The sequence below is a fragment of the Porphyrobacter sp. SLTP genome, assembly GCF_009905735.1.
GTDB lineage: Bacteria > Pseudomonadota > Alphaproteobacteria > Sphingomonadales > Sphingomonadaceae > Erythrobacter.
In genome coordinates, this window is the sequence record NZ_JAAALE010000012.1 from 1 (window position 1) to 56403 (window position 56403).

Consider the following 56403-nt stretch of genomic DNA (forward strand, 5'->3'; position numbering starts at 1 on the left):
GCATCGACCGGATCGTGTTCACCGCCACCCATGATAGCCGCGCGGTGGGCGAATCCCGCCCGCAAACCCGGCCGCAATCGTGCCGATCTTCCAGCCTGAGGAATGGCGGTAAATCTCAGCCAGCATCACCGCCTTTTCGTTGGTGAGCGCGGCGGCGGCATCGAAAGTCGCCTTGCCGCCATCAATGCTCACCATCAGCGGGCGGGATTCGCCCACCGCGCGGCTATCATGGGTGGCGGTGAACACGATCCGGTCGATGCTCGCGGGCAGCCGGTCGAGATCGAGCACAAAGCTGGCTGCGTTACCGCTGCTGGTCATCCGCACTTCGCCGCCGGGGGTGGCGGGGTTGGAGAACAGCACGACATAGCGGTCGTCACCGATCTTCTGGCCCGGTTCGAGCCCGAAGGCGGCGATGTCGATCCCGTCCATCCCGAACTCGACCTTGACCTCGCATTGCGAGCCAATTCCGAGATCGGCGAGGGACCGCTTTTCCCCACGTTGCAGCTGCATGCGACTGGCTCCGGCTAAAGATGGAAGGAAGGGTGCGGCGCCGTCGAGCGCTGCGGCCAATCAGAGGATCGCGCGGGCCGGTGCCGTCAGGTCATGGACGGTGCGCCCGCCGGTGCGTTCGCCAATCGCCTTGAAGTCCCACTGCCCGCCGTTGCGCGACAGGCTCGCGAGGATCAGCCCGGTGTGCGAGCCGGAATCCGAAATGTCGAACCGCGCCAATTCCTTGCCGCTGCGCTTGTCGACCACGCGGGCAAACGCATTGGCGACCTTGTCGAAGGTCTGCCCGCGGAAGCTGTTCACGGTGAGGACGAGATATTCGACCTTGCTGTCGAGCCGGTCGAGCTGGATGGCGATGCTTTCGTCATCCCCGTCGCCCTCACCCGTCAGATTGTCGCCGCTGTGGCGGATCGTGCCCGAGGCATTGGTGAGCTTGCCGAACCACACGGATTCCAGCACGGTCTTGTCGCCATCGAAGGTGATGCACGAGGCATCAAGGTCGATATCGCCCCCGCCGCCGAGCAGGCCGCCGAAGAAGCCCTTCTTGGCCACATCCCAGCCCACGCCGAGGCTGATCTGCGTCAACCCATTGGGGGCCTCTTTCGCGAGGCTGACCGACTGGCTCTTCTGAAGCGAAATTCCCACTGATCCCCCGCGTAACTGCGCTGTTTGTCCCAGATCGGGATATCCCCGAAGGCCATAGGGGTGTCAACCCTACGCCCGAGGGGGTTGCAGGGGACTTACGGCTGTTATCATTACGCTTTCATTAAAGGATCGCGCGCGGGCGACAGGGCCGGAAATTGCTCTTGATCCTGTGCCGTGAATGGCGCTGGATGAAGGCGAGTGCCGCCCCCTTCGCTCTCGCGTTAGAGCCCGAAGCTGCCCTTCAGCCCGTCGATCACATATTGCGCCGCGAGCGCGGCCAGCAGTACGCCGAGCAGGCGGGTGATGACCGCTTCGACCTTGTCGCCCAGCAGGCGGATCAGTGGCCCTGCCGCGACCAGCGCGGCGGCCGTGATCGCCAGCACGGCGGCCAGCGCGGCGAGCACTTCGAACATTTCGGGCCAGCCCTCGGCCTCGTTCATCAGCAGCATGATTGCCGCAATCGCGCCCGGCCCCGCCAGCATCGGCATCGCCATCGGGAAGACCGATACGTCCTCGATCTCCGGCGTGGCGGCGATCTTCTCTGCGCGCTCCTCGCGGCGCTGGGTGCGCTTTTCGAACACCATGTCAAAGGCGATGAAGAACAGCATCAGCCCACCCGCGATGCGGAACGAGTTCAATTCAATATGCAGCGCGCCCAGCAATTCCTGCCCGAACAGCGCGAAAATGAGCAGGATGATAGAGGCGATCCACGTCGCCCGCAGCGCCATGCTGCGCGCCTGTTGCGGCGTCGCGCCCTTGGTCAGCCCGGCATAGATCGGCGCGCACCCCGGCGGGTCGATCACCACGAACAGGGTGACGAAGGCGGAAAGGAAGAGTTCGGTCAGCACCATGGCAGGGGTTTCGCAGGTCGATGGGGGGAGAGTTCCGCGCCCCTCACATCAATCGCCGGTCGGCACAAGGCTTTGTTCGATCGCGGTGACCCAGCGGCCCTGATAGAAATAATCCGCCGCGACATAGCGCGTGCCGTCCGCCCGGTGCTCCCAGCGCCAGCGCAGCGTGCCGTCGCGCGACAGCTTGGCACCGGCCTTGCCGTCCTCGCCGATCGGGATGGCGGGCGGCGGGGGTGTGCCATTGGCGCCGCGCGGACAGGTGGCGACGAGGCCGGTCACGGCGTCGATCTCGGTCACGACGATATCGCCCTCCTGCACCGGCTTCCGCGGCGGAGGCTGGGGCACATCATCGCCGCCGGCATCGTAGGTGTAGCGATAGGAATTATCCGCCTGCCGCTCCCACACAGTGACGAAGCTGCCGACCTTGCCCTCGGGATCGCGGTAGCGGCCCTTGCTCACCGCCAGCGCGCCGTCACAGCTCATCGCGACAACGCGCGCGTCCCACTGCACGGCGGCAGGCGGATCGGTCTGCGTGGCGAGCCAGGGTTCGATCGGGAAGGGGCCGTTCGCGCCGTGGAGCAAGGCGCCGGGCGCGGCGAACATCTTGAACGCGGTCCACTGCCCCCGCTCACGTGCGGCGCGCGAGAAGGCGGCTTCGGTGGCAACGATGGTGCTCGGCTGCGCGGCCCCGGGCGCGACGGTCAGAACCCGGTTGATCTGTTCGACCGCGCGGCGACTGGGCTTGGGCGGCCCCCCGCCGCCAGCGCAAGCCGACAAGGCGAGGGAAAGGGCGGCGAATCCAAGGAGTGCGGGCGCGGATCTGATCATGGTGGCAGTCTATCCGCTTGGCCTGCGCTTGTCGAAGGGTGTGCGCGTTACAGGCCCTCGGGCGGCGCGAGCCCGGCGTGGCCATGTGCGGCGACCAGCGTGTTGCGCAGCAGCACCGCAATCGTCATCGGCCCGACCCCGCCCGGCACCGGCGTAATCGCGCCTGCGACCGCGCTGACCTCGGCAAAGGCGACATCGCCCACCAGACGGCCCTTCGGCTTGTCGTCGGTGGGCGGCAGGCGGTTGATGCCGACGTCGATCACAGTCGCCCCCGGCTTGATCCAGTCCCCGCGCACCATCTCGGGGCGGCCCACGGCGGCGACCACGATGTCGGCGCGGCGGACGACCTCGGCGAGGTTTGTGGTGCGGCTATGCGCCACGGTGACGGTCGCGTTCGCATCCACCAAGAGCTGCGCCATCGGCTTGCCGACAATGTTCGACCGGCCAATCACCACCGCCTCCAGCCCCGACAGATCGCCCAGCCGGTCTTTCAGCAGCATGATGCAGCCCAGCGGGGTACAGGGGACGAAGCCCGGCTGGCCGACGCTCAGCCGCCCGGCGTTGATCACGTGGAAGCCGTCGACATCCTTGTCCGGGCTGATCGCGGCGATCACCGCCTGCTCGTCCAGCCCATTCGGCAGCGGCATCTGCACCAGAATGCCGTCAACCGCATCATCGCGGTTCAGCCGCTCGACCAGCGCCAGCAGCTCCGCTTCGCTGGTTTCAGCGGGCAGGCGATGCTCAAAGCTGGCGATCCCCGCTTCCTCGCAGGCGCGCGCCTTGGCGCCGACATAGACCTGGCTCGCCGGATCTTCGCCGACCAGCACCACCGCCAGCCCGGGACGCCGCCCGGTCGCCCGGGCAAAGTCCGCTGCCAGCGCACCGATCCGGGCGCGCAGATTGGCCGCAAAAGCCTTGCCGTCGATCAGCGCCGCTTCCCCCATCAGCGCACGGCGCCTTGCAGGATGTAGCCGATGGCATTGAGGATCATCAGGAACACCATCGGCGAAAAGTCGATCGCGCCGGTATCGGGCATGACCTTGCGGATCGGGCGCAGGACGGGCTCGAACAACCGGCTCAGCGCATCATGCACCGCATAGGCGAACTGGTTGCTGGGGCTCACCACGTTGAACGCGAACAGCAGCCCGATGATGAACCAGATGATCAGCAGCATGTTGGCGGTGCTGATGATCATGGAGAGTATCTGGAAAAGTGCGTCAGTCATTGCGATCCATTTCCGTTGCGAAGGCGCAGGCCGGTGTGGCCCTCGCGCCCGGTGATGTCCCTTGGCAGGCGTATTAGCTTGTTAATACGCCTCGCGCTACAACTCAGTTCCCGGCTCAGGCGCGCACCAGCGTCCCGGCCCCGCGCGCAGTGAAGAATTCGAGCAGCATCGCGTGGCCCACCCGCCCGTCGAGCACCACCGCCGCCTCGCACCCCGATTGCACCGCGGTGACGCAGGTTTCGAGCTTGGGCACCATGCCGCCGCGGATCACGCCGTCTTCGCGCAGCTTGGCGATGTCGGTGGGGGTGAGGTCGGTCAGCAGCGTGCCATCAGCCCCCAGCACGCCCGGCACGTCGGTCAGCAGGAACAAGCGCGCCGCGCCCAGCGCTGCCGCAATCGCGCCGGCCATCGTGTCGGCGTTGATGTTGTAGGTCGCGCCGTCCGCGCCCGGCGCAATCGGGGCGATTACCGGGATCATCCCGGCGGCCACCATCGTGTCGATCACGCTGGTATCGACCGCCGCAGGCTCGCCCACGAAGCCCAGGTCGACCACCTGTTCGATATTGCTGTCGGGATCGCGCGTGGTGCGGCTGACCTTGCGCGCGGTCACCATCCCGCCGTCCTTGCCCGAGATCCCGATCGCCTTGCCGCCAGCGGCCGCGATCCAGCCGACCAGCTCCTTGTTGATCGCGCCCGACAGGACCATTTCGGCGACCTTGGCCGTCGCTTCATCGGTGACGCGCAGCCCATCGACGAAGGTGCTCTCCACCCCCAGCCGCTTCAGCATCTGGCCGATCTGCGGGCCGCCGCCATGCACCACCACCGGGTTGATGCCGACCGCCTTCAGCAGCACGATATCCTCGGCAAAATCGCGCGCCGCCTCGGGATCGCCCATCGCGTGGCCGCCGTACTTCACCACGAAGGTGCGCCCGGCATAGCGCTGGAAATAGGGCAACGCCTCGATCAGCACTTCGGCCTTCGAGAGATCAGGCGTCTCCGCCCCGGAACGAGGCGGCGTATGGTTCAGCTTGTCGGTCACCGGTGTTCAAACCCCTGCGCGCGCGCTTTGCGTTGTCGCGCGGCCCCCTAGCGGCTCGCGGTCCCCGGGCCAAGCCGATTGGTGGAACTGTCAGTAAGAGTTAGGAAATTGTGCGCCACAGTGCTATTCCGGTCTCAGGGGGAGAGAGGTGGCGATGAGCGAGAGTGACAGCGACAAGCCGGCGGCTGACCCGTCCGGCGGAGGGCGGCGGCAGACGGACCGGCGCAAGGCGCAGGTGCCGTTCGACGGGCCCGACCGCCGCAAGGGCGATCGCCGCACCGGCACGGACCGGCGCACCACCCCGCGCGCGGATGGCGAGATCGCGGAGTAGCTTCGGCCTGCGCGGGGTTGCGGGCGGAGCATCGCCTGTTGCCCCGCCCGCACAAGCCCGTGGGCGCTAGACCGCGTCCGGCGCGGCCTCCAGCATGGCGGCGATTTCGTCGAGCAGATGCAGCCGCTCTTTCTTAAGCGCTTCGAGCCGGTCGTCGCTCGCGGCGTCGATCTCGGTTTCGATCCGGTGGATTTCGCGGTTCACGGTGTGATGCTGCTCGGCCAGCCGGGCGAAATGGGCATCGGTCAGCTTGAGCTGGTGGAGCGTGTCGGCCTGGTCCGGAAAGACATCGGCGAGTTCGTTGGGGGTGTGCGCGGACATGGTGTTATCCCTGAGTGATGCCCCCTGTCCTAGGCGCTCGCACCGCCGGCGTACTTGATCGAGGTCAAGTTCCGACGCGCGGACCGGCGGGCCTCACCACAGGAACACCACCAGAAACACCGCCACGCATAATTGCAGCCCGGCAATGAAGTGCAGCCGCCCGCAGAACGGCTGCTTGCGCGTCTTGTGCCGAAACACCGCCCGCCCCGCATAGGCGCCGAGCGTCCCGCCGAAGAACGCCAGCTGGAGCAAGGTCTCCTCCCGGATCCGCCAGGCCCCCTGCTGGGCCCGCGCCTTGTCGAGGCCGAAAGCGGCAAAGGCGAGGAAATTCATCACGGCGAGCGCGGTGATGATGTTGGCGGGGGAGAGCAGGGTTTGCAGCGGAGCCATGCGCGCGGCGTAGCGCGGGATGGGTTGCCGAAGGGTTGATGTGGCGCTCGGCCATCATCCGCCCCGCGTCCGTCATCCCAGCGCAAGCTGGGACCTAGAGCGGCTGGGTGCCACCTCTCTCCTCCACCCTCCCCCGCCCCGGGTCCGACCCGGGGCCCCGCTTTCGCTTTCAGCGGTGCAGAAGAGAGCGGGGTCCCGGGTCAAGCCCGGGACGGGGGTGGAAGCTGGTGATGCGCGACGACGCGCTGGCTCACCCTCTGGTATTGGGCGATGAAATCGGCGTGGCTCATGTCGTTCTTGGTATCACCTTTACGCCACCGTCATCCCAGCGAAAGCTGGGACCCAGGGCGGCAAGCGCAGTCCAATGACGCTCTAGGCCCCAGCTTTCGCTGGGGTGACGATATCAGGAGCGGCAGCGCCCCAGCCCGTCTCCCCGGACTTGCCTGCCCCGGCGCAGGCCGGGGATCCGGGGTCCCGCTGCCTTCGGCTCTGTAGGATGAAGAAGCGGGGTCCCGGGTCAAGCCGGGGAAGATGGAGCCGGCACAGATGTGTGCCCATTCTCGCGCAGCGGTGGCACTTCCACTCGATTAAAAGCAGAGGGCGCGAAAAAGCTTAGAAAATTGTGCTTAGCTCGAGCGTCATCTGAAAGATTGTGCATCAGAGAATATCGCTCGACAAGATCTTTGAACTTCTCCCTTCCCTCTCCATAGGCGCAATTAAGACCTAAAAGTATCAGCTCAGACTCAGAAAGCGTGGCCCGAACGATTTGCATATAGAAATATTTATCTTCGAAGGGGCTTCTATCAACATAATTAACCAGATGATACAAGAACCGAAAATAATGCCCTAAGTCGTTACGATAGTTGTGGAATGTAGCCCCCCACCTATCAGCATCGCTTTTTCCGGAATTGTTTCTAAAGTAGTAGAGCATTGATCGAAATGCATCTTGACCTGTTTTCTTTCCGCCAGCGCCGTCAATGTCTATCTCAACTACATTTCTCTGATGATGCTGAAGGAGCTGGAAAAAAGCATGTTCAAAACTAACTTTTTCCGCTCTCCTGTCAGATTCTAATTCTCGTTCTTTTATCCTATCGAGCTCTAGTGCCTGAGCATTGAATGTTGCAATTGCGCTTAGGGCAGCCAAAGACGCCATTATCGCACTTATCGGCCCAAAAGAGTCGCCAAACTGAGCATTATTAGAGAAATCCCACGGGATTCCAAGAGGATTAAATCCGGTGCCGCTGACGAGAACGAAAGCGGTATAGATCAACAGCACCGTAATAAGGATGCAAGATCGGCCTTTAGGTGTGTTTATCAACCACAAGTTCCAGTTGCTGATATCTAAAGATTGAGCTTTTCAGCTCGTTCCTTTCGTCAAACCATTCGCAAGAGATCTTCTCGTCGCGCATCCAACCAACGGTCATGATCGGTCCACCCGATTTCAGTCGAACTAGGTCGCCAGCTTGAATCATGGCCCCCTACTCCGCCGCCTGCACCCCAAACAGCCCAGCCTCAGCCACAACGCTGTCGTCCTCGTTCACAGCCTTGGCCTTCTGCCGCTTGTCAAAGCTCGACCACACGGTGTTCCAATCACCGCGCGTCGCGCCCTTCGAATACTCCGTCGCGCGGGTTTCGAAGAAGTTGGCGTGCTCCACCCCGTTCAGCAGCGGCGCGAGCCACGGGAGGGGGTGTTCTTCGATCATGTAGATCTCTTGCAGGCCGAGCTGCTTCAGGCGCCAGTCGGCGATGTAGCGGATGTAGCGCTTGATCTCCTTGGCGCTCATGCCGTTGATCGGGCCCATTTCGAAGGCGAGGTCGATGAAGTTGTCTTCCAGACGCACGGTCTTCTGGCAGATGTCGATCAGGTCTTCCTTCACCGCCTTGGTGAGGCACTGACGCTCCTCGCAGAAGGTGTGAAACAGCTTGATGATGCCCTCGCAGTGCAGCGATTCGTCGCGCACCGACCAGCTGACGATCTGGCCCATGCCCTTCATCTTGTTGAAGCGCGGGAAGTTCATCAGCATGGCGAAGCTGGCGAACAGCTGGAGCCCTTCGGTGAACCCGCCGAACGCGGCGAGCGTGCGGGCGATATCCTCGTCGGTGTCGACGCCGAACTGGCCGAGGAAGTCGTGCTTGTCCTTCATTTCCTCATATTCGAGGAAGGCGGAGTACTCGCTCTCGGGCATCCCGATGGTGTCGAGCAGGTGCGAATAGGCCGCAATGTGCACCGTCTCCATGTTGGAGAAGGCGGCGAGCATCATCTTCACTTCCGTGGGCTTGAACACCCGGCCGTAGTTTTCGTGATAGCAGTTCTGCACCTCGACATCGGCCTGGGTGAAGAAGCGGAAGATCTGGGTGAGCAGGTTACGCTCGTTCTCGGTGATCTTCTGCGCCCAGTCGCGGCAATCTTCGCCCAAGGGCACTTCTTCGGGCATCCAGTGGATCTGCTGCTGGCGCTTCCAGAAGTCATAGGCCCAGGGGTACTGGAAGGGCTTGTAGGTCGAGCGGGCTTCGAGAAGCGACATGGGCGGTCTCCTAGGACGAATGAGAATAGCAGATACGAAGCGCGCGCGCTTCCGGATTCACGGCGGCGTCAGGGCGCGTAGGCGATGACGACGTAGATGCAGAAGGGCACGAACATCGACACCATCGCGACGTGGATCATGGCGGCGTTGCGCGAATGGCCCTCGACGTTGCGCTTGAGCTCGCGCCACGCGTTGAAGGCGAAGACGGCGCTGACGATCAGCCCGATAACGCCCATGACAAACGGCAGATTCATGTGTGTGGTCCCCTGTAAACGATGATGCGGCGGCCGCGGGCGCGGGGCGGGCCTGATGCCCTCCCGCGCCCCGGCCGTGAGCGCCTACTGGCAGCTCAGGCATTCCTCGTAATCGGTCTCGGCGCTGAGCTCGATCTTGGCGAGTTCGGAGGTGTTGTCCGCCTCCACCCCGCCGACGAACCCGGCGCGCTGCACGCTCTTGGAGCGCAGGTAGTAGAGCGACTTGATGCCGCGCTCCCACGCCTGATAGTGCAGCATCATCAGATCCCACTTGTCGACATCGGCCGGGATGAACAGGTTCAGCGACTGGGCCTGATCGATATAGGGCGTGCGGTCGGCCGCGAATTCGAGCAGCCAGCGCTGGTCGATCTCGAAGCTGGTCTTGAAGGTCGCCTTTTCCTCGGTGGTGAGGAAATCGAGATGCTGGACCGAGCCGCCGCGCTCGAGGATCGAGTTCCAGACATTGGTCGAGTTCTTCGACTTCTTGTCGAGCACCTTTTCGAGGTACGGGTTCTTGACGATGAAGCTGCCCGACAGGGTCTTGTGGGTGTAGATATTGGCCGGGATCGGCTCGATGCAGGCCGAGGTGCCGCCGCAGATGATGCTGATCGACGCGGTCGGCGCGATCGCCATCTTGCAGCTGAACCGCTCCATCGCACCCATGTCGGCCGCATCGGGGCACGGGCCGCGCTCCTGCGCCAGCAGCATCGAAGCCTCGCACGCCTTGGCGTGAATGTGCTTGAACATCTGGAGGTTCAGCGCCTTGGCCATCGCGCTTTCAAAGGCGACGCCCTTCTGCTGGAGATAGGAGTGGAAGCCCATCACCCCGAGGCCGACCGAACGCTCGCGCGCAGCGGAATACTTGGCACGGGCCATCTCGTCCGGCGCACGGTCGATATAGTCCTGCAGGACGTTGTCGAGGAAGCGCATGACGTCCTCGATGAACTGCTTGTCGCCCTTCCACTCTTCCCAGGTTTCCAGGTTCAATGAGGACAGGCAGCACACCGCGGTGCGGTCATTGCCCAGGTGATCGATCCCGGTCGGCAGGGTGATTTCCGAGCACAGGTTCGAAGTCGAGACCTTGAGGCCGAGATCGCGGTGATGCTTGGGCATCATGCGGTTCACGGTGTCGTTGAAGACGATGTAGGGCTCACCCGTGGCAAGGCGGGTTTCGACCAGCTTCTGGAACAGCGAGCGCGCATCGACCGTCTGCCGTACCGAGCCATCGCGGGGCGAGCGGAGCTGGAACTCGGTGCCTTCACGGACCGCATTCATGAAATCGTCGGTGACCAGCACGCCGTGGTGCAGGTTCAGCGCCTTGCGGTTGAAGTCGCCCGAAGGCTTGCGGATTTCGAGGAACTCCTCGATCTCCGGGTGGCTGATGTCGAGATAGCAGGCGGCCGAACCGCGCCGCAGCGAGCCCTGCGAAATCGCCAGCGTCAGCGAGTCCATCACGCGCACGAAGGGAATGATGCCCGAGGTCTTGCCGTTGAGACCGACCGGCTCGCCGATGCCGCGGACATTGCCCCAATAGGTGCCGATCCCGCCGCCCTTGGACGCCAGCCACACGTTTTCATTCCAGGTGTTGACGATCCCTTCGAGGCTGTCCTCAACCGAGTTGAGGTAGCACGAAATCGGCAAGCCGCGATGGGTGCCGCCGTTCGACAGCACCGGGGTGGCGGGCATGAACCACAGCTTCGAAATGTAGTCATAGAGCCGCTGGGCGTGCGCCTCGTCATCGGCGTAGGCATCGGCCACGCGGGCGAAGAGGTCCTGATAATTCTCGCCGGGGAGCAGATAGCGGTCGGTCAGCGTTTCCTTGCCGAAATCGGTGAGGCGCGCGTCGCGGGTGTTGTCGGTGACAACGGTGAAGCGCCGGGCGTTGACGGTCTTGCTGTCGGGCGCCTCGGTCTTGGCGGCTTCGGCCATGGCACCGGCCAGCGCCTCACCGGCTTTGGCCGCGATCAGGGCATCCGAGCCCATATCGATCTTGTTCATGCTTACCGCCTTTTCATCCTTAACGGACGTCTCGGCAATCACGCCCGCATCCAGTTCATTCGTCACATCGCTCATCACCGCATCACTGGGCACGTTGTCGCTCGCCTTGAAATCCATCTGAAGCCCCTGTTGTCCCCCGAATCAGACCATGGACGCAAGGGGCCATGTTCCGATTCTGTTCTATACCGCTTGGTCCACAGACTTGCCAACAGGCTGCCCGGTTGCCGGGCCTGTTGACGCATCGGTTGGTCCCATTTGCGGCGTGAAGCGAACCTGTGGGCCGGGGCGAATCGATCTCCGTCTCCCCTCTCACGGGGCGGGGACGTTTCACCAAGGCTTGGGGGTCCGATCAGCGCCGAACCACTAGATGATGAATCACTGCGGGACTCCCGTCAACGGGCGTTTAAGCACTTGGTTACCATGACGGGTCGGTTTCAAGCCCGTGTCAGACCTGCGTCACACCCGCGACGCGTGGACCAAGCTTGAGTCGCGCGGGCCGCAAGCCCCAAATTGAATCTGTGAAGAAAAATATGGTGATTGAATCATTCGAATCCACCCGTGAATCTTTTGCATGGCTCACGATAGGATTGTTGCGCGGCGAGCGGGTGCGGCGCCGCGCGGGGCGGAAGAATCAGACCTGCCCGATCGCCTCAAGCACGGTTCCGGCGGCCAGCCAGCTGCGTTCCGCTTCATCCAGAGAATCGGCCGCCCGCGCCCGCTTGGTCAGCAGGGCCTGCATCGCGCTGCCGGATTGCCCGCCCGCCTTCGCGCTGAGGGCAAGGATCTCGCTATCGAGCTGCTCCACTTCGGCTGACAGGCGCGCGATGGCGGCTTCGGCTTTGCTGAGGTCCGATTGGGCCGCGCGCAAATCCGTGCCCGCCAAGGCCCCGCCCTTCGCGCCCTTGGCCTTGCCGTCGCGCGTCCCCTTGGGCTGGTTCCGGCCGAGGATGAAGTCGATGTAATCCTCCATGCTGCCGGCATATTCGCGCGCTGTGCCGTTATCGACGAGGATCAGGCGGTCCGCCGTCAATTCGACCATGTGGCGATCGTGGCTGATGAGAATCACCGCGCCCGAATAATTGTTGAGCGCCTGGATCAGCGCCTCACGCGCATCGACATCCAGGTGGTTGGTCGGCTCGTCGAGGATCAGCAGATGCGGTGCATCGCGGGTGATCAGCGCCAGTGCCAGCCGTGCGCGCTCTCCGCCCGACAGCTTGTCGACCCGCTGGTTCGCGCGCGGGCCGGAGAAGCCGAACCGCCCCAGTTGCGCCCGGATCGCGCCTTGGGCCGCGCCTTCCATCGCGCGGTTCATCAGATCGAGCGGGGTGTCCTCGCCCGCCAGCTCCTCGACCTGATACTGGGTGAAGTATCCGACCTTGAGCTTGCCGGGCGCGTTGACCTCGCCCTCGGCCGGGACAAGCTGCGAGGCGAGCAGCCGCGCCAGCGTGGTCTTGCCATTGCCGTTGCGGCCCAGCAGCGCGATGCGGTCATCAGCATCGATGCGGAAATTGAGCCGCTTCAGGATCGGCGGCGCCTCGCCATAACCGACCGCCGCGTGATCGAGCGTGATCATCGGCGATTTGAGCTCGGACGGATCGGGGAAGTCGAAGGTGAGCGACGGGTCTTCCATCAGCGCCGCAATCGGCTGCATCTTGGCGAGCATCTTGGCGCGCGATTGCGCCTGCTTGGCGGTCGAGGCGCGGGCGGAGTTGCGGGCGACGTAGTCCTGCAACCGCGCCCGCTGAGCATCCTGCGAGGCCTTGGCGGCGGCGAGCTGCGCGGCGCGTTCAGCCCGCTGCTTCTCGAAGGCGTCGTAGCCGCCCGGATAGAGCGTCAGCTGCCCGCCTTGCAGGTGCAGGATGTGATCGACCACCTTGTTGAGCAGGTCGCGTTCATGGCTGATCACCACCAGCGTGGCGGGATAGGACTTGAGGAAGTTCTCCAGCCATAGCGTCGCTTCGAGGTCCAGGTGGTTCGAAGGCTCGTCGAGCAGCAGGATGTCAGGCTCGGAAAACAGCAGCGCGCCCAGGGCAATGCGCATCTTCCAGCCGCCCGAGAAGCTGTCGACCGGGCGTTGCTGCATCTCCTCGTCAAAGCCCAACCCGTTGAGGATCTTGGCGGCGCGGGCGGGGGCGGAATAGGCGTCGATGGCGAGCAGGCGTTCGTGAACGTCGCCCATCCGGTCCATGTCGGTGCAGGTTTCCAGCTCTGCCAGCAATTCCGCGCGTTCGGTGGCGGAGGCGAGCACGACCTCTTCTGGCGTCATGGAGCCGCTGGGGGCTTCCTGCGCGATATAGCCGATCTTGGCGCGGGCGGGTTTGCTGATTTCGCCGTCATCCGGCTCGATTTCGCCGATCAGCGCCTTCATCAGCGTGGATTTGCCCGCGCCATTGCGGCCGATCAGGCCGACGCGCGCGCCCACCGGCACGGTTGCGCTGGCGCGTTCAAGAATGGCCCGGCCGCCAAGCCGCACTGTGACACCGTCGATGGTAAGCATGGGGGCGCCCTTAACAGCCTATCGGGCGCGCCCCAAAGGAAATCCCTTCGCAGGTGCGAAAGCCGCCCTATTGCCCGCGCGCGTGACCGGCGATTTCGCTGGCGATGCGCGGGATGAGGGCGAGGGGAAGATCATGGCCCCAACCGGGAATCGTCACCAGTCGCGCGCCCGAGATATGCCTGGCGGTATCCTCGCCCGCCTCCAGCTTGACCAGCGGATCGGCCTCGCCATGCATCACCAGTGTCGGCACCGTGACATTCGCAAGGCGCGAACGGCGGCAGCCATCGTCGATGATCGCGGCGAGCTGGCGGGGCAGGCCTGCTGGATAAACCGAGCGGCGCATATTGAGCAGCACCCGCTCGCGCTGCTGTTCGGGATCGAAGGGATAGCCGGGGCTGCCGATGTTCTTCGCGATATTAAGCCCGTGAGCGACCAGCGATTCCTCCTCCATGCTCTGGATCGGAGCCACCAGCGCATCGATGGCGTGCTTTTCCGCCTGAGGCAGCTTGCCATTGCCGGTGGTCGACATGATCGAGGTGAGGCTCGCCAGCCGCTCGCCATGGTGCACGGCCATCAGCTGCGCGATCATCCCGCCCATCGATGCGCCGACCACGTGGGCGCGCTCCACCCCGAGCGCGTCGAGCAGCCCGATCCCGTCATCGGCCATGTCCTTGAGCGTGTAGGGCACCTTGGCCGGGAAGCCGATCTTCTTGCGCAGCACCTGGATCGGCAGACTGGGCGCGCGGGCGCCCTCGAACTTCTGGCTGAGGCCAATGTCGCGGTTGTCGTAGCGGATCACCCGGAACCCATCGCCGACCAGCGCCGCGACCAGTTCATCCGGCCACAGCGTCATCTGCGCGCCAAGGCCCATCACCAGCAGGATCACCTCGGCTGACGGATCACCCCGATCCTCGTAGAAAATCTCGATGCCGGTGTTGGGCGTGGTGACGGTGGGCATGGTGCGGGCTGATCCTCTCAGGTGGCCCGTATGGTCACTTCCATTCGGGTCCGGCGATATCGAAGCCGCGCGCGTCCAATTGGTCAAGCACCCCGCCGCTTTCCGCCAACACCCTTAGCGGCACGACGGCAAGGGTGGTGCCCTTGGCCGTGCTGACTTCGGCGATTGTGTCGACCCAGATGGTCCTCAATTCGCTGCCCAAAGTCTCGTCCGCCCAGGGCCAGCACTGGCCGAGCGCGCTTTCCAGCGGGTTCGCCATGACCGAGGGAATATCGTAGCGCCGCCAGTCGGCCGCGCGCTTTTCGACGATGTCAGGGCCAGCCTCGACCGCGTCCATCGCGGCATTGAGGCAGGGGATATGCGCGGCAGGCGGTGCATCGGCGAGGTTGTCGATGATATCCTCGCCCCGCAGCGTGGCCGCGCGCGTGGTGGGGACATTGGCCTTGTCCGCGGCCTTGTTGACCACGTCGGAGGGTTCATCGGCAGTGTCGCGGTTGAAGCGCAGTTCCTTGCGCAACATCTGGAACGCGGTGAGCAGGAAGGATTGGCGGGCGTAATCCTCCTCATGCACGGTGCCGAGCGCTTCGAGCCGCGCCCATTGCTCCGGAGTCAGATATTCGCTCGCCACGGTCTTGTCGGGCAGCTTGGTGAACTTCGATCCGCTGAAGATCAGCCGCAGCACATCTCCGGGAGAAATCTTGGGCCGCGCGCCGAGGATCACGCGATCGGCCTGTTTGGTGGCTTCCTCTAGCCGCGCAGGCTCCCACGGGGTGGTCTTGGGGATCGCCCGAATCTCGCCGACGAGGATGATGGTGCCGGTGGGTGTATCAATCGTCCACATCGGAGCGCCGGAGCGCTGCGCGGTGACGACAATGGCGTTTTCCGGAGCGTTTTCGGAGGCAGCGGGTTCTTGAGCGGCTGACTGTGACGCAGAAAGAAGGAGGGCCAAACCCTTAAAAGCCGTAAGATTTTTTTGTCGAGGACTCATGATTGATGTCGATGACGCAGCACGGCTATACCCAAGCTTAACGCGGTGCATCAACGAGGTCAGGCACGTGTTTGCAACCCAGACTCAACGGCTTTCGCGAACGGTCGTCCTTGCATGTTCAGCCATGTTCGCCGTTTCACTCCCATCTGCCCTGTTTGCGGAAGACACCGGCCCGCCGCCTCATCCCGTGACGATCGAAGACACGCAGCTTCAGGGGCGTTGGCACTTGGTCGAAGTCGTCTTCGAGTTGGACGAAACCAATGGGGTGGGTTCGAAAGCCTACGAAACATTGGCGCGCTCACGCGAAAGGCAGGCAAAGGTCAGGGACGACATCCGGCAGGGAAAGATCGCGATAATCTCTCAGTTCAATCCTGACGGTTCTTACAGTCACGAGGTCGTATCCGGAGACACAGGAAACCGAATTCCCTATTATCGCGAACACGGCCGTTGGCACTTTGACCCGGCAAGCGCGATGCTTACCCGCAAATCGACTGATCAGGAGGTTACCACACTCGAAGAATGCATTGTCACGCGCCTGACCGACAGTGAGATGGAATTGAGGCTGTCTTTTACCGAGGGCGAGAACAAAGGTATTGTCGAGATCAATCGTCTGCGAAAGCACAGCGTAACCCGCGCGATTGTGGACGATAACTAGGTCCTCGCTGCCTCACGGCACCAGCACGGTATCCTTCGCCTCATCCGCCAGCGCCGGGTAATCCAGCGTGTAGTGCAGCCCCCGGCTCTCCTTGCGTTTAAGCGCTGATGCCACGATCAACTCCGCTGATTGCAGCAGGTTGCGCAACTCAATCAGATCGGTCGTCACCCGGAACGCACCATAGTAATCCTCGACCTCGCGCTTCAGCAGGTCGATGCGGCTCGCGGCGCGTTCCAGCCGCTTGGTGGTGCGCACGATGCCGACGTAGTTCCACATGAAGCGGCGGATTTCGGTCCAGTTCTGCTTGATGACGACTTCCTCGTCGGAATCGGTCACGCGGCTTTCATCCCACGGGAGGATCGCGGGCGGGGCTTCCAGCGTGTCCCACCGCGCCAGAATATCCTGCGCCGCGGCCTCGCCGAAGACGAAGCATTCGAGCAGGGAGTTGGACGCCAGCCGGTTCGCGCCGTGGAGGCCGCTTTCGGTGCACTCGCCCGCCGCCCACAGCCCCGGCACATCGGTGCGCGCATCGAGCCCGACCACCACGCCGCCGCAAGTGTAATGCTGCGCGGGAACGACCGGGATCGGCTGGGTGGTCATGTCGATGCCGAGGCCCATCAACTTCTCGTAGATCGTCGGGAAGTGGCCCTTCACGAAGTCCGCGGGCTGGTGGCTGATATCGAGGTGCACGTAATCGAGACCGAATCGCTTGATCTGGTCGTCGATCGCGCGGGCGACCACATCGCGCGGGGCGAGTTCCATCCGTTCAGGATCATAATCGACCATGAAGCGCCGCCCGGTTTCAGGGTGGAGCAGATGCCCACCCTCGCCCCGGACGGCCTCGGTGATGAGGAAGTTCTTGACCTCGAGATTGTAGAGGCAGGTCGGGTGGAACTGCATCATCTCCATGTTGGAGACGCGCGCACCCGCCCGCCACGCCATCGCGATCCCGTCGCCGGTCGCGCCGCGCGGGGCGGTGGAGAATTGATAGACGCGGCCTGCCCCGCCGGTGGCGAGGATTGTGGCACGGGCGACATGGCGTTCGACGCGCCCGGTCGCCTCGTCCAGCGCATAGACGCCCCACACGCGTCCGGCGGCGGAGAAGTGCTCGGCGTGGCGGTCGGTGATAAAGTCGATGCAGGTGCGGCCCGGCAGCAGCGTGATGTTGGGATGGGCCTCCGCCGCCTTGACCAGTGCCGATTGCACGGCCCAGCCGGTCGCATCGTCGACATGGACGATCCGCCGGTGCGAATGGCCGCCCTCGCGGGTGAGGTGGAGGCTGTCGGCGTCGCGGTTGAACGGCACGCCCAGCTCGCACAGCCGGTCAATCGACTGCGGGGCGCGTTCGATCACGAATTCGACCGTGGCAAGGTCATTGAGACCCACGCCCGCCACCATCGTATCGCGCACATGGTTTTCGAAAGTGTCGCCGGTATCCAGCACAGCGGCGATCCCGCCCTGCGCCCATGCGGTCGACCCGCCGGTGAGCGAGCCCTTGGCCAGCACCAGCACACGGCGTGTTTCGGCCAGAGCGAGCGCCGCGGTCAGCCCTGCCGCGCCCGAGCCGATCACGACAACGTCATGCGTCTGCTTCAACCCATCTTCCATCGCCATCCGCTTGCCATGACGTGCAATTGCGCGGTCGGCAAGCGGGATGCGCGGCGCGTTCAGCCAGCGCTGGCGGTGAGCTGAACGAAGACGTCCTCAAGATCGGCTTCGCGGGTGGTGACGTCTTCGACGGTCAGGCCCTGCGCCTGAAGAATCCCCAACACCTGACCTGCACTGAGGCGGTCCTTGTCATAGGTCACCTCGACCCCGCGCGCGCCGTCCCATTGCACCTTGACGAAAGCCTCATGCGCAGGCGCCGCGGCGAGGTCTTGCGCGGTGGTGACGGTGACGATCTTCTCGCGCGCCATGTCCACCAGTTCGCGGGTCGGCTTGTTGGCGATCAGCTGGCCGTTGTTGATGATCGCGATCCGGTCACACAGCTCCTCGGCCTCTTCGAGGTAATGGGTGGTGAGCACCACGGTCACGCCGTCGCGGTTCAATTCGCTGACCAGCTCCCACAGCTGGCGCCGCAGATCGACATCGACCCCGGCGGTGGGTTCATCCAGCACCAGAATCGGCGGGGAATGGACCATCGCCTTGGCCACCAGCAGCCGCCGCTTCATCCCGCCTGACAGCGTCCGGGCATAGGCGTTGCGCTTGTCGGCGAGCCGTACGGCCTCCAGCAGCGCTTCGGAACGGCGCAGAGCGGCGGCGATGCCGTAGAAGCCCGCCTGATTCTCCAGCACCTCGAACGGCGTGAAGAACGGATCGAACACGATTTCCTGCGGCACGATCCCGATCGAGCGGCTGGCATTGCGGCGGTTGCGATCAATGTCGAAGCCCCAGATGTCGACGCTGCCGGAGGTCTTGTTGACCAGCCCGGCGAGGATGTTGATCAGCGTCGATTTGCCCGCGCCGTTGGGGCCAAGCAGGCCGAAGATCGAGCCTTCGGGCACATCGAAGCTCACCCCGCCCAGCGCCAGCTTGCCAGCGGTGACGGTGCCGTTCGCGCCCTTGGCCGGGGCGTAGCGTTTCACGAGATTGTCGATGCGGATGGCGGGTTCGGCTGACATGGCTTCCGCCTAGGCAAAGGCGCCTGCAAAGGCAATTGAACTCAGGCGCGGCGCCCTGTATCGGCAGGCGCCATGAGCATTCCTCCTCCCGAAGTCCTGCTGGTCGATACGCGGCGCGTTTCCTGCGACGGGGCCAGCGGCATCCGCGCCCGCGCCGGCTATCGCCCGTCCGCGCTCGGCCATCCGCGCGTGTTCCTTGAAATCGACGAGCATGGCTATGTCGATTGCGGCTATTGTGACCGCCGCTTCGTGCTGCGTGGCGGCCCGGCCGATGGTGCGGATCAGGCGGACCTGCCCGATATCGCCGCAGGCGCCAGCGCCGCGCATAGCTGATCCGGCGCGCTCAGCGACGGTTAAGGCAGGCTGTGCTGTACGAGCGCTGTATCCCTGATTGCGAGGATCGCCCCATGAACCGTATTCGTCCTGCTGTTATCGCCGCTGCGCCGCTTGCTCTGGCAAGCCTTTGCCTGAGCCCGCTTGCGGCTCAGGATGCGCAAAGCCAGAGCGCGCCCGATGTCGAGACCGAAGGTACCACCGAAGCCGCGCCGCCGACCAAGGGCGAAGCGCGCCTTGCCAAGCTGATCGAGGGCCGCGTGGCGGGTGAGCCGGTGCGTTGCATCCGCACGCTGCCCAGCCAGCGCATGACGACCATCGATCGCACCGCCTATGTCTATGGCTCGGGCGACACGATCTACGTCCAGCGCACCCGCAATCCCCGCCAGATCGACGATGATGACGCGCTGGTCACACAGCGCTTCAACGCCAGCGAATTGTGCCGACTCGACCAGATGACCACGGTCGACCGAGTGCTCGGCTTCTTTACCGGCGCGGTGTTCTTCGAGGATTTCGTGCCTTACACCCGTGTCAAACCGAATGAGGCGGGCGAAGGCTGAGCCGCCCGCCCCTGACGCCCGCGCCGTTGGGCTCAGGCGCGGGCCATCGCGTTCATCCGGGCGATGATTTCCTCGGCCTGGAGCATGATCCGGTCGATCAATTCCTGACAGGTCGGGATGTCGTGGATCAGCCCGGCGACCATGCCGCAGCTCCATGCGCCTGCATCCATCGTGCCTTCCATCATGATCTTCGGGTACACACCGGCGACTTCGGGCAGGATGTCCTGAATGGTGATGGCATCGCCGAGCTCCTTCTCCTTGATGATCAGACGCTCGACCGCGGCATTGTTGAGCACGCGTTCGGTGTTGCGCAGCGGGCGCATGACGAGGCGGGTGTCGAGTTCGCTTGCGGCAAGGATCGCCTGCTTCACGTTCTCGTGCACGGGCGCCTCCTTGGTGGCGATGAAGCGCGTGCCCATGTTCATCCCCTGCGCGCCCATGGCGAGGCTGGCGACCAGGCTGCGCCCGTCAGCCATGCCGCCGCTGGAGACGAAGGGAATTTCCAGCTCATCCGCGGCGCGCGGCAGCAGGATGAAGTTGGGCACGTCGTCCTCGCCCGGGTGGCCGCCGCATTCGAACCCGTCGACGCTCACCGCATCGCAGCCGATGTCCTGCGCCTTGAGAGAGTGGCGCACAGAGGTGCATTTGTGGATGACCTTGATCCCGGCATCCTTCAGCGCAGGCAGGAGATCAACCGGGTTGCGTCCCGCCGTTTCGACCACCTTCACCCCGCCGTCGATCACCGCCTTGACCAGCCCGGGATAGTCGGGCGGGGTCAGGGTCGGCAGGATGGTGAGGTTCACGCCGAACGGCTTGTCGGTCATGTCCTTGCAGCGGGCGATTTCATTCGCGAGTTTCTCGGGCGTGCCCTGCGTCAACCCGGTGATGATCCCGAGGCCCCCGGCGTTCGAGACCGCCGCTGCCATCTCGGCGAACCCGACATAGTGCATCCCGCCCTGAATGATGGGGTGCTGGATGCCGAACATTTCGGTGATGGCGGTCTTCATGGCGTGGTCTCTCCCGTTGCAATGCGTGTTTGCGCGGGAGACAAGCCGAGTTGCGCCGTCCTTTCAAGCCCGCTTTTGGGGAGAGCGCAGCACATGGCCGCGCGCCGTAGCGTCAGGTCGCGCGCATTTTCTGGAGGGTCGCCGGGCGGCGGGGATGCGGTGGGATCGGCCCGCTCGCCAGCTGCCCGGCCCGTCAGCATATGTGCGGGCGCGCGCCGGATCACATTGATCCAGCGCAAGCCGCCTGAATTGAAGCGTAATTTCCGCCTCAGCCGCGCTTGAACGACAGGGTGAAGGTCACCGGCACCGCGGGCGTGATCGAGGGCAGTTGCGCCAGCGCGCGCAATTCGCCCAGTTCGTCGGTCAGGCCGAACATATCGGTCGAGATAATCACCGGCGCGGTCGGCACCACGGTTACCCGGTCAGCCGAAGCGCGGGTGACCAGCACCTCGGTCTCGACATCGCTGGTCGCACCCTTGATCGCCACGCTCGCCTTCAATGGCCGGGTGAGCGACTGGCCGACCGCCAGCCCCGCGAACGCCGCCGGGTCGAGCTTGGCCGTCACGGTTGCCTTGGGGTTTTCAGCCACGCCGAAGAAGATCTCACGCATCCGCTCGTTACGGATATCGACCCCGGTGTTGACCGAGGCAAGGTCGATATCCAGCGTCGCCGTGCCGTCCGCCGCAACGCTGCCCGACAGCTTGTCGAAGCGGTTGGCCTCGGCCACCTCGCCCGCCTTAATGCTGACATAGGACAGGCGCGAACCCGCCGGATCGAGCGCCCAGTCGCCCTCGGTCAGCGGCGCTGCGTCGGTCGCGGCGTCCGTCGGCGCGCTTGTGCCTTGTTCGGCGCAGGCAGCCAGCCCCACAGCGAGTGCGGCGGCCAGGGCAAGGGGACGAAGGTTCGACATCACGATCACGGGACCTCTCATGCAGGAAGTGCGGCGCTGAGCGATATGCGATTCTACGCGCAGGCGGAAGGGGCGGATCAACGTAGCGGCACTCCGTTCACCCGGCTTGTCACTCCCACTCGATCGTTCCCGGCGGCTTCGACGTATAGTCATAGACCACCCGGTTGATGCCCTGCACCTCGTTGACGATGCGGGTCGCGACGCGGGTCAGGAACCCGGCGTCATAGGGGAACACGTCCGCGGTCATCCCGTCGGTCGAGGTGACGGCCCGCAGCGCGCAGACCGAATCATAGGTGCGCGCGTCGCCCATCACGCCGACGGTCTTGACCGGCAGCAGCACCGCAAAGGCCTGCCAGATCGCGTCATAGAGACCCGCGTTGCGGATTTCCTCAAGGTAGATCGCGTCCGCCTTGCGCAGGATATCGCAGCGCTCCTTCGTGACTTCGCCGGGGATGCGGATCGCGAGGCCGGGGCCGGGAAAGGGGTGGCGGCCGACGAAAGCAGGCGGCAGGCCCAGCTCACGCCCGAGATCGCGCACCTCGTCCTTGAACAATTCGCGCAAGGGCTCGACCAGCTGCATGTTCATGCGTTCGGGCAGGCCACCGACATTGTGGTGGCTCTTGATCGTGACGCTCGGCCCACCGGTGAAGGAGACCGATTCGATCACGTCCGGGTAAAGCGTGCCCTGGGCGAGGAAGTCTGCGCCGCCGATCTTCTTGGCCTCGGTCTCGAACACGTCGATGAAGGTCTTGCCGATGAACTTGCGCTTGGCCTCAGGGTCGGTGAGGCCCGCAAGACCGCCGAGGAACAGCTCTTCGGCCTCCACGTGCACCAGCGGGATATTGTAATGGTCGCGGAACAGGGTGACGACCTGCTCGGCCTCGTTCATGCGCATCAAGCCGTGGTCGACGAAGACGCAGGTCAGCTGATCGCCGATCGCTTCGTGGATCAGCACCGCCGCGACCGCCGAATCGACTCCGCCCGAAAGCCCGCAGATCACCCGCTTGTCGCCCACCTGCGCGCGGATCTCGGCGATCTTGGTCTTGCGGAACTCGGCCATGGTCCAGTCGCCCCTGAGGCCGCAGACGTGGCGGACGAAATTGGCGATCAGACGGCCGCCATCGGGGGTGTGGACCACCTCGGGATGGAACTGGGTGCCGTAGAACTTGCGCGCCTCATCCGCGATCACCGCGAAGGGTGCGCCGTCGGACGTGGCGACGATTTCAAAGCCGGGGGCGAACTGGGTGACCTTGTCGCCGTGGCTCATCCAGACCTGATGGCGCTCCCCCACCTCCCACAAACCGTTGAACAGCGAACATTCACCGGTGACAGTCAGGAAGGCGCGGCCGAATTCGCCACCTTCGCCGGTTTCATGCCCGGGACGCACTTCGCCGCCGAGCTGCTGGCTCATCACCTGCTGACCATAGCAGATGCCAAGAATCGGCAGGCCCGCATCGAACAGCGATTGCGGCGCGCGGGGGCTGCCGTCTTCGGGGACGCTGGCGGGCGAGCCTGACAGGATAATGCCCTTGGGCTGCATCCGCTGGAACGCGGCTTCGGCCTGCGTGAAGGGGGCGATTTCGGAATAGACCCCCGCTTCGCGCACGCGGCGCGCGATCAATTGCGTCACCTGGGAGCCGAAATCGACGATCAGGATCGATTCGGGGACGGCAGAATCGCCCGCTGCGGGGCTTGAAGGGTGCGCGCTCATGGCGGCGGATTACGAAGCACGCCCCCCGCTGTCCAGCATCGCCGCATCACAGGCCATCACTTTTGCAGTGCAGCATAAAAGTGGCGACGCATTTTCAACGGGTTCCCGGAAAAATTGCCCGGATTCGTTGCAATCTTTGGAACCAATTCTGCACCTTTCGCATTTGCACATTATTCTTGTGCACTGCACCAGAGTTTCAAACAGCAACCGAATGCCGATCAACGGCATCGTCCTACCGACACCCTCTCTCACAATCGGAGTTCCCCATGCGTTTCATTCTCCCCCTGATTGCCCTCGCCGCCGTTGCAGCGCCCGTTGCCGCAGAGCCGGCCGCTGAGCAGGCCGTGACCGTCCGCATTGCCTATGGCGATGTCGACGTGACCACGCCGGAAGGTCGCGCCGCGCTTGAAGCGCGCATCGATGCCAAGCTGCGTCAGGCCTGCACCGTCGAAGCCGCCGGTCGCTACAGCAGCGGCCGCACCTCGGTCGACAGCAAGTGCGTCGCCGAAGCCCGCACCGTCGCGCTCGCCGAAGTCGAGCGGGTTGCCATGATGCAGCAGGCCCGCAGCGGCCGCACCGTCGCCGCCAACTAAGGCAGGCCAAGCCTCTGAAACGGAACGGCCGCCGGAGCGATCTGGCGGCCGTTTTGATTCTCATTGCGACGCCAATTGTTGCAAGCCTTGCAACTAACCTTGGTGTTTTCGCATTTGAATTCGGACCTGCGCAACACCACTTCGCCGATCGAGCGATGCGTAGCCGGGCCCCTCTCTCCAAACCGGCATTCTTCCATGTGGAGCCATCGCCCGGGTGCGGCATCCGAACACGGACCCGTTGCCTGCCTGCCTGACCGGCAGGAGCGGCCAGCGCTCCCCCCTGCTTGGCCCTCCCGCCCTGTCTCCGTCCGGCCCAGCGCCGGACATGCAGCGAACGAGACGCGGCCACCGCCCTCCCCCCCCTTAAAAGGTGGCCGCGTCTCAAGCTGCTCATTCCCCAGATCGCACCAAACCCAGCCGCATCGCCTTGCGCCGACGCTCCGGTGATTGCCTTTTTCGATTGCGGTGATGAATTATTTTCAGTCTTATGGGTGATTGAAAATTGCGCGGGACTTTGTATATGATGTTCCGGTCCGGGCAGTCCTCTCCCCAACTCCCCCCGATTGCCCGGACTCCCAAACAACAACAAAACAGGGAAACCCGAACCATGAACATGATCAGCGAAAAGGTTATCGCCTTGCTGCTCGCCGTTGCCATCAGCGGCACCGCGTTCAACACGTTTATTGTCTAGGGCCTCAAGCCTCTGATATCGTGTAACGCGCGCAACATAGCGAAAGCCTACCGCGGCCCGGTTCCTCACCCGAGGAGCCGGGCCGAGCTATTTCAGGGCCCCGCTATTCCACCCCGCCCAACCGTGCCGCCTCTTCGCGCAGATCGGTCTTGAGCAGCTTGCCGATGTGGCTGCGCGGCATTTCCGCAATCGGGTGGAGCGCCGCGAGGCGCTGGGTCTTGCCGAGCCGCGCGTTCACCGCCGCCATGATCGCCTCAGGGTCAGGCGCGCCGTCCTTCAGCACCACGAAGCCGACGGGGCTCTCTCCCCACTTGCGCGACGGCATCCCGACCACCGCCGCCTCGGCGACGCCGGGTTCCTTGCACAATTCGGCTTCGAGATCGGAAGGATAGATGTTGAACCCGCCCGAGATGATCATGTCCTTGGCGCGGCCGACCAGTTCGACGAAGCCTTCCGCGTCCACCCGGCCAATGTCGCCCATCCGCATCCACGCCTCGCCGGTGGCAGGGTCGATCCACTGCGCTTCAGCGGTCTTGTCGGGGCGGTTCTTGTAGCCACTCATCATGGTGAGGCTGCGGCCGACCATGTTGCCGGGGGTGCCGGGCGGCACTTCACGGTCCTCGTCGTCGAGCACCTTCAACTCGCTGCCCGGCGCGGGCCGGCCCACGGTGTGAAGCTTATCAGGGAATTCGTGCGCGGCGAGCAGGCACACGACCCCGCCCTCGGTCATCGAATAGATCTCGATCAACCCTCCGGGCATCCGCTTCAGCACCTCACGCTTGAGTTCCGCCGAGAACGGCGCGGAGGTGCAGTATTTGAGCTTGAGGCTCGTCAGGTCGAAGTCATCGAAGCCTGCAAAGTCCATCAGCCGCTGATATTGCACCGGCACCAGCATGGTGATCGTCGTGCGGTCGGCTTGAGCAAAGGCCAGCCACTTCGCGCAATCGAACTTGCCCATCACCCGCACGCAGCCCCCCGCCAGCAGCACCGGCAGGAAGGCGACCATCGTGGTGTTCGAATAGAGCGGTGTCGAGGCGAGCGAGCGCACCTCGATCCCGGCGCCGAGGTAACTCAGCGCGGTCGGCGCGAATTGCCGCCAGCGCATCTGGTGCGAATGGACAATGCCCTTGGGGATGCCGGTCGTGCCGCTGGAATAGATGATGTTGAACGGGTCTTTGGGCTCCGGCACGAAGGCCGGCGCGCGGGTGCCGGGAGGAGCCATCCACTGATCGATGCTCTCCAGCGGCACACGGATCAGGTCAGCCATGAAGTCGGCGCCGAGTTCCGCCGCCTTGGCCGCATCGATGAAGAGATGGATCGCGCCCGAATCCTTCGCCATCCCCGCAAGCTGTTCGGGCGAGGCACTGGTTGTCAGCGGCGCCGCCACGCCGCCAGCGCGCATCGCGGCGAGGAACACAAGCGCATATTCGACCGTGGAGGTGCCGAGGATCGCGACCGATTGCCCGCGTTGCAACCCGGTCTCCACCAGCCGCGCCGCCAGCCGTTCGACCAGCCCGACGAGCTCGGCCCAGTAAACCTCGCGCTTTTCGTCGACGAGGGCGAGGTCATCGCCCTTGATGCGGCTCCATTCCATCAGGATGTTGGGGAAGCTGCCGAAGGGTTCGGCAAGGCGGCTCATCATCAGGTCGTGGCTCATGGGGGCCATGCATAATCAGCCCAGCTCCTCGCGCAAAGGATTTGCGAAGTGGCTCGCACAAGTGGCAGGAAGCGCGGCTAGGAGAGGGACATAATGCGCACCGCAATCACCATCACGCTTGGAGCGTTGGCGCTCTGCCCGGCGCAAGGGCAGAGTGCGCCGCCGGAGCCGCAACGCGTGCTGGTGGTGCTGGCCCACCCTGATGACGAATTGCCGATGGCCCCAGCGATAGCCTCGCTGGCGCGGCAGGGGGCGGATGTTGCCATCTACTACGCGACTGCTGGCGATGCCGGGCCGGGCGTTTCGCGCCTTTCGCCGGGTGCCGCTCTGGCAGAGCGGCGCATTGCCGAAGCGTGGTGTGCTGTCGAGGCGCTGGGGGTGGAGACCTTGCTGGGTGCCGAGCATCCCGATGGCAAGTTGGGCCTTGCCGCGCATCAGGAAGGCAGCCCGGCGCGGGCGCTGGCAGCGGCGTTCAAGGAGCAGTTCGCGCTGTCCGACCTGATCCTCACCTGGGGGCCGGATGGCGGCTATGGCCACGCTGATCACCGCATGGTGAGCGCGCTCGCGACGCAGGCGGTGCAGGCCATGCCCGCCGCCGAGCGCCCCAAATTGCTCTATGTCGGCATCCCCGCAGGCAAACTGCCGCCGGTGGCGGAAATGGCGCAATGGGCCACAACCGATCCGGCGCTGCTGACCGAAAGCATCCCCTACACCCCCGCCGATCTCGAAGCCGCCAAGGCCGCTGCCGCGTGCCATGTCACCCAGTTCGATGACGCCACCCGCGCCGGGATGATGCCGCTGTTCGATGCGACAATGTGGCGCGGCGCAGTGCATTTCCGCCCGGCGTTCTGACGCCATCGACCAAGCGCCCTGAACATTCGTGGAAAAGCGGCCCTTGAGGGCCTCCCACGGTTGGGTTTCCGCCGCGCAAGCCCTATATGATCAGCATGAACGACACCACCTCACAAGCCTCTGACCCGGCCCCCGAAGGTCTTCCCGAACGCGTCCGCCAGATGGGCGAATATGGCGCGGATTCGATCAAGGTTCTCAAGGGCCTCGATGCCGTGCGCAAGCGTCCGGGCATGTATATCGGCGATACGGATGACGGCAGCGGCCTGCATCACATGGTCTTTGAAGTTTCGGACAATGCCATCGACGAGGCGTTGGCCGGTCATTGCGACCTCGTTCTGATCGAATTGAACCCCGATGGTTCCGTGTCGGTCGAAGATAACGGGCGCGGCATTCCCACCGGGATGCACACCGAGGAAGGCGTGTCCGCCGCCGAAGTGATCATGACTCAGCTGCACGCGGGCGGGAAGTTCGAGAACACCTCCGACGACAACGCCTACAAGGTCTCGGGCGGTCTGCACGGCGTCGGCGTGTCGGTGGTCAACGCGCTGTCCGAATGGCTGGAGCTGGTGATCTGGCGCGAAGGCAAGTCGCACTGGATGCGGTTTGAACATGGCGATGCGGTTGCCCCGCTGGTGGTGACGGGCGATGCCCCGCCGGTCGCCAGCAATGGCGATGAGAACGGCCTCAAGAAGGGCACGCGGGTCACCTTCAAGGCCAGCCACGACACGTTCAAGAACGTCACCGAGTTCGATTTCGAAAAGCTGGAGCACCGTTACCGCGAGCTCGCCTTCCTCAACTCCGGCGTGCGCATCAAGCTGCGCGACAAGCGGCACGAGGAGGTGCTGGAGCACGATCTCTACTACGAGGGCGGCATCGCGGCCTTCGTGAAGTATCTCGACCGCAACAAGCAGCCGCTGATCCCCGAGCCGATTTCGGTCTCGGCCGAGAAGGACGGCATCGGGATCGACGTCGCGCTGGAATGGAACGATTCCTATTACGAGAACGTCCTCGCCTTCACCAACAACATCCCGCAGCGCGACGGCGGCACGCACCTTGCTGCCTTCCGCGCCGCGTTGACCCGCACGCTCAACAACTATGCCGAGCGTTCGGGAATGCTGAAGAAGGAAAAGGTCAGCCTCTCGGGTGAGGACATGCGCGAGGGCCTGACCGCCATCGTCAGCGTGAAGCTGCCCGATCCCAAGTTCGGCAGCCAGACCAAGGACAAGCTGGTGTCGTCCGAAGTGCGCCAGCCGCTCGAATCGCTGATGAGCGACAAGATGAGCGAATGGCTCGAAGAGAATCCAGGCGATGCCAAGTCGATCATCCAGAAGGTGATCGACGCCGCTGCCGCCCGCGAAGCCGCCCGCCGCGCTCGCGAAATGAGCCGCAAGGGCGCGATGAGCGTCGCCTCGCTCCCCGGCAAGCTGGCGGACTGTCAGGAACGCGATCCGGCGAAGTCCGAACTGTTCCTGGTCGAAGGGGATTCCGCAGGCGGCTCCGCCAAGCAGGGCCGTGACCGCAAGACGCAGGCGATCCTGCCGCTCAAGGGCAAGATCCTCAACGTGGAGCGCGCCCGGTTTGACCGGATCATCTCGTCGAAGGAAGTCGGCACGCTGATTCAGGCGATGGGCACCGGCATCCGCGATGAATTCAATCTGGAAAAGCTGCGCTACCATAAGATCGTCATCATGACCGACGCTGACGTGGACGGTGCGCATATCCGCACGCTGCTGCTGACCTTCTTCCACCGCCAGATGCCCGACATCATCCGCGCCGGGCACCTGTTCATCGCCCAGCCGCCGCTGTTCAAGGTCTCCAAGGGACGGAGCGAGGTCTATCTCAAGGATCAGGCCGCGCTTGATCGCTATCTGGTCGATGCCGGCCTGCAAGGCCGGGTGATCGAAACCGCCGAAGGGGCACGCGGCGGCGATGATCTGCGCGCGCTGGTGGATGGCGCGCTGCGGCTGAAGAACCTGCTCGCCTTCGTCCCGCGCCGCTATGACAGCGGGATCGTGGAACAGATGGCGCTGGTCGGCGCGCTGGAACCGGGGCTGGCGGGCGACGCGCTCGCTGCTGCGCTGGGCCGCGCCGCCGGACGGCTGGGCGCGGGCGACCGCGAAGCCCGCTGGAGCGCCTATCAGCGCGATGACGGCACGGTCGTGTTCGAACGCCTGTGGCGCGGCGTGAAGGACGTGCACGAAATCGACGCGCGCTTCCTCGTCAGCACCGAAGCCCACAAACTCCACGGCCTCGCCGCCGCACAGGCCGATGCCTATGCCTCGCCTGTCCGCCTTGTGCGCGCGGGCGACGTGCCGGACGAGCCGGAGGCTGACGCTCCCCTTGGGGCCGAGGCGATCGAAGGCGATCCCTTTGCCGGAGAGGCCGAGCAGGTCGCAGCCCCGCCGCCGCTGCCGCAGGACGACGGGATCAGCCGCCCGAGCCAGCTGCTCGACGCGATCTTCGCTGCCGGGCGCAAGGGCCTCGCGATTGCCCGCTACAAGGGTCTGGGCGAAATGAATGCCGAGCAATTGTGGGAAACCACGCTCGACCCCGAAGCCCGCGTGCTGCTGCAAGTAAAGGTTGAAGATGCCGACGTCACCGACGAAATCTTCACCCGCCTGATGGGCGATATCGTCGAACCGCGGCGCGAGTTCATTCAGGATAATGCCCTTAACGTTGCCAATCTCGACGTCTAGATCCGGAGCAGCAATGGCGACCCAACCCCACCGTACCGAGGAACTGCAACAGACCAGCTTTCTGATCATCCTCGCGGTGGTCACTCTGCTGATGGCCGTGGTGATCTATCCCTTCGCCCAGCCCCTGTTGTGGGCGGGGCTGGCGGCGATCATGTTCCAGCCGCTCTATCGCAATGTGCTGCGGCGCCTGCGCGGCCGTCGCAATCCGGCCGCAGGGCTTTCGCTGCTGATCATCTTCATCCTGGTGCTGGTGCCCGCGGCATGGGTGGCCTCGATGGTGATCCAGCAAGCCTTTGTGCTGGTCACCACCTTGCAACAGCAGCCCATCGACCTCGCGGCGCTGTTCGACACGGTTTACACGCGGCTGCCGCAGTTCGCCCGCGAAGCGGTGGATCGCAGTGGCTGGGCCGATATCGCGATGGTGCAGACGCGCTTGCAGGAATTGCTGACCGAAAGCGCCGGGATGATCGCATCGCAGGCTGTCTCGATCGGCAGCGGGGCGCTGAGCTTCTTCCTCTCCTTCGGCGTGGCGCTGTATGTGATGTTCTTCCTGCTGCGCGATGGCGAGCGGATCGGGCGCACCGTGCTGTGCGCTGTCCCGGTCGAACGCAGCATCGCCGACCGGCTGGCCGAGCGGTTCCTCGGCATCGTGCGCGCCACGATCAAGGGCACCGGCGTAGTTGCCCTAGTGCAGGGCGCGCTCGGCACGGTGACACTGATGATCGCGGGTGTGCCCTCGGCCTTGCTGTTCGGGGTGATCATGGCGATTTTCGCGCTGGTGCCGGTGATCGGATCGGGCGCAGTGTGGGTGCCGGCCGGACTGTATCTGCTGATTACGGGCGAGACTTGGCAGGGGCTATTCGTGCTGCTGACCGGGTTCTTCGTCATCTCGTCAGCCGACAATGTGCTGCGCCCGATTCTGGTCGGCCGCGATACCGGAATCCCTGACTGGATCATCCTCATCACCACGCTGGGCGGGATCAGCTTCGTCGGCTTTTCGGGCATCGTGCTCGGGCCACTGGTGGCGGGGCTGTTCCTTGCGAGCTGGTCGATCCTGCGCGAACAGCGCGAGCAGGACGAGGAAACGGTGCGTCAACACGGCATCTCGGTCGACGCTTCAGGCCACGCGCCTGATAGTCCCGCTGCGGCTGGCTGACCCATGCAGCCGCTTGTCACTCCCGGCTCGCAGGGTGAAGCGATCGGACGGCTGGTCGTCGCCGGTCTGGTGGTGACGATGCTGCCCGCGCTGCCGTTTGGCACCTACCTCATCTACCCCTTCGCGATCCTGACGACGTGGTTTCACGAAATGGGCCACGGCCTTACCGCGATGCTGCTCGGCCAGCATTTCGAACAGCTGATGATCTTCCCCAATGGCTCAGGCGTGGCCGAGAGCCAGGTCTCGGGCGAGGCGTCGCGCTTCACCCATGCGGCGATCGCGGCAGGTGGCCCGATCGCGCCGAGCGCGGTGGGGGCGCTGCTGATCGTCGCCAGCGCCCATCCCAAGGCGTGGCGACCGGTGCTGTGGCTGTCCGCGGCAGTCATTCTTGCCAGCGTGCTGATCTGGGTGCGCTCGCTGACGGGGCTATGGGTGCTGCCACTGGTCGCGGGAATCCTTGGCCTGATCGCATGGCGGGCCTCCCCTGCCTTTGCGAGGTTCAGCCTGCAATTCCTGGGCGTGCTCGGCGCCATGTCGATGCTGCGCGATTTCAATTACCTGTTCACCGAGCAGGGCATGGTGGACGGGCAGGCGATGATTTCGGACACCGGACAGATCGAAGCTGCGCTGGGCCTGCCGCACTGGTTCTGGGCCGGGGTGATCCTGCTGATCTCCGGCGTGATGGTGGGCGCCGCGCTCAAATATGCGCTGGCCGAACACCGGTTGCGCCCGCCGCCCCGCAAGCTTCCCGCCAACGTGCTGCAATTCAAGCGGGACCCCAAACGCTGACGCTTTCGGCAGTCCCGCTGGCCGCGCCGGAGCGGTAAAGTGGCACCATGGACATGATCGAACTCGCCGACCGGCTCGCCATTGCCGAAACCCTTGCGCTCTATTGCCGCGGGATCGACCGCTGCGATCCCGAACAGCTCGCGGCAGTGTTCACGCCTGACGCTGTGATCGACTATGGCGACGGCGCGAAGCCCATCGCCGATGTGATCCCCGGACTGATGGCGGGCCTCGGCTCCATGCGCCTCACCCAGCACAATATCAGCAACACCGTGATCCGGATCGCGGGCCTGACTGCGCGGGCTGAAACCAACTGCGTCGCGCTCCACATCATCCCCACGCCCGATGGCGAGATCGAACTCGTGGTCGGCGGGCGCTATCTCGACACGCTGGCGAAGCGCGAAGGCCGCTGGCAGATCGCCGAGCGGCTCTACGTCATGGACTGGAACCGCACTGCGCCTGCGACGATGCAGCTGGAAGGCGGGCTGTTCGATGGCTTGCAGCGCCGCGGCGCGCGTGGGGCAGGCGATCCGTCAGCAGCGTGGTGGGACGCGGCTTAGGACGCAACCTTCAACGTGTTCACGCCCGAGGCATCGGCCCCGGCTTCACCCGACAAGCCGATGAACATCGTGTCGACGATCCGCGCCAGCTTCTTCTCGGACAGCTTGTCGCCGAGATAGATCAGCGCATCGGGCAAGGTGTAGTTCGAGATCATCTGGTTAATCAGCGACAGCGCCTCGTCAATCTCCAGCCCCGCGAAATAGCCATCGGCCTGCGCTTCGGCGATCAACTCGCACAGGTAATGATCGGCGAGATCGACGTAGGAGCGCACCCGTTCGAAATTGGCCGCGCCCATTTCGCACAGGATGCTGAAAAAGTGCGGATCGGCGCGGAAGCGTTCCTGCGAGATCACGAAGCGGCGGCGGAAGAATTCGTACATCTTGCGCGGCGGCGGCAGGTTGGTGGCGAGCACCTCTTCCATCACCTGCAACTGCGGGGCGAACCACGTCTGCGCCACCACATCGAACAGATCGTCGTAATCGGCAAACAGCGCTTCGAAGCGCGCGCGGGTCAGCCCGCTTTCGGCCATCGCGACCGTCCAGGGGATTTCCGAGCCGCGCTCCTTGACCAGATCGAGCACATGCCGCGCGATCCGCTCGCGTTCGGCTTCCCGGGCCGTTTCGTTCAATCCCATGTCGGTCGCGCCTCCTCGCGCAACCGCCAACATAGGCGAAGCGGGCGCAGGCCGGAAGAGGCGCTCGTCGATTTTTGTGCGACGCAGCAAGGGAAAGCTCATGGCGGAGAGACGGTTGAGCGGCCTATCCGTTCCGCGGCGGCATCGGGAAAAACGCCGAGGTGCGGCGCTTGTATTCGGCGTATTTGTCGCCCTTGGTCTTGTCGAGGCCCTTCTCCAGCAGGGTGACGCCCGACCATTTGGTCAGCGTGAAGCTGAGGAACAGCGGGCCGATGATCGTCGCCAGCGCGTACCACCAACCGGCCGCAGCACAGGCCAGCCAAATGCCCCACCACGCGGCAAAATCGCCGAAATAGTTGGGGTGGCGGGTGTAGCGCCACAGCCCGGTGTCGAGCACCTTGCCGTGATTGGCCGGATCAGCCTTGAAGCGGGTCAGCTGCCAATCGCCCACCCATTCAAAGAACACGCCAACGCTCCACAGGGCGAAACCCGCCCATGCCAGCGGCGGGATCGGAGAGGGTTCGGGGCTGGCGAGGATGCCGACCTGCGCCGGGCTCGACACCGCAAACAGCAGCACCGCCTGCATCAGCCACACGCGAGTCAGCGCGGCGCGGGCGAAGTTTCCGGCCTCACGATCCTTCTTGAGGATCATCTTGTAGCGCTTGTCCTCGCCTTCCTTGCGCCAGCGCAGGAACAGATACCCGCCGAGCCGGAAGCCCCATGCCGCCGTCATCAGCATGATCAGCGTCGCCAAAGCGCCCGGCCCGCCGGGCACGTGCAGCCAGCTCGCCACCGCAAGGATGCCCATCCCCGCGCCCCAGAAGGCGTCGATGAAGCTGACATCGTCGATTTTCACGCTGATCGCCCACTGGATCAGCACCAGCACCAGCAGGATCGCGGCATTCAGGGCGAGGAGTTCAAACATCGTTCTTTCCGGCAATAATGTCGCGCGCCTGTTGTTCGAGCACCTTGAAGCGCTCGTAATCGGGCAGCTTGGCGCGGAACCATTCGGCGATTTTCAGCAGGTCTTCGCCGTAATTACCGGTCGGCAGCATCGGCGGGCCGAAGCTGACAATCTTGGCGGCGTTATCGGCAAAGGCAGGGACGATCGGCACATTGGCTGCGCGGGCGATATGATAGAAGCCGGAGCGCCACTTGCCGTCCGACTTGCGGGTGCCCTCGCACGCGATCACCAGCGCCAGTTCATCGCGCGCCGCGAATTCGGCGGCGACCTGTTCAGTGGCGTTGGCGCTCTTGCGGCGGTCAACCGGGATGCCGCCCATATCGAGCATGAAGTTCTTCATGATCCCCTGGAACAGCGTGTGCTTGCCCATGAAATTGGGCTTCACGCCTTCCTCATGCGTCGCCCCGGTAAAGAACACGAAATCCCAGTTCGATGTATGCGGCGCGCCGGCCAGCACATACTTCTTCAGATGCTTGGGCAGAGGAGAATCGATCCGCCACCCCCGCGCATACCAGATGGCCAGAATGATCCGCCGCACGATGCGCGACAGCAGCGTGGGCTTGCGCAACGGCGCAGGGTTCAATGGTTTGTGCAAGCGGTGCGCCCCTCCCAAAGGCCTGACCCTTGTGGCTTAACTTGGGTTAGATACGCAAGGGGTTGGGGGAGGGTTTCAACCTACATCCGGAACACGCCAAATGCAGGCCGCTCAGGGATTGGCGCTTCGAGGCAGGCGGCAAACGCCAGCCCCAGCACATCGCGGGTCTGCACCGGGTCGACCACGCCGTCGTCCCACAGGCGGGCAGTGGCGTAGTAGGGGTTGCCTTCGTCCTCGTATTTCTGGCGGATCGGGGACTTGAAGGCCTCGGCCTGCTCCAGGGTCCAGCTGTCAGCGTCGCGGTGGACTGTCGCCAGTACTGAAGCGGCTTGCTCGCCGCCCATCACCGAGATGCGCGCATTGGGCCAGGTGAACATGAAACGCGGCGAGTACGCCCGCCCGCACATCCCGTAATTGCCCGCGCCGAAGCTGCCGCCGATCACCACGGTGACCTTCGGCACGGTCGCGGTGGCAACCGCGGTGACCAGCTTCGCGCCATGCTTGGCGATGCCCTCCGCCTCGTATTTCCCGCCGACCATGAAGCCCGAGATGTTCTGGAGGAAGAGCAGCGGAATGCGGCGCTGGCAGGCAAGCTCGATAAAGTGCGCGCCCTTCTGCGCGCTCTCGGAAAACAGCACGCCGTTGTTGGCGAGGATCGCGACCGGCATCCCCCAGATATGGGCAAAGCCGCACACCAGCGTGGCGCCGTAGTGCTGTTTGAACTCGTGGAACTCGCTTCCGTCCACGAGGCGCGCGATCACTTCCTTCACGTCATAGGGCGCGCGAACATCCTCGGGGATGAGGGCGTAGAGGTCCTCGGCGTCATACTTGGGTGGCCGCGGGTCCTTCAGCGCCACATCCTTCGCCGCGCCGGTGTTCGCGCCCAAGTGACTGACGATATCGCGCACGATGGTGAGCGCGTGTTCGTCGTTTTCGGCCAAGTGGTCGACCACGCCGGACTTCTTTGCGTGCAGGTCACCGCCGCCGAGGTCCTCGGCAGTGATTTCCTCGCCCGTCGCGGCCTTCACCAAGGGCGGGCCGGCGAGGAAGATCGTGCCCTGATTGCGTACGATCACGCTCTCGTCCGACATGGCGGGCACATAAGCGCCGCCTGCGGTGCAGCTTCCCATGACGCAGGCGATCTGCGGGATGCCGAGGGCGCTCATGTTCGCCTGATTGAAGAAGATCCGGCCAAAGTGGTCGCGGTCCGGGAAGACCTCCGCCTGATGCGGCAGGTTCGCCCCGCCCGAGTCCACCAGATAGATGCACGGCAGGCGGTTCTCTTGCGCGATCTCCTGCGCGCGCAGGTGCTTCTTGACCGTCATCGGGTAGTACGTGCCGCCCTTCACGGTCGCATCATTGCACACGATCATGCACTGGCGGCCCGAGACGCGCCCCACCCCGGTGATGATCGAGGCGCCGTTGACGTCGCCCTCATACATCCCGTTGGCGGCAAGCTGGCCGATCTCAAGGAAGGGCGAGCCCGGATCGAGCAGCCGTTCAACCCGCTCACGCGGCAGCAACTTGCCGCGCGAGACATGGCGTTCACGGTGCTTCTCCGGCCCGCCCAGCGCCGCTTCAGCGACGGCGGCGCGCAATTGCTGGGCGAGCGCGTGGTTGTGCGCAAACCGGGCCTTGGCCTCGGGGCTTTCGCGGTCGAGTTTCGTGGTAAGGGTGGGGGCGGTCATAAGTCTCAGCCAATCTTCCTGAGCGTGAGGGCATAGCTTTGCGCCACGCCCTTATCGTCGGTCCAGTTCTGGGTCACTTCGACAGTCTCGCTATCCAGCCGCCGCCAGGTGAAGGCGCTGGGCGCGTTGACGGGGGCGAAGCTGGCGAGGCCGTCCTCGATCCGGTCGGCGACCCAGGTGAACTCGCCCCAGGTCGAGGTGATGCGACCATCCTCCAGCGCGACGGTGCTGCCGTCGACGATCTTGGAGAACGTCTCGTCAGCATGGCGCTCACTCACCAGCGTGGTGGGGCCGGTGCGCCGATAGGCCTCGTAGAAGGGCTTGCCGTCCGGACCGGTGCCAATCCAGCGGCCGAGCAGGAAGTCGAGCTTGTCGAGGTCTGAAGCGGTGAACATCGCAATCTCCTGTTTCGCAGCGGCAGGCGGCACGGGCGCGCATGCGGCGATCGCCAGTGCAGCGGCAACCAAAAGCTCCCCGCCCCGCATCACCGCTTGCGCACAAACTCAGCCCGCAGCACCAGTCCTTTGATGCCGGGGTATTTGCAGTCGATCTCCTGCGCATCACCGGTGAGGCGGATCGACTTGATGAGCGTGCCCTGCTTCAATGTCTGGCCCGCGCCCTTGACCTCGAGATCCTTGATCAGCGTCACCGCATCGCCGTCAGCGAGCAGGTTGCCAACCGCATCGCGAACTTCCACCCGGTCCGCATCGGCCTGTTTGGCCGCCTGTTCGGACGCCAGCATCCACTCGCCGCTCGCCTCGTCATAGACGTAGTCTTCGTCGGTGCTCATGCGTGGCTCTTCCGTTTCGGAGTGAGGTTGAAGGATGGCGTCATTTGCGAGCCACTTCGAACAGCGACCAGATAAGGCCGACCAATGCGGTTGCGAAGGCCATACCGATCAGAATGGTGAGAAAGCCGAGGTCGATATTGCCGGGGTTGGAACTGCCCGGCTCGTAAACCTTGCCGAAGAAGCTGCCGAACAGCATTCCGAGACACGCCGCCCAACCGGCGATGAACACATGGCTGCGCAGCGGCGTGGGTCGGCTCATCAGAATCGCGCCCGCCAGCAGCAACCCACCGGTCCAGTAATCGTCGAACCAGAACGGCCAAGGCCGCCCTGTCCCCCAGGTGCGGATTGCTTCGCCGATCATCAACGACAGGGCAAGCCCGCCGCCGAGCACACGAAGGACAGCAAGCGAACGGCTCGGGCGGATCACCCCGCCGCCCCGATCAGCTCCCGCCCGATCAGCATCCGGCGGATCTCGTTCGTGCCCGCGCCGATGTCGAGCAGCTTGGCGTCGCGCATGTAGCGCTCCACCGGCCAGTCGGTGGTGTAGCCCGCGCCGCCCAGCGCCTGCACGCTTTCGGCGGCGACCTTGAAGGCGTTCTCGCTCGCGAGCAAAATCACGCCCGCCGCATCGAACCGCGTCGTCTGGCCCGCGTCACACGCCTTGGCGACCGCATAGGTGTAGGCGCGGGCCGATTGCAGGGCGACGTACATGTCGGCGACCTTGGCCTGCATCAGTTGGAAGGAGCCAATCGGCTTCCCGAACTGCTTCCTTTCGCGCAGGTAGGGGATCACGGTGTCGAGGCACGCCTGCATGATGCCGAGTTGCAATCCGGCGAGCACCACGCGCTCGTAATCCAGCCCGCTCATCAACACACCGACGCCGCCATTGAGCGGGCCCATGATGCGGTCTTCGGGGACGAAGCAGTCGTTGAACACCAGCTCGGCGGTGGGGGAGCCCTTCATGCCGACCTTGGAAATCTTCTGGCCGATGGCAAAGCCCTCGTCGCCCTTCTCGATCAGGAAGGCGGTGATGCCGCGCGATCCGGCGTGGCCATCGGTCTTGGCATAGACCACCAGCGTATCGGCCTCGGGTGCGTTGGTGATCCAGAATTTGGTGCCGTTGAGGACGTAGCCACCCTGCACCGCATCTGCCTTGAGCTTCATCGAGACCACGTCGCTGCCCGCGCCCGCTTCGGACATGGCGAGGCTGCCGACATGTTCACCGCTGATCAGCTTGGGGAGATACTTGGCCTTTTGCTCATCATCCCCCCAGCGGCGAATCTGGTTGAGGCAGAGGTTGGAATGCGCGCCGTAGGAAAGCCCGACGCTGGCACTCGCCCGCGAGACTTCCTCGACCGCGATCACATGCTCCAGATAGCCGAGCCCCAGCCCGCCCCATTCTTCCTCGACCGTAATGCCATGCAGGCCCAGCGCGCCCATCGGCTCCCACAATTCGCGCGGGAAGCGGTCTTCGCGGTCGGTGCGCTCGGCCAAGGGCGAGATCTGCTCGTCGGCGAAGCGCGCGGTGGTGTCGCGGATCATCTCGGCCGCTTCGCCAAGGTGGAAGTCGAAATCGGGGGTCGCGCGCATTTTATGTCCTGCGGGTGTAATGATTGTTCTGTGATGCCGCATAGCAAGCCATCGGCGAAAGGCCAATCGCTGGCGCTGGCGCGGGGCGTCTAACCTCGCTAATCATGGCGGCGCATGACGACGCCTTCACCCCTGCTCCGCTTCGACGGGGTGATCTGCCGCTTCGGCGAGGTCACGGCGGTGGGCGCAGTGGGGGCCGGCGTCACCTGCGATCTGGTGCCCGGCAGTTTCGTCGCCCTGGTCGGGGCGTCAGGCTCGGGCAAATCGACGCTGCTGAAAACGGTGAACACGCTGGTCGCGCCGTCCGAGGGCCGGGTGCTGTTCGCAGGCGAGGACGTGGCGGGGCTCAAGCCTGCGCATCTGCGCCGCCGGGTCGGCTATGTGTTTCAGGGCATTGGCCTGTTCCCGCATTTCTCGGTGGCCGAGAACATCGCCATCGGCCCGCGCCTCGCCGGGGAGAAACTCGCCCCGCAGCGGATCGCCGAACTGCTCGCGCTGGTCGAGCTTGACCCGGCCTACGCCACCCGGATGCCCGACGAACTCAGCGGCGGCCAGCGCCAGCGGGTCGGCGTGGCCCGTGCGCTGGCGGGCGGGCCGGAGCTGCTGCTGATGGACGAACCCTTCGGCGCGCTCGATCCTGTCACCCGGGACGCGCTGGGCCGCAAGGTGCGCGAACTCCACGATGCGCTGCGGCTTACGACCGTCATGGTGACGCATGACATGGCCGAAGCGCTGCTGCTGGCGGACCGGGTGCTGGTGATGGACAAGGGCCAGCTGGTCGCCGACGAAAGCCCACGCGCGCTGCTGGCAGGGGCGGGCGGCCCGGTGGCGCAGCGCTTGGTCGCCGTCCCGCGCCATCAGGCCGAACGGCTCGCCGCGATGGAAGCACAGGGCTGATGCAGGACATCTGGGACATCCTCCCCGGCCTGGGTGACAAGCTCGCCGCGCATGTGGTGTTGTCGGCCAGCGCGATTGGCCTTGCGATGCTGATCGCCCTGCCGATGGCGGTGTGGGCGAGCCGCTCTGCGATCGTCTCGCGTCTTGCCCTGAGCCTTGCGAGCCTCGTCCAGACCATCCCGGCGCTCGCCCTGCTGGCGCTGTTCTTCCCGCTGCTGCTCTCCCTGCGGACGGTGTTCGGTGAGGGGCTGCCGACACTCGGGTTCCTGCCGGCGCTGATGGCGCTGACGCTCTATGCGCTGCTGCCGATCCTGCGCAACGCGGTGACGGCGCAGGCCAATCTCGACGAGGGCGTGCTGGAGGCCGCCGACGGCGTCGGCATGACCAAGTGGCAGAAGCTCTATCTTGTCGAAGCGCCGCTGTCCGCCCCCTTCATCATGGCCGGCATCCGCACTGCAAGCGTGTGGACCATCGGCGCGGCAACACTGGCCACCACCATCGGCCAACCGAGCCTGGGCGATCCGATCTTCGCGGGGTTGCAAACCCAGAACTGGGCGCTGGTGCTGGCGGGATGCGTGGCGAGCGCAGGGCTGGCGCTGGCGGCGGATAACCTGCTGTGGGTGATCGAAGTCGGGTTGGCCAAACGCTCGCGCTGGATGACGTTTGGCGGGATGGCGGTGGTTGGCCTCGGCATCCTCGCTGCGCTCTGGGCGCAAAGCGCGGGGAGCGACGAGCGCCGCATCGTCATCGCCTCCAAGCAGTTCTCCGAGCAATATATCCTCGCCCAGCTGATCGGCGCGCGGCTGGAAGCGGCGGGTTACGCGGTCGAATATCGCGACGGGCTGGGAAGCGCGGTGGTGCACTCCGCCGTCGCCTCCTCCAGCATCGACATCTCGGTGGATTACACCGGGACGATCTGGACGAACTATCTCAAGCGCGCCGACAACCCCGGCCGCGAGGCAATGTACGAGACGATCCGCGATTGGGAGTGGCGGCAGAACGGGGTGAAGGTGCTGGGCCGCCTCGGGTTCGAGAACGCCTATGCCTTCGCCATGCGCAGCGACCGGGCGAAGGAACTGGGCGTCACCTCGCTCACCGATCTGGTCGGCAAGGCGCCGAACCTGACCGTCGGCGGGGACCCCGAATTCTTCGAGCGGCCCGAATGGCTGGCGGTGCGTGACGCCTATGGCCTGCGCTTCGGCCAATCGCGCAATTTCGCCCCAACCTTCATGTACAATGCGCTGGCGTCAGGCGAGGCGGATGTGATCAGCGCCTATACCTCGGACGGGAGGATCGCGGCGGACAGGCTGGTGGTGCTGGCCGACCCCAAGGGCGCGCTGCCGAGCTATGACGCGCTGCTGATGCTCTCCCCCCGCATCGCCGACAACAAAGGCGTGATCGCCGCGCTCGAACCATTGCTCGGCGCGATCAGTGTCGAAGCAATGCGAGAAGCGAACCTGGCGGTCGATCGCGAGGATGCCAAGAAGCTGACGCCGAAAGCCGCGGCAGCGGAATTGGCGGCAAAGATTGGACTTTAGAAGGTTACGCTGGAACGGTCGCAAAGCGACCGCAAGGCCGACCGGCCGCCCGCAGCGATGCCGCCGTCAGGCGGCGTGAGCGAGGATACGGCACGCCGAATGGCGTGCAAAAAATCAAGACGCCTTGCGCCACACCTGCGTCTGACAGAACGGCCCGATGCAGCCCTTCACCTCCAGCACACCAGCACCCTTGCGGCGGATCACCGAGCGGTAGCTCTTGCCGCTTTTGGGATCGTAGATCTGCCCACGCCACACATCGCCATCCGCGGCGAAGGCCGAGAGGATCGCGATGCCCAGCAGGCGGCGTTTGCGCTTGCCGGGGTCGGGGTTGTTGACGTCGCGCTGATCATTGCCCTGCGGCGGGGGGACAAGGAATTTCTCGATCGTGCCGCACATCGTCTTGCCACAGGGGGCGATCAGGATCACCGCGTCCTTCTCGGCCGTCAGCCAGCGTCCCGAAACCGGCTCGGCCGCGCTGGCAGGCACCGCCAGCGCCAGTCCGGCCACGAGTAGCATCCGCCGCAGTCGCATCATCAATCGAACCCCACCCCGAACGGCCAGCGCCGCCCACATAGCCCGAGCACCTTGAACAAGGTGCCCATCTGCGAATCCTCGACCAGCCGGTCACGCTGCCGCTTGATCTTATCTTTCTCGTAGGGGTTGCGGCGCTGGAGCGCCTCCATCCGCGTGTCGATCCCCATCTGGCGCAGCCATTCGCCCTGATATTGCAGCCCCATCACATCCGCGCCGTTATCGGCGGCGACCTGCTGGAGCAGCTCGAAATCGACATGCGCGGTCAGATCGGCGTCGCCGGGATGCGCGAAGATATCGACCTTCTTGTGCGATTTCAGCGCCTGCATTGTCGAGCCTGAGCGCAGTTCCATATGGCCGTAATCGATCACCAGCGCCGCGCCACCCTGATCCTTCAGACGCCGCGCGATCTCGGCCATCAGTGCGACCGCGGCAGGGCTGGTCTCGATCATCGCGCCTTGCGCCGCTGTCACCCAGCTGGCGGGCACCAGATGATCCATCCGCTCCTTGCCCGCCATGAAGATAAAGTCCTCGCCATCGAGCCCGACCAACCGGTCAAACCAGCCATCGGCGGAGCGCATCAGTTGGTGCACGGGCAGCGCGTCGAAGAATTCGTTGGCGACGATCAGCAGCGGGGCATCGTCAGGCAGGGTCGAAATGTCGTGGTGATGGTGGCACTCGGGGAAGGCCTCGCGCTGAATCTTGCGCAAGCTCGCCGAGGTTTCGACGAAGTGGATCTCCGGCGCGAAATCATAGCGCCTTGCGGCTGCCAGCGCGTCCTTCGCAAGCGTCCCCCGACCGGGGCCAAGCTCGACATAATGGATGCGCTTGCGGCTGCCCATACGGACCCACAGGTCCACCAGCCACAGCCCGATCAGCTCGCCGAACATCTGGCTGACTTCGGGCGCGGTGATGAAATCGCCCTGCTCGCCCAGGGGATCGCGGCTGGCGTAATAGCGCGCGTTGCTTTCGCCCATGTACTGCGCGAGGCTGATCGGGCCGGTCTCGCGGATGAGGCGCTTGAGCGTGGCGGGAACATCGACATTTGCGCGGGCGAGGACTTCCGCTTCGAGCCGCGCCTGTTCGGCAGCCTTGGCCTCGGCCTCGGCGCGGGCAGCGGCTTCCGCAGCGGCGGCTTCGGCAGCGAGGCGCGCGGCTTCTGCCGCAGCGGCTTCCTCGGCTTCGCGGCGGGCCTGTTCCTCGGCAGCAAGGCGCGCGGCCTCTTCGGCGGCGATGCGAGCGGCTTCCTCGGCGTCGGCCTTGGCCTTGGCTTCCGCTTTGGCGCGGGCCTTGGCTTCGGCGGCGAGCCGGGCCTTTTCTTCCGCTTCGGCCTTGGCCTTGGCTTCCGCTTCCGCCTTGGCACGGGCCTTGGCCTCTGCCTTGGCGCGGGCTTCGGCTTCCTTCTTCAGACGGGCTTCTTCTTCGGCCTTGGCGCGCGCTTCGGCTTCGGCGCGGGCGCGCTCTTCGGCTTCGCGGCGAGCAACTTCCTCGGCGGCGGCCTTGGCGGCAGCGGCAGCGGCCTCAGCCTCACGGCGGGCCTGTTCTACAGCTTCGGCGCGGGCTTTGGCTTCAGCGATTTCGCGGGCTTTGGCTTCCTTGCGCAGCCGCGCTTCCTCGGCGGCTTTGGCCCGCGCCTCGGCCTCGGCGCGCGCGCGGGCTTCGGCTTCCGCCTGCTTGCGGGCACGCGCTTCGGCGGCGGCTTTCTCGCGGGCTTCGCGTTCGGCAGCGGCGCGGGCCTCAGCCTCTTCCTTCTCTCGCGCGCGCGCTTCCTTCAGCGCACGGGCGCGTTCTTCGGCTTCGGCCTTGGCGCGGGCGAGTTCTTCAGCCTTCGCACGGGCAGCGGCTTCGGTCCGGGCGCGGGCTTCGGCCTTGGCCTGTTCGCGCGCCTGTGCCTCGGCCGCCGCGCGCGCGGCCGGATCCGGCGCGCGGCGCGCAACACTTTCGGGTTCGGGCTTCGGATCGATCAGCCTGAGCGCGCTGCGCCAGACTGCCGCGCCGCCGTTCAAGCCGGCGCGCTGATCCCCGCCGCCAGCGGCTTCTTCCGCAGCGCGTAGAACACGACAATCAACCCAGTCAGGATAAGCGGTATCGTCAGCCATTGCCCCATCGATAGCCCGGTTCGGGCCGCAAAGTCAGCCAGTTGTTGATCCGGCTCGCGGAAAAACTCATTCACGAAGCGCGACACCCCCATGCCGGTGGTGAAGACCCCCGCCAGCAGGCCGGGCCGATAGCGCGCACGGGTGAACCAGAACAGCGCCAACATGATGACGAGCATCGCCAGCCCTTCCAGCCCCGCCTGATAGAGCTGGCTGGGATGGCGCGACAAATCACCGGCGCGGGGGAAGACCATCGCCCAGGGCACATCGCTGACCCGGCCCCAGAGCTCGCCATTGACGAAGTTTGCGAGGCGGCCGAGCAACATCCCCATCGGCACCCCGACGCTGACGTAATCGACCACGCGGATGAAATTGAGCTTATCGCGCCATGCCACGTAAGCCATTGCCAGCGTCACCCCGGCGAGGCCGCCGTGGAAGCTCATACCGCCGTCCCACAGCCGCAGCAGCTTCCACGTCACGAAGCCATCGCCGGAAAAGCCGGTCCACAGGCTCTGGTCGTAGAACATCGCATAGCCCAGCCGCCCGCCGAGAATCACCCCGAGCGTGCAGTAGAAAAACAGATCGTCAGCATGGCGCTGCGCCATCGGCGCGCCGGGCTGCTTCAGCATCTTGGAGGTATGCCAATAGGCGAAGATCACCCCGATCAGGTAAGCAAGCGAATAGAACCGCAGGGTAAAAAACCCGAGTTCGATCCCCGGTTTGAGGCCGAAATCGGTCCAGTAGATCGGATCGGCAGGGATGCTTGCGGCAAGTAGTGACAGCACGGAGCGAACCTCTTATTGACAATGAGATGCCGTATCGGCGGGCCCGAAGCGAACAAGTTTGGGCCCCGGTCGCGCTGGCGCTTCTGGCACAGCATCCGGGGCAGGGGAAGGGGCGCGGGATCGCCGGGCAGAATGGGACAGGCAATTCGGACGTGGGTCGCACCCCGGCTGGACGGCCGCAACAACAATGAGAGAGGAACATCACCGCATGCCCACCCAGCTGGACAATGCGCTCGAAGCGATCATCACCGGCCTCACCGCTGATGGCCAGCCCTTCGCCACCGTGCCCTTCACCCGTGACGGCGTGACGATGCCAGCCTTCGCCGGCGCTCCGCCGAGCCTTGCGCATTATTTCGCCCACTTTGCCAACCAGAACAAGGATCTGCCCTTCCTGGTCGATGGCGATATCCGCCTGACCTTTGGCGAGGCCTATGCCGCCGCGACCTGCGTGGCCGAAGGGCTGGCCAAGACCCACGGCATCGCCAAGGGCGACCGTATCGGGCTAGCCGCGCGCAATTCGGCCAACTGGATGATCGCCTATATGGGCATCCTGATGGCGGGCGGCTGCGCGACGCTGCTCAACGGCTTCTCCTCGGGCGAGGAACTGGCCTACGGGCTCGATCTGGCGGAATGCAAGGTGCTGCTGGCCGACGCAGGCCGCGCCGCGCGGCTTGAGGGCCATGCCCACCCCGCCAAGATCGTGCTGTTCGACCACGGCAACGCCCCGTCAGAGGGCCTCGCCAACACCTGGGCGCTGCCGCAGGGCACCAGCGCGGCGATGGCCATGTTGGGCCAACTCGGCCCGGATGACATCGCCACGATCCTCTACACCTCTGGTTCGACCGGCAAGTCCAAGGGCGCGTGGTCCGATCACCGCGGCGTGGTCAACGGCGTGATGAACTATGTCGCCCAGTCGGCGATGGCCAAGGTGCATCTCGAAAGCGGGGGCGAGGTCATCACCGATCAGCCCTGCGCGCTGGTCGCCGTGCCGCTGTTCCACGTCACGGGCGAAGTGCCGCTGTTCCTGCAAAGCTTCGCTATCGCGCGCAAACTGGTGCTGATGCCCAAGTGGGACGCGGGCCTCGCGATCCGGCTGATGGCGGAAGAAAAGGTCTCCTATTTCGTCGGCGTACCGCTGATGAGCTACGAAATCGCCAACCACCCCGACCGCGCCAATTACGACCTGTCGGCCTGCAAGAGCTTCGCCGCTGGCGGCGCGCCGCGTCCGGTGGAACACGTCACCCGGATCAAGGAAGCCTTCCCCGGCGGCTTCCCGCTGCTGGGCTATGGCCTCACCGAAACCAACGCGGTGGGCTGCGGCAATTTCAACGAGAACTACCTCGCCAAGCCCGGCTCGACCGGTCGCGCCAGCAAGCCGCTGGTCGATCTCGCGATCCTTGATGACCTTGGCAATGAACTGCCGCAGGGTCAGGTGGGCGAGGTCTGCATTCGCTCTGTCGCCAATTTCCGCGGCTACTGGAAGAACGAGGAGGCGACCAAGGCCGCATTCACCGACAATGGCTACTTCCGCACCGGCGATCTCGGCTATCTCGACGAAGACGCCTACCTGTTCATCGTCGACCGCAAGAAGGACATCATCATCCGCGGCGGCGAGAATATTTCGTGCATCGAAGTGGAAGACGCGATCTACGCCCATGACGATGTCGGCGAATGCTCGGTGTTCGGCCTGCCGGACGAGCGCTTTGGCGAGGTGCCAGCGGCGGTCTATGCCATGAAGGACGGCCACCCGGCGATCACGCCTGCGGAGCTGCGCGCTTTCCTGCTGGAGCGGATCGCCCCCTTCAAGGTGCCGCTCGAACAGCACATCTGGTTCACCAGCGAGGCCCTGCCGCGCCTCGGCACCCAGAAGATCGACAAGCGCACGGTCAAGGCCCGCTTCGCCGCCGAAGCTGTCGCCGCGTGAGCCACCCGTGAGCCCCCGCCGGGTCCCCGGCCAGCGCGCGATCATTGATCGCCGCGCGCTGGCCGAGGAAATCGCTGCCTTGCATGAGGCAGATGGCGAGCGTGCGCGCCCTGCGATCGTCAAGGCGCTGCGCGATGCGTTGGATGCCGGGCGGGCGGAGCTTGCCCGGCGGCTGGCTGAGACGCCCTCGGCCGGGCACGATGTCACCGGCGGCTTCAGCTTCCTGATGGATCAGCTGCTGCGGGTGATCCACGATCACGTCACCACGCATATCTACCCCGCCCCCAACGCCACTCAGGCCGAACGGCTCGCGATCCTCGCGGTCGGCGGTTACGGACGGGCCGAGATGGCGCCGCATTCGGACGTCGACGTCGCCTTCATCACCCCGGGCAAGCGCGCGCCGTGGTGCGAGCAGGTGATCGAGACGATGCTCTATCTGCTGTGGGATCTCGGCCTCAAGGTTGGCCATTCGAGCCGCACCGTCGCCGATACGGTGCGCATGGCGAAAGAGGACCTCACCATCCGCACCGCCCTGCTCGAAAGCCGTTTGGTGTGGGGCGAACAGGCGCTGTACGAAGAATTGCGCGCCCGGTTCTGGAACGATGTTGTCAAGGGCAGTGAGCGCCAGTTCCTGACCCAGAAGCTGGCCGAACGCGATGCGCGGCACAAGCGCATGGGCGACAGCCGCTATGTGGTCGAACCCAACATCAAGGAAGGCAAGGGCGCCTTGCGCGATCTCCAGACGCTGTACTGGATCGGCAAGTATATCCACCGCGTCGATAATGGCGCGCAGCTGGTCGATGTCGGTCTGCTGACGGCCAACGAATATCGCAGCTTCCGCCGCGCCGAGGGCTTTCTGCTGGCGGTGCGCTGCCATATGCACCTTATCACCGATCGCGCCGAAGACCGTCTGACCTTTGACTTGCAGCGCGCCGTGGCCGAGCGGATGCAATTCGCCGACCGTCCCGGCAAGAGCGCGGTCGAGCGGTTCATGCAATACTATTTCCTTCAGGTGAAACGCGTTGGCAGCCTGACGGGCGTGTTCCTCTCCCACTTGGACGAGGAATTCGCCAAGAAGCGCCCGCGCACCGGGTTTTTCGCTGGCTGGACCCAGCGGCCGCGGATCTTCAAGGGTTACACCGTCGAAGGGGGACGGCTGCGGGCACCCGGCGATGACTGGTTCCGCGCCGATCCCGTCCGCCTGATCGAGGTGTTCCAGCTGGCCGAGGCCGAGGGGCTGGAAGTCCACCCTGAAACCATGCGTCAGGTCGGACGCGATGCCAAGCTGATCGACGGCAAGCTGCGCCGCGACAAGCGCGCCAATGCGCTGTTCCTTGATCTGCTGTCAGGCCGCAAAGACCCCGAAACCGCGCTGCGCTGGATGAACGAGGCCGGGGTGTTCGGCCGCTTCGTGCCCGACTTTGGCCGGGTCAATGCGCAGATGCAGTTCGACATGTATCACCACTACACGGTCGACGAGCACACCATCCGCGCCATCGGGCTGCTGAGCCAGATTGAGCGCGGGATGCTCGAAGCCGATCACCCCCGCGCCACCCGCGAGTTCCCCAAGCTCGCCTCGCGCCGCGCGCTCTATGTCGCGGTGCTGCTGCACGATATCGCCAAGGGGCGCGGGGGCGATCACTCCGTTCTCGGCGCGGATGTGGCACACCACCTGTGCCCGCGCTTCGGGCTCGACGAGAAGGAGACCGATCTGGTCGCCTGGCTGGTGCTGCAACACCTGCTGATGAGCCGCACCGCGCAGAAGCGCGACCTCACCGATCCCAAGACGATCGAGGATTTCGTGGGCGAGGTCCAAAGCCTCGAACGCCTGCGCAACCTCGCGATCCTCACCGCGGTCGATATCCGCGCGGTTGGCCCCGGCACCTGGAACAGCTGGAAGGGCCAGCTGCTCGGCGAGCTTTACGACGCCGCGCAGGAACGGCTGCGGCTGGGGCACAAGGGCAATGGACGCAAGGCGCGGGTCACGGCCAAGAAGGTTGCCGTCGCACGGCTGCTGGGCGCGGACGCGGATCACTTGGTCAACAGCATCGGCGCGCTGCTGGGTGATGCCTATTGGATCGCCGAGCCGGAAGACATCATCGCCGGAAACCTCACCCAATATGATGCCGCCGATGCGGCGGGCGAGGCGCTGTCGATCCGGTGCGAGGTTGACGAAACCCGCGGCGCCACCCGCGTCAGCGTCATCGCGGCGGACCACCCCGGCCTGTTCTACCGCATGGCGGGCGGCATTCACTTGGCCGGCGCCAACATCATCGATGCGCGCATTCACACCGCGCGCAGCGGCTATGCCGTCGATAACTTCCTGGTGCAGGACCACAATGCCCAGCCCTTCCGCGAGGCGGCACAGATGGCCCGAATCGAGAAAGGCATCCGCGACGCCCTGCTCGCCAAGGTCGAACTGGTGCCCAAGCTCGCCGCCCGCCCGCTCGCCCATTCGCGCGCCAAGGCCTTCGATGTCGCCCCGCGCGTCGGCTTCGACAATGACGCATCGAACCACTTCACCGTGATCGAAGTGACCGCGCGCGACCGTCCGGCGCTGCTCAACCGGCTGGCGCACGCGCTCTACAAAGCCAATCTGATCGTCCATTCGGCGCATATCACCGCCTATGGCGAGGCCGCGGCCGATACATTCTACGTGACCGATCTGACCGCCGCCAAGATCAAGGCGCCCGAACGCCTCGCCGAAATCGAGGCGGCCCTGCTCGCCGCAGCCAGCGATCAGCGCCAGCAACAGCTCGAAAAAGCGTAACTGCAAAAGCTTGAAGATAGCGGCATTTGAGCGCCTTGGCGGGCGATTTGCGCGATAGGTTGCAATCCCGAAACGTATTGCTATGGGGGCGGCCCTCAACTCAGGGAGAGTTATAACATGAAGATCGCACAATCCCTGCCGAGCCACCTCCGGCTCGGCAAGCTGGCGCTGCTCGTCACCACCGCCGCCCTTCTTCCCGTCGCTGCCCATGCGCAGGACGCTGAAGCGCCCGCGCAGGAAGAAACGACCAGCGCGCTCGACAGCATCAACGAAATCCTCGTCACCGGCACCAAGACCAAGGATGCCGAAAACGTGCAGGACGTGCCGCTGGCCGTGACCGCGTTCAACGCCGGCACGCTCGAAGCCTTCAAGATCCGCGACATCTCGGGCCTGTCGTTCCAAGCGCCCAGCGTCAGCCTTGACCAGGTCGGCACCAGCCGCGGCACCGCCAACTTCTCGGTGCGCGGTCTGGGCATCAACTCGTCGATCCCGTCGATCGACCCGACTGTCGGCGTGTTCGTTGACGGCGTGTACCTCGGCATCAACGGCGGCGTCGTGTTCGACCTGTTCGACCTCGATTCTGTCGAAGTGCTGCGCGGCCCGCAGGGTGTCCTGTTCGGCCGTAACGTGACCGGCGGCGCGGTGGTGATCAACACCGGCAACCCGACCGAGGATTTCCGCGGCAAGTTCCGCGCGGCCGTGGACGGCCCGGCGCTCGATAGCGGCCGCGGCGGCGCAAACTACACCGTCAGCGGCGTGATCAGCGGCCCGATCGTCGAAGACGTGCTGCTGTTCAAGCTGGGCGCCTATTACAACAAGGACGAAGGCTACTTCCGCAACCTGGCGGCCGACACCATCCCGACCTTGTCGCGCAACCACGGCAAGGCCGAAACCAAGATCCTGCGCGGCGCACTGGAAGCGCGGCTCGGCGGTCTGACCCTGCTCGGCAAGCTCGACTATTTCGAGAGCGATGGCGATGGCCCCTCGGCCCAGAACCGCGGGATTTTTGATCGCAACACCTATGATCTGGCGATCGACAACCCCGGCGGCTACGCCAACGAGATCTGGACCGGCTCGCTCACCGCAACGCTGGATATCGGCGCTGGTACGCTGACCAACGTGTTCGGCTGGCGCAAGTATGACGCGACCACCGATGGCGACATCGATGCGACCCCGCGCTTCCTGTTCCACTCGGAAACCGAAACCGCGCAGGAGCAGTTCTCGAACGAGCTGCGCTACGCGATTTCGACCGAAAGCGGGCTCGACCTGACCTTCGGCGGTTTCTGGTTCGATCAGAACCTCGCCTATACCGAACAGCGCGCGCTGCCGCTTGCCAGCCCGCTCCAGTTCTTCGGCGGTGGCCGTCAGGATCACGAAGTGCTCGGCGTGTTCGCCAATGCGCAGTACGAAGTGATCGACGGTCTCTCGGTCATCGCGGGCATCCGCTGGAACCAGGAAACGAAGGACGCCGCTGTCACCTATGTCCGTCCGCGTCCGGCCTGTTCGGTGGTAGATGGCACCTGCCCGACCTCGGGCCGCAACCCGGTCCTGCTCAACCCGGTGACCGGCGCGTCGACCGAGAACAACGGCTTCACCGACCGCGTGCGGTTCCGCAACGTCTCACCGAAGCTTGGCCTCCAGTACGAATTCGGCGACAGCCAGGTCTACGGCCACTGGAGCCGCGGCTTCCGTTCGGGCGGCTATAACTTCCGCATCACCAACGCCAATGCCTTCGAACAGATCGCGCTGGCACCGGGCGGCTCGCTCGCCTTCGACGAGGAAAAGGTCGACACCTACGAAGTGGGCGGCAAGTTCCAGACCGCCGATGGCGTGTTCACCTTCAACGTCGCGGGCTACATCACCAAGATCGACAACATGCAGCGCGAGGTGAACCAGTCGTCGCCGACCGCCGGTGTGGCCCAGTCGATCTTCAACACCGCCAACGCCTCGATCAACGGGATCGAAGCCGAAATGCGGCTGCGTGCGACCGACGCGCTGATCCTGACCGCCAATATCGGCGTGATCGACGCCGAGTATACCGAGATCCTGTTCGACATCTCGGGCGATGGCCAGATCAACGGGCGTGACCTGGCGCTGAGCCTGCCGCGCGTTCCCCCGGTCACGGTGGGCGCGGGCCTGATCCACGAACTGGATCTGGGCAGCAGCAACATCCTCACCCGCGTGAACTACCAGTACCGCGACACGGCGGCCTATACCGACGACAACTTCGGCTGGCTGAACGACATCCACCAGCTGGAAGCCAACGTCACCTGGAACACCCCGGTCGAGGGCCTGTCGCTCTCGATCTACGGGCGTAACCTGTTCGATCAGGTCCAGGAAGGCGGCGACACGCAGGTTCCGTTCGGCGGCCCGCTGTCGACCGGCGTGCGCCTGCCCTTCGCGGATCGTCCGGCAGCAGGCACCTTCAGCCCGCTGCTGCGCGGCCGGAACGTCGGGATCGAAGCTTTGTTTGAGTTCTAAGAAGAACTCGGGCGTGAAACAGAAGAGGGCGCTCCGGCAACGGAGCGCCCTTTTTCGTTAGTCCTCGGCGGTGGCGAGCAGCAGCGCGATCGCGGTGTCGTCGAAGGCGACGAAGGCCCATTCGAAACTCGCAGGAGTGATCGGATTCCAACCGAAATACATCCGGTTGGTCACGATCTGGCGGGTGCGGGCGTCGAAGCAGGCGAGGAAATCCTCGGCCATCGCTAGCGCATCCGCCTCGCCCAGCCACGGCTCGTGCGAAAACACCATGTGGCACGCAAACGCCTCGACCAGCGCCGCACGGGCCGAGCGGGCGCCGTCAGGTTCGGCCTCGGCATCGAGCAGTTCCCAATTGCCGCCAATCGGCTGATAGCCGAGGCTGGTGACCAAAGCGTCAGCGCAGGCAGAATGCAGGCCCGGCGGCTGTTCGAGCGGCCGCGCCGCGATGCGGACTTCGGCAGACCCCGCGCACAGCGGCTCCCGCCATGTGGCAATGAAGGCGTCGAGCCGGGCGAGCGCCTCGCTCACCCCCGCGATCCGAACAGCGCGGTGCCGACCCGGATATGCGTCGCTCCGAGCATCACCGCCGTCTCGTAATCCCCGCTCATCCCCATGCTGAGGCCGGTGAGGCCGTGATCCGCCGCCAGCTTGGCGAGCAGCGCAAAGAACGGCGCGGCTTCGGTGTCGGCGGGGGGAATGCACATCAGCCCAGCGAGCGGCACATCGGCGGCGCGCACGGCCTCCAGAAACGCGGGCAGATCGGCAATCGGGCAGCCGCCCTTCTGCGCCTCGTCCCCGATATTGACCTGCACGAAGCACGGCACCCGCCGCCCCGCCTTGTCCATCGCCTTGGCCAGCGCGGTCAGCAGGCTCGGCCGGTCGAGCGAGTGGATCACGTCGAACAGCGCGACCGCTTCTTCGGCCTTGTTCGATTGCAGCTGGCCGATGAGGTGCAGTTCGATATCGGGATAGCCTTCGCGCAAAGCGGGCCATTTGCTCTGCGCTTCCTGCACCCGGTTCTCGCCGAACACGCGCTGACCAGCGTCGATGAGCGGCTGAATCGCAGGTGCCTCGTGAGTCTTGCTGACCGCAATCAGCGTGACGTCAGCCGGCTCGCGCCGGGCGGGTTTGCACACCTTGGCAATATTGGCGCGGACATCGGCGAGGCGGGACGCTGCATTTTCCATGGGGGCGCTCTATAGCGGGTGCGTGACGCGCGCAAAGCCCCTCCCCGCCCTGTGGCTGATCAGCGATGCGCGCAATGACGCGGGGTTGGCACGCGCCTTGGCGAAGCTGCCGCGCGGATCGGGGTGGATCTATCGCCATTACCATCTGGCCGGGCCGGAGCGTTACGCCCGGTTCCGCGCCTTGCGGCGGATCGCGCGGGCCAGGGGTCATGTGACGATCCTCGCCGATTCGGCCCTGACCGCGCGCGAGTGGGGGGCAGACGGGATCTATGGCGCACCTCGCTCACTGACCCCGCGGCGCAGCGGCCTGATCCACCTCGCCACCGCGCATGACCTTGCCGAGCTGGGGCTGGCGGCGCGGCTGGGGGCGGACGCGGCGCTGCTTTCGCCGGTCTTCCCGACCCGCTCCCACCCCGGCGGCGGGGTGCTGGGGCCGGTGCGGTTCCGGTTGCTGGCACGGCAAGGGCGGCTGCCGGTGATCGCCCTCGGTGGGATGACCCGGCACCGCGCACACACACTCCAATGGCCGCGCTGGGCCGCCATCGACGGGCTTTCTTGTTAGCCGCAGCCCCTCCGGGCTGCGAAATCCTCGCTCACGCGACCTGAAGGTCGCATCCCTGCGGTCGGCCGGTCGGCCTTGCGGCCCTTGGGCCGATCTCAGCCACACAGACCAATGTCGTTCATCGCTCTTTCCTTGACCCGAGTCCGCCGAGGATTCATGATGTGTTCTGCACAGGAGAACCCCCATGGCCAGCCGCGCGGTCACACCCGTCAAACCCGGTCGCCAGACTGATGCCGAATGGCGCGCAGGTCTGCGCCGCAGCTTGCGCCGAATCGCGCAGATGACCGGTGCCGGGCTGCTGCTGGGCGCTGCGGTGTTTCTGGCGCTGGCGCTGGCGAGCTACACCCAGACCGATCCCAGCGGATCGACCGCGGCTGATCCGGACGAAGTCGCCAACTGGATGGGCGCTATGGGCGCTTGGGCGGCGGACAAGGTGCTGCTGATCTTCGGCCTGCCCGGCGTGCTGCTGCTGCCCTTGCTCTATGTCTCTTCGCGCAAGCTGTGGCGCGATGTCGAGAATGGCGACGTGCCCGAAACCACCGCCTGGTGGATGCCCACCGCGCTGCTGCTGATCGCCATGACTCTGATCGCGACCGTGCTGAGCCTCGCTTTCGAAGGACAGGGCGGCACCCTGCCCGCGCAGGCAGGCGGCCTGTCGGGGCTGCTCGGCGCCGGCGCGATCCAGGCGGTGGCGGCGCGGTTTGGCGCGGATGCCGAAGGCTGGGTGATCCTCGGCCTCGCGCTCACCAGCCTTGCGGTCGGCGTGGGCCTGCTGACCCGGATTTTCGCGATCGACTGGCGCGTGCTGATGAGCCTGCCCGAATTTCTGGGCGGCGGCTCGCTGTCGGGACTGATGCGCCGCCTGCCGCTGCCGGGCCGCGAATCTGTCCCGGCGCTCGGCTTTGCCGGTGACGACGCGGACGAAGATGATGATGTTGTCGCCCCGCGTCCGCGCCGCACGCTCAAGGGTGAGGCGGCGGCAGAGCCAACGCCGCAGCCTCCGCGCCGCCCGCCGGAAATCAGCGACCCCTCCGCCCCGCCCAAGCGCGCGGCGGCGGGCAAGACCGCGCAGACCGACATGTTTGCGCCGTTCAACCTCCCCAGCCTCGACCTGCTCGCCGAACCGCCGGTCGACAAGGCGCCCAAGCTCGACAAGCTGGCGCTGGAACGCAACGCCCGCCTGCTCGAAAACGTGCTCGACGATTTCAACGTGAAGGGTGAAATCACCGCCGTGCGTACCGGCCCGGTGGTGACGATGTACGAGCTGGAGCCCGCCCCCGGCATCAAGGCCAGCCGTGTGGTCGGCCTTGCCGAAGATATCGCCCGCAACATGAGCGCGATCTCGGCGCGCGTCTCGCCGATCCCCGGTCGGACCGTGATGGGCATCGAATTGCCCAATCAGGATCGCCAGGTAGTGATGCTGAAGGAACTCGCCGCCTGCGCCGATTTTGCCGAGGCCAAGGGCAACCTGCCGATCATCCTCGGCAAGGATATCGCTGGTGAGCCGGTGATTGCCGATCTGGCCGCGATGCCGCACCTGCTGGTCGCGGGCACCACCGGATCGGGCAAGTCGGTCGGATTGAACGTGATTCTGCTGAGCCTGCTCTACCGCTTCACGCCGACCGAACTGCGCCTGATCCTGATCGATCCCAAGGTGCTCGAACTCAAGACCTATGACGACATCCCCCACCTGCTCTCGCCGGTGGTGACCGAGCCTGCCAAGTCGGTGCGAGCCTTGAAATGGGCAGTCGAGGAAATGGAGCGGCGCTACCGGATGATGAGCGCAATCTCCTCGCGCAACATCACCTCGTTCAACGAAAAGGTCAGCGCCGCGATCGCCAAGGGCAAGCCCTTGGGCCGCCGGGTGCAGACCGGCTTCGATCCCGAGACGGGCGAGCAATTGTTCGAGGAAGAACAGCTCGATTACCAGCCGCTGCCGCAGATCGTGCTGATCGTCGACGAACTGGCTGACTTGATGGTGACGGTGGGCAAGGAAATCGAAGTCCTGATCCAGCGTCTCTCGCAAAAGTCGCGCGCGGCCGGCATCCACCTCATCATGGCCACCCAGCGCCCCTCGGTCGATGTCATCACCGGCGTCATCAAGGCCAACCTGCCGACCCGCATCAGCTTCAAGGTGACCAGCCGAATCGACAGCCGCACGATCCTGGGCGAGCAGGGAGCCGAACAGCTGCTGGGCAAGGGCGATATGCTCTACAAGCCCAACACCGGCGCAATGGTGCGCGTCCACGGGCCCTTCGTCTCGGACGAGGAGGTCGAAGCCATCGCCGATCACTGGCGCGCGCAAGGATCGCCGACCTATATCGACGCCGTCACCGAAGAGCCCGAGGATGGCGGCGGGTTCGGCTTCGACGATGAATTCACCGCCTCGGACAACCCGGAAGAACGCAAGTACCGGCAGGCCTGCCAGATCGTGTTCGAAAACCAGAAGGCGTCCGGTTCGTGGCTCCAGCGCCAGATGGGTGTCGGCTACAACACCGCGGCCAAGTGGATCGAGCGGATGGAGGAAGACGGCTTCGTCGGCCCGGCGAACCATGTCGGGCGGCGCGAAATCTACCGGGATAAGGACGGCAATCCGTTGTGATGCTTTGCGTCCCCCCCCGTTGCGCAGCAATGGGGAGGGACTGGGGGCCTGCGATGCAATTCGGCAACGCCTTCAAATTGTAAGCCCCGCGTAACGCTGCTTTCATCGCGCCGTAGCGGGCGCGTCACGCATTGGTGCCACGGGCAAGGCCTCTCTCATGCAACAGGGAAGCCAGAACATGAACCGCACCACCCTCTCGCGCGTCTCGCTCGTCGCGGTCGCCACCATCCTCGCCGCCGCCCCGCAGACCGCCTTTGCGCAGGACGCCGAAGCGCCGGCGGACAGCGAAACCGCCTCGGGTAACGAGATCATCGTCACTACCCAGAAGATCGAGCAGCGCGCCGTCGACGTGCCGATCACCATCACCGCCACCACGGGCGAGCGAATCCGCGACCTCGGCATCACCGATCTCGACGAGCTTTCAAGCTACGTCCCCGGCCTGCTGATCCAGGAGCAGAGCGCCAACAACCCCGGCATCGTGATCCGCGGCATCACCTCGGATAGCGGCTCGGCCCAGCAAGGCCCGCGCGTCACGCTCTATTACAACGGCGTCGACATCTCGCGCTCGCGCGGCTCCTATCAGGCGATCTACGATCTCGAACGTGTCGAAGTGATCAAGGGCC

At 65.0% G+C, this 56403-nt stretch carries 54 protein-coding genes and 1 pseudogene (1 of these 55 only partly in view); 19 read left to right on the forward strand and 36 right to left on the reverse strand.

Annotation, left to right across the window (positions count from 1 at the left end):
* Positions 1–18: 18 nt before the first annotated feature.
* From GVM20_RS11050 to argB, 7 genes are all read right to left on the reverse strand, one after another.
* The gene (locus GVM20_RS11050) at positions 19–510 is read right to left on the reverse strand and encodes a TerD family protein (RefSeq protein WP_166547255.1); all 492 of its coding nucleotides are present in this window, start codon (positions 508–510) and stop codon (positions 19–21) included.
* A 60-nt stretch (positions 511–570) separates the two neighbouring features.
* On the reverse strand, positions 571–1152 hold the full coding sequence (locus GVM20_RS11055) for a TerD family protein (RefSeq protein WP_166547256.1): 582 nt from the start codon (positions 1150–1152) through the stop codon (positions 571–573).
* Positions 1153–1373: 221 nt separating this feature from the next.
* Positions 1374–1997 carry a MarC family protein gene (locus GVM20_RS11060; protein ID WP_160760422.1) on the reverse strand — a complete coding sequence of 208 codons (624 nt, stop codon included), beginning with the start codon at positions 1995–1997 and terminating at the stop codon, positions 1374–1376.
* 54 nt (positions 1998–2051) lie between these two features.
* Complete coding sequence (locus GVM20_RS11065; protein ID WP_166547257.1) at positions 2052–2831, reverse strand: hypothetical protein; 780 nt, start codon at positions 2829–2831, stop codon at positions 2052–2054.
* A 47-nt stretch (positions 2832–2878) separates the two neighbouring features.
* The gene (folD, locus tag GVM20_RS11070) at positions 2879–3775 is read right to left on the reverse strand and encodes a bifunctional methylenetetrahydrofolate dehydrogenase/methenyltetrahydrofolate cyclohydrolase FolD (protein WP_166547258.1); all 897 of its coding nucleotides are present in this window, start codon (positions 3773–3775) and stop codon (positions 2879–2881) included.
* Positions 3775–4056 (reverse strand): YggT family protein, encoded by a 282-nt coding sequence (locus tag GVM20_RS11075; RefSeq protein ID WP_166547259.1) that lies wholly within the window; start codon positions 4054–4056, stop codon positions 3775–3777. Before GVM20_RS11075 ends, folD begins: the two co-directional genes overlap by 1 nt.
* A 115-nt stretch (positions 4057–4171) precedes the next feature.
* Positions 4172–5095 (reverse strand): acetylglutamate kinase, encoded by a 924-nt coding sequence (gene argB / locus GVM20_RS11080; protein WP_353653146.1) that lies wholly within the window; start codon positions 5093–5095, stop codon positions 4172–4174.
* Between the two features lie 154 nt (positions 5096–5249).
* Here argB and GVM20_RS11085 point away from each other — a divergent pair, with 154 nt between their 5' ends.
* Entirely contained in the window at positions 5250–5426 is a 177-nt protein-coding gene (locus GVM20_RS11085; RefSeq protein ID WP_166547260.1) for a hypothetical protein, read from the forward strand.
* Positions 5427–5492: 66 nt separating this feature from the next.
* On the opposite strand, the gene GVM20_RS11090 is transcribed toward GVM20_RS11085, so the two are convergent.
* From GVM20_RS11090 to GVM20_RS11135, 10 genes are all read right to left on the reverse strand, one after another.
* Positions 5493–5747, reverse strand: coding sequence for an HP1242/YdcH family protein (locus GVM20_RS11090; RefSeq protein ID WP_166547261.1), 255 nt, complete (start codon positions 5745–5747; stop codon positions 5493–5495).
* Between the two features lie 93 nt (positions 5748–5840).
* Positions 5841–6137, reverse strand: coding sequence for a DUF1294 domain-containing protein (locus tag GVM20_RS11095; protein ID WP_166547262.1), 297 nt, complete (start codon positions 6135–6137; stop codon positions 5841–5843).
* A gap of 517 nt (positions 6138–6654) precedes the next feature.
* Entirely contained in the window at positions 6655–7407 is a 753-nt protein-coding gene (locus GVM20_RS11100; protein ID WP_166547263.1) for a putative phage abortive infection protein, read from the reverse strand.
* Positions 7408–7438: 31 nt separating this feature from the next.
* Positions 7439–7609 carry a DUF2158 domain-containing protein gene (locus tag GVM20_RS16535; RefSeq protein ID WP_166547264.1) on the reverse strand — a complete coding sequence of 57 codons (171 nt, stop codon included), beginning with the start codon at positions 7607–7609 and terminating at the stop codon, positions 7439–7441.
* 6 nt (positions 7610–7615) lie between these two features.
* The gene (locus GVM20_RS11110; protein WP_166547265.1) at positions 7616–8662 is read right to left on the reverse strand and encodes a ribonucleotide-diphosphate reductase subunit beta; all 1047 of its coding nucleotides are present in this window, start codon (positions 8660–8662) and stop codon (positions 7616–7618) included.
* 68 nt (positions 8663–8730) lie between these two features.
* Positions 8731–8916 carry a hypothetical protein gene (locus tag GVM20_RS11115; RefSeq protein ID WP_160760003.1) on the reverse strand — a complete coding sequence of 62 codons (186 nt, stop codon included), beginning with the start codon at positions 8914–8916 and terminating at the stop codon, positions 8731–8733.
* 84 nt (positions 8917–9000) lie between these two features.
* Entirely contained in the window at positions 9001–11031 is a 2031-nt protein-coding gene (locus GVM20_RS11120) for a ribonucleoside-diphosphate reductase subunit alpha (protein WP_166547266.1), read from the reverse strand.
* Between the two features lie 514 nt (positions 11032–11545).
* On the reverse strand, positions 11546–13411 hold the full coding sequence (locus tag GVM20_RS11125; protein WP_166547267.1) for an ABC-F family ATP-binding cassette domain-containing protein: 1866 nt from the start codon (positions 13409–13411) through the stop codon (positions 11546–11548).
* A gap of 67 nt (positions 13412–13478) precedes the next feature.
* The gene (locus GVM20_RS11130; protein WP_166547268.1) at positions 13479–14369 is read right to left on the reverse strand and encodes an alpha/beta fold hydrolase; all 891 of its coding nucleotides are present in this window, start codon (positions 14367–14369) and stop codon (positions 13479–13481) included.
* A gap of 34 nt (positions 14370–14403) precedes the next feature.
* Positions 14404–15210, reverse strand: coding sequence for a TraB/GumN family protein (locus GVM20_RS11135; protein WP_234031969.1), 807 nt, complete (start codon positions 15208–15210; stop codon positions 14404–14406).
* A gap of 271 nt (positions 15211–15481) precedes the next feature.
* On the opposite strand from GVM20_RS11135, the gene GVM20_RS11140 reads away from it, so the two are divergent.
* Positions 15482–16012 carry a hypothetical protein gene (locus GVM20_RS11140; protein ID WP_166547270.1) on the forward strand — a complete coding sequence of 177 codons (531 nt, stop codon included), beginning with the start codon at positions 15482–15484 and terminating at the stop codon, positions 16010–16012.
* Positions 16013–16024: 12 nt separating this feature from the next.
* Here GVM20_RS11140 and nadB read toward each other — a convergent pair whose 3' ends face one another.
* Entirely contained in the window at positions 16025–17626 is a 1602-nt protein-coding gene (nadB, locus tag GVM20_RS11145; RefSeq protein ID WP_166547271.1) for an L-aspartate oxidase, read from the reverse strand.
* Between the two features lie 53 nt (positions 17627–17679).
* The gene (locus GVM20_RS11150) at positions 17680–18633 is read right to left on the reverse strand and encodes an ABC transporter ATP-binding protein (protein ID WP_166547272.1); all 954 of its coding nucleotides are present in this window, start codon (positions 18631–18633) and stop codon (positions 17680–17682) included.
* Positions 18634–18705: 72 nt separating this feature from the next.
* Here GVM20_RS11150 and GVM20_RS11155 point away from each other — a divergent pair, with 72 nt between their 5' ends.
* Both GVM20_RS11155 and GVM20_RS11160 read left to right on the forward strand, forming a co-directional pair.
* Positions 18706–18966 (forward strand): zinc-finger domain-containing protein, encoded by a 261-nt coding sequence (locus GVM20_RS11155; protein ID WP_166547273.1) that lies wholly within the window; start codon positions 18706–18708, stop codon positions 18964–18966.
* A 74-nt stretch (positions 18967–19040) separates the two neighbouring features.
* Positions 19041–19526: a hypothetical protein gene (locus tag GVM20_RS11160; RefSeq protein WP_166547274.1), complete on the forward strand. Its 486-nt coding sequence runs from the start codon at positions 19041–19043 to the stop codon at positions 19524–19526.
* Between the two features lie 32 nt (positions 19527–19558).
* On the opposite strand, the pseudogene GVM20_RS11165 reads toward GVM20_RS11160, so the two are convergent.
* From GVM20_RS11165 to guaA, 3 genes and pseudogenes are all read right to left on the reverse strand, one after another.
* A pseudogene (locus tag GVM20_RS11165) lies at positions 19559–20554 on the reverse strand (NAD(P)H-dependent flavin oxidoreductase); the annotation flags it as partial.
* Between the two features lie 247 nt (positions 20555–20801).
* Positions 20802–21464 (reverse strand): YceI family protein, encoded by a 663-nt coding sequence (locus GVM20_RS11170; RefSeq protein ID WP_234031970.1) that lies wholly within the window; start codon positions 21462–21464, stop codon positions 20802–20804.
* A gap of 88 nt (positions 21465–21552) precedes the next feature.
* Complete coding sequence (guaA, locus tag GVM20_RS11175) at positions 21553–23154, reverse strand: glutamine-hydrolyzing GMP synthase (protein WP_166547276.1); 1602 nt, start codon at positions 23152–23154, stop codon at positions 21553–21555.
* 266 nt (positions 23155–23420) lie between these two features.
* Between guaA and GVM20_RS11180 the strand changes: the two genes are divergently transcribed.
* Together GVM20_RS11180 and GVM20_RS11185 are read left to right on the forward strand one after the other, a co-directional pair.
* Entirely contained in the window at positions 23421–23747 is a 327-nt protein-coding gene (locus GVM20_RS11180; protein ID WP_166547277.1) for a UrcA family protein, read from the forward strand.
* A 520-nt stretch (positions 23748–24267) separates the two neighbouring features.
* Positions 24268–24438: a hypothetical protein gene (locus GVM20_RS11185; protein WP_166547278.1), complete on the forward strand. Its 171-nt coding sequence runs from the start codon at positions 24268–24270 to the stop codon at positions 24436–24438.
* Between the two features lie 103 nt (positions 24439–24541).
* Here GVM20_RS11185 and GVM20_RS11190 read toward each other — a convergent pair whose 3' ends face one another.
* Positions 24542–26104: a class I adenylate-forming enzyme family protein gene (locus GVM20_RS11190; RefSeq protein ID WP_166547279.1), complete on the reverse strand. Its 1563-nt coding sequence runs from the start codon at positions 26102–26104 to the stop codon at positions 24542–24544.
* Positions 26105–26188: 84 nt separating this feature from the next.
* Here GVM20_RS11190 and GVM20_RS11195 point away from each other — a divergent pair, with 84 nt between their 5' ends.
* From GVM20_RS11195 to GVM20_RS11215, 5 genes are all read left to right on the forward strand, one after another.
* A complete protein-coding gene (locus GVM20_RS11195; protein WP_166547280.1) occupies positions 26189–26947 on the forward strand; it encodes a PIG-L family deacetylase in 759 nt (252 codons plus the stop codon).
* A gap of 161 nt (positions 26948–27108) precedes the next feature.
* The gene (gene gyrB / locus GVM20_RS11200) at positions 27109–29643 is read left to right on the forward strand and encodes a DNA topoisomerase (ATP-hydrolyzing) subunit B (protein WP_166547345.1); all 2535 of its coding nucleotides are present in this window, start codon (positions 27109–27111) and stop codon (positions 29641–29643) included.
* A gap of 13 nt (positions 29644–29656) precedes the next feature.
* The gene (locus tag GVM20_RS11205) at positions 29657–30799 is read left to right on the forward strand and encodes an AI-2E family transporter (RefSeq protein WP_166547281.1); all 1143 of its coding nucleotides are present in this window, start codon (positions 29657–29659) and stop codon (positions 30797–30799) included.
* A gap of 3 nt (positions 30800–30802) precedes the next feature.
* Positions 30803–31588 (forward strand): M50 family metallopeptidase, encoded by a 786-nt coding sequence (locus GVM20_RS11210; protein WP_166547282.1) that lies wholly within the window; start codon positions 30803–30805, stop codon positions 31586–31588.
* 53 nt (positions 31589–31641) lie between these two features.
* Positions 31642–32145, forward strand: a complete 504-nt coding sequence (locus GVM20_RS11215; protein WP_166547283.1) for a nuclear transport factor 2 family protein — start codon at positions 31642–31644, stop codon at positions 32143–32145.
* Here GVM20_RS11215 and GVM20_RS11220 read toward each other — a convergent pair.
* The 8 genes from GVM20_RS11220 to GVM20_RS11255 form a co-directional block, all read right to left on the reverse strand.
* A complete protein-coding gene (locus GVM20_RS11220) occupies positions 32142–32780 on the reverse strand; it encodes a hypothetical protein (RefSeq protein WP_166547284.1) in 639 nt (212 codons plus the stop codon). The genes GVM20_RS11215 and GVM20_RS11220 overlap by 4 nt on opposite strands.
* 124 nt (positions 32781–32904) lie before the next feature.
* Complete coding sequence (locus GVM20_RS11225) at positions 32905–33705, reverse strand: DUF1295 domain-containing protein (RefSeq protein WP_166547285.1); 801 nt, start codon at positions 33703–33705, stop codon at positions 32905–32907.
* Positions 33698–34312 carry a lysophospholipid acyltransferase family protein gene (locus GVM20_RS11230; protein ID WP_234031971.1) on the reverse strand — a complete coding sequence of 205 codons (615 nt, stop codon included), beginning with the start codon at positions 34310–34312 and terminating at the stop codon, positions 33698–33700. Before GVM20_RS11230 ends, GVM20_RS11225 begins: the two co-directional genes overlap by 8 nt.
* A gap of 107 nt (positions 34313–34419) precedes the next feature.
* A complete protein-coding gene (locus GVM20_RS11235) occupies positions 34420–36027 on the reverse strand; it encodes a carboxyl transferase domain-containing protein (RefSeq protein ID WP_166547286.1) in 1608 nt (535 codons plus the stop codon).
* A gap of 5 nt (positions 36028–36032) precedes the next feature.
* On the reverse strand, positions 36033–36422 hold the full coding sequence (locus GVM20_RS11240; RefSeq protein ID WP_166547287.1) for a hypothetical protein: 390 nt from the start codon (positions 36420–36422) through the stop codon (positions 36033–36035).
* Between the two features lie 89 nt (positions 36423–36511).
* On the reverse strand, positions 36512–36817 hold the full coding sequence (locus GVM20_RS11245) for an alkylphosphonate utilization protein (protein WP_166547288.1): 306 nt from the start codon (positions 36815–36817) through the stop codon (positions 36512–36514).
* 40 nt (positions 36818–36857) lie between these two features.
* Positions 36858–37244 carry a hypothetical protein gene (locus GVM20_RS11250; protein ID WP_166547289.1) on the reverse strand — a complete coding sequence of 129 codons (387 nt, stop codon included), beginning with the start codon at positions 37242–37244 and terminating at the stop codon, positions 36858–36860.
* On the reverse strand, positions 37241–38407 hold the full coding sequence (locus tag GVM20_RS11255; protein ID WP_166547290.1) for an isovaleryl-CoA dehydrogenase: 1167 nt from the start codon (positions 38405–38407) through the stop codon (positions 37241–37243). The genes GVM20_RS11250 and GVM20_RS11255 overlap by 4 nt, the downstream gene beginning before the upstream one ends.
* A gap of 114 nt (positions 38408–38521) precedes the next feature.
* Between GVM20_RS11255 and GVM20_RS11260 the strand changes: the two genes are divergently transcribed.
* Both GVM20_RS11260 and GVM20_RS11265 read left to right on the forward strand, forming a co-directional pair.
* Positions 38522–39304, forward strand: a complete 783-nt coding sequence (locus GVM20_RS11260; RefSeq protein ID WP_166547291.1) for an ATP-binding cassette domain-containing protein — start codon at positions 38522–38524, stop codon at positions 39302–39304.
* Positions 39304–40842: an ABC transporter permease/substrate-binding protein gene (locus GVM20_RS11265; protein ID WP_166547292.1), complete on the forward strand. Its 1539-nt coding sequence runs from the start codon at positions 39304–39306 to the stop codon at positions 40840–40842. The genes GVM20_RS11260 and GVM20_RS11265 overlap by 1 nt, the downstream gene beginning before the upstream one ends.
* Positions 40843–40956: 114 nt before the next feature.
* On the opposite strand, the gene GVM20_RS11270 is transcribed toward GVM20_RS11265, so the two are convergent.
* Genes GVM20_RS11270 through lgt form a run of 3 tightly spaced genes read right to left on the reverse strand, consistent with a single transcriptional unit; the run spans position 40957 to position 44254 of the window.
* Positions 40957–41376, reverse strand: coding sequence for a DUF2147 domain-containing protein (locus GVM20_RS11270; RefSeq protein WP_166547293.1), 420 nt, complete (start codon positions 41374–41376; stop codon positions 40957–40959).
* Positions 41376–43472, reverse strand: a complete 2097-nt coding sequence (locus tag GVM20_RS16540; RefSeq protein ID WP_353653148.1) for a class I SAM-dependent methyltransferase — start codon at positions 43470–43472, stop codon at positions 41376–41378. The genes GVM20_RS11270 and GVM20_RS16540 overlap by 1 nt, the downstream gene beginning before the upstream one ends.
* A complete protein-coding gene (lgt, locus tag GVM20_RS11280; protein ID WP_166547294.1) occupies positions 43376–44254 on the reverse strand; it encodes a prolipoprotein diacylglyceryl transferase in 879 nt (292 codons plus the stop codon). The genes GVM20_RS16540 and lgt overlap by 97 nt, the downstream gene beginning before the upstream one ends.
* Before the next feature lie 208 nt (positions 44255–44462).
* Here lgt and GVM20_RS11285 point away from each other — a divergent pair, with 208 nt between their 5' ends.
* The 3 genes from GVM20_RS11285 to GVM20_RS11295 all read left to right on the forward strand — a co-directional run bounded on the left by GVM20_RS11285 (position 44463) and on the right by GVM20_RS11295 (position 51429).
* Complete coding sequence (locus tag GVM20_RS11285; protein WP_166547295.1) at positions 44463–46178, forward strand: class I adenylate-forming enzyme family protein; 1716 nt, start codon at positions 44463–44465, stop codon at positions 46176–46178.
* Positions 46179–46185: 7 nt separating this feature from the next.
* Entirely contained in the window at positions 46186–48948 is a 2763-nt protein-coding gene (locus tag GVM20_RS11290) for a [protein-PII] uridylyltransferase (protein ID WP_166547296.1), read from the forward strand.
* Between the two features lie 117 nt (positions 48949–49065).
* A complete protein-coding gene (locus GVM20_RS11295) occupies positions 49066–51429 on the forward strand; it encodes a TonB-dependent receptor (protein ID WP_166547297.1) in 2364 nt (787 codons plus the stop codon).
* A gap of 57 nt (positions 51430–51486) precedes the next feature.
* Here GVM20_RS11295 and GVM20_RS11300 read toward each other — a convergent pair whose 3' ends face one another.
* A complete protein-coding gene (locus tag GVM20_RS11300) occupies positions 51487–51957 on the reverse strand; it encodes a hypothetical protein (protein ID WP_166547298.1) in 471 nt (156 codons plus the stop codon).
* The gene (locus GVM20_RS11305; protein ID WP_166547299.1) at positions 51954–52616 is read right to left on the reverse strand and encodes a YggS family pyridoxal phosphate-dependent enzyme; all 663 of its coding nucleotides are present in this window, start codon (positions 52614–52616) and stop codon (positions 51954–51956) included. Before GVM20_RS11305 ends, GVM20_RS11300 begins: the two co-directional genes overlap by 4 nt.
* On the opposite strand from GVM20_RS11305, the gene GVM20_RS11310 reads away from it, so the two are divergent.
* The 3 genes from GVM20_RS11310 to GVM20_RS11320 form a co-directional block, all read left to right on the forward strand.
* Complete coding sequence (locus tag GVM20_RS11310; RefSeq protein ID WP_166547300.1) at positions 52615–53178, forward strand: thiamine phosphate synthase; 564 nt, start codon at positions 52615–52617, stop codon at positions 53176–53178. The two genes, GVM20_RS11305 and GVM20_RS11310, sit on opposite strands and share 2 nt — an antisense overlap.
* Positions 53179–53362: 184 nt before the next feature.
* The gene (locus tag GVM20_RS11315; RefSeq protein WP_166547301.1) at positions 53363–55780 is read left to right on the forward strand and encodes an FtsK/SpoIIIE family DNA translocase; all 2418 of its coding nucleotides are present in this window, start codon (positions 53363–53365) and stop codon (positions 55778–55780) included.
* 178 nt (positions 55781–55958) lie between these two features.
* Positions 55959–56403: the 5' end (the start) of a TonB-dependent receptor gene (locus GVM20_RS11320; protein ID WP_166547302.1), read on the forward strand. Its footprint extends 1922 nt past the window's final position; 445 of the gene's 2367 nt are visible here — the first part of the coding sequence; it begins with the start codon at positions 55959–55961; the stop codon falls past the right edge of the window.

What these genes read in the sequence shown, in the direction of transcription:
- GVM20_RS11050 (WP_166547255.1), bottom strand. Translation starts at nt 510, where the DNA reads ATGCAGCTGCAACGTGGGGAAAAGCGGTCCCTCGCCGATCTCGGAATT.
- GVM20_RS11065 (WP_166547257.1), bottom strand. Translation starts at nt 2,831, where the DNA reads ATGATCAGATCCGCGCCCGCACTCCTTGGATTCGCCGCCCTTTCCCTC.
- folD (WP_166547258.1), bottom strand. Translation starts at nt 3,775, where the DNA reads ATGGGGGAAGCGGCGCTGATCGACGGCAAGGCTTTTGCGGCCAATCTG.
- GVM20_RS11075 (WP_166547259.1), bottom strand. Translation starts at nt 4,056, where the DNA reads ATGACTGACGCACTTTTCCAGATACTCTCCATGATCATCAGCACCGCC.
- GVM20_RS11085 (WP_166547260.1), top strand. Translation starts at nt 5,250, where the DNA reads ATGAGCGAGAGTGACAGCGACAAGCCGGCGGCTGACCCGTCCGGCGGA.
- GVM20_RS11090 (WP_166547261.1), bottom strand. Translation starts at nt 5,747, where the DNA reads ATGTCCGCGCACACCCCCAACGAACTCGCCGATGTCTTTCCGGACCAG.
- GVM20_RS11095 (WP_166547262.1), bottom strand. Translation starts at nt 6,137, where the DNA reads ATGGCTCCGCTGCAAACCCTGCTCTCCCCCGCCAACATCATCACCGCG.
- GVM20_RS16535 (WP_166547264.1), bottom strand. Translation starts at nt 7,609, where the DNA reads ATGATTCAAGCTGGCGACCTAGTTCGACTGAAATCGGGTGGACCGATC.
- GVM20_RS11110 (WP_166547265.1), bottom strand. Translation starts at nt 8,662, where the DNA reads ATGTCGCTTCTCGAAGCCCGCTCGACCTACAAGCCCTTCCAGTACCCC.
- GVM20_RS11115 (WP_160760003.1), bottom strand. Translation starts at nt 8,916, where the DNA reads ATGAATCTGCCGTTTGTCATGGGCGTTATCGGGCTGATCGTCAGCGCC.
- GVM20_RS11120 (WP_166547266.1), bottom strand. Translation starts at nt 11,031, where the DNA reads ATGGATTTCAAGGCGAGCGACAACGTGCCCAGTGATGCGGTGATGAGC.
- GVM20_RS11125 (WP_166547267.1), bottom strand. Translation starts at nt 13,411, where the DNA reads ATGCTTACCATCGACGGTGTCACAGTGCGGCTTGGCGGCCGGGCCATT.
- GVM20_RS11130 (WP_166547268.1), bottom strand. Translation starts at nt 14,369, where the DNA reads ATGCCCACCGTCACCACGCCCAACACCGGCATCGAGATTTTCTACGAG.
- GVM20_RS11135 (WP_234031969.1), bottom strand. Translation starts at nt 15,210, where the DNA reads ATGTGGACGATTGATACACCCACCGGCACCATCATCCTCGTCGGCGAG.
- GVM20_RS11140 (WP_166547270.1), top strand. Translation starts at nt 15,482, where the DNA reads ATGTTCGCCGTTTCACTCCCATCTGCCCTGTTTGCGGAAGACACCGGC.
- nadB (WP_166547271.1), bottom strand. Translation starts at nt 17,626, where the DNA reads ATGGCGATGGAAGATGGGTTGAAGCAGACGCATGACGTTGTCGTGATC.
- GVM20_RS11150 (WP_166547272.1), bottom strand. Translation starts at nt 18,633, where the DNA reads ATGTCAGCCGAACCCGCCATCCGCATCGACAATCTCGTGAAACGCTAC.
- GVM20_RS11155 (WP_166547273.1), top strand. Translation starts at nt 18,706, where the DNA reads ATGAGCATTCCTCCTCCCGAAGTCCTGCTGGTCGATACGCGGCGCGTT.
- GVM20_RS11160 (WP_166547274.1), top strand. Translation starts at nt 19,041, where the DNA reads ATGAACCGTATTCGTCCTGCTGTTATCGCCGCTGCGCCGCTTGCTCTG.
- GVM20_RS11170 (WP_234031970.1), bottom strand. Translation starts at nt 21,464, where the DNA reads ATGAGAGGTCCCGTGATCGTGATGTCGAACCTTCGTCCCCTTGCCCTG.
- guaA (WP_166547276.1), bottom strand. Translation starts at nt 23,154, where the DNA reads ATGAGCGCGCACCCTTCAAGCCCCGCAGCGGGCGATTCTGCCGTCCCC.
- GVM20_RS11180 (WP_166547277.1), top strand. Translation starts at nt 23,421, where the DNA reads ATGCGTTTCATTCTCCCCCTGATTGCCCTCGCCGCCGTTGCAGCGCCC.
- GVM20_RS11185 (WP_166547278.1), top strand. Translation starts at nt 24,268, where the DNA reads ATGATGTTCCGGTCCGGGCAGTCCTCTCCCCAACTCCCCCCGATTGCC.
- GVM20_RS11190 (WP_166547279.1), bottom strand. Translation starts at nt 26,104, where the DNA reads ATGGCCCCCATGAGCCACGACCTGATGATGAGCCGCCTTGCCGAACCC.
- GVM20_RS11195 (WP_166547280.1), top strand. Translation starts at nt 26,189, where the DNA reads ATGCGCACCGCAATCACCATCACGCTTGGAGCGTTGGCGCTCTGCCCG.
- gyrB (WP_166547345.1), top strand. Translation starts at nt 27,109, where the DNA reads ATGGGCGAATATGGCGCGGATTCGATCAAGGTTCTCAAGGGCCTCGAT.
- GVM20_RS11205 (WP_166547281.1), top strand. Translation starts at nt 29,657, where the DNA reads ATGGCGACCCAACCCCACCGTACCGAGGAACTGCAACAGACCAGCTTT.
- GVM20_RS11210 (WP_166547282.1), top strand. Translation starts at nt 30,803, where the DNA reads ATGCAGCCGCTTGTCACTCCCGGCTCGCAGGGTGAAGCGATCGGACGG.
- GVM20_RS11215 (WP_166547283.1), top strand. Translation starts at nt 31,642, where the DNA reads ATGATCGAACTCGCCGACCGGCTCGCCATTGCCGAAACCCTTGCGCTC.
- GVM20_RS11220 (WP_166547284.1), bottom strand. Translation starts at nt 32,780, where the DNA reads ATGGGATTGAACGAAACGGCCCGGGAAGCCGAACGCGAGCGGATCGCG.
- GVM20_RS11225 (WP_166547285.1), bottom strand. Translation starts at nt 33,705, where the DNA reads ATGTTTGAACTCCTCGCCCTGAATGCCGCGATCCTGCTGGTGCTGGTG.
- GVM20_RS11235 (WP_166547286.1), bottom strand. Translation starts at nt 36,027, where the DNA reads ATGACCGCCCCCACCCTTACCACGAAACTCGACCGCGAAAGCCCCGAG.
- GVM20_RS11240 (WP_166547287.1), bottom strand. Translation starts at nt 36,422, where the DNA reads ATGTTCACCGCTTCAGACCTCGACAAGCTCGACTTCCTGCTCGGCCGC.
- GVM20_RS11245 (WP_166547288.1), bottom strand. Translation starts at nt 36,817, where the DNA reads ATGAGCACCGACGAAGACTACGTCTATGACGAGGCGAGCGGCGAGTGG.
- GVM20_RS11255 (WP_166547290.1), bottom strand. Translation starts at nt 38,407, where the DNA reads ATGCGCGCGACCCCCGATTTCGACTTCCACCTTGGCGAAGCGGCCGAG.
- GVM20_RS11260 (WP_166547291.1), top strand. Translation starts at nt 38,522, where the DNA reads ATGACGACGCCTTCACCCCTGCTCCGCTTCGACGGGGTGATCTGCCGC.
- GVM20_RS11265 (WP_166547292.1), top strand. Translation starts at nt 39,304, where the DNA reads ATGCAGGACATCTGGGACATCCTCCCCGGCCTGGGTGACAAGCTCGCC.
- GVM20_RS11270 (WP_166547293.1), bottom strand. Translation starts at nt 41,376, where the DNA reads ATGATGCGACTGCGGCGGATGCTACTCGTGGCCGGACTGGCGCTGGCG.
- GVM20_RS16540 (WP_353653148.1), bottom strand. Translation starts at nt 43,472, where the DNA reads ATGGCTGACGATACCGCTTATCCTGACTGGGTTGATTGTCGTGTTCTA.
- GVM20_RS11285 (WP_166547295.1), top strand. Translation starts at nt 44,463, where the DNA reads ATGCCCACCCAGCTGGACAATGCGCTCGAAGCGATCATCACCGGCCTC.
- GVM20_RS11295 (WP_166547297.1), top strand. Translation starts at nt 49,066, where the DNA reads ATGAAGATCGCACAATCCCTGCCGAGCCACCTCCGGCTCGGCAAGCTG.
- GVM20_RS11310 (WP_166547300.1), top strand. Translation starts at nt 52,615, where the DNA reads ATGGGGGCGCTCTATAGCGGGTGCGTGACGCGCGCAAAGCCCCTCCCC.
- GVM20_RS11305 (WP_166547299.1), bottom strand. Translation starts at nt 52,616, where the DNA reads ATGGAAAATGCAGCGTCCCGCCTCGCCGATGTCCGCGCCAATATTGCC.
- GVM20_RS11315 (WP_166547301.1), top strand. Translation starts at nt 53,363, where the DNA reads ATGGCCAGCCGCGCGGTCACACCCGTCAAACCCGGTCGCCAGACTGAT.